Origin of the sequence: Micromonospora violae (assembly GCF_004217135.1) — a bacterium.
In the GTDB taxonomy this organism is placed as follows: Bacteria; Actinomycetota; Actinomycetes; order Mycobacteriales; family Micromonosporaceae; genus Micromonospora; species Micromonospora violae.
The window spans coordinates 3,263,002-3,320,672 of the sequence record NZ_SHKK01000001.1 but is presented as its reverse complement, the minus strand read 5'-3'; the positions used below and the strand labels follow the sequence as shown (position 1 = coordinate 3,320,672).

Here is a 57,671-nt window from a genome sequence, read left to right as displayed (position 1 = left end):
CCACCGCGACCCCGGTCGTGCCCATCAGAAGTAGCCTTCCCGCTTGCGGTCTTCCATCGCGGTCTCACTCACCCGGTCGTCACCCCGGGTCGCCCCCCGCTCGGTGATCCGGGTCGCCGCGACCTCCTCGATCACCAGGTCCACCGTGTCCGCCTCGGACAGCACCGCCGCCGTGCACGAGGCATCGCCGACGGTCCGGTACCGCACCCGCGCCTTGAACGGCTCCTCCGAGCCTCGGGGTGCGATGAACTCGTTCACCGCGTAGAGCATCCCGTCGCGTTCGATCACCGTACGTTCGTGGGCGTAGTAGATCGACGGCAACGACAGCCGTTCCTGGGCGATGTAGTGCCAGACGTCCAGCTCGGTCCAGTTCGACAACGGGAACACTCGGATCGACTCGCCCGGATGATGCCGACCGTTGTACAACGACCACAGCTCCGGCCGCTGGTTCTTCGGATCCCACTGACCGAAGTCGTCCCGGAAGCTGAACATGCGCTCCTTGGCGCGGGCCTTCTCCTCGTCCCGCCGCGCCCCGCCGAACAACGCGTCGAACCGGTACTTCTCCACCGCCGCCAACAACACCGGGGTCTGGATCCGGTTCCGCGTCCCGTCGGCGGATTCGCGGACCAGACCTGCCTCCAACGCCTCGGGTACGCTCGCCACCACCAACTGCAGGCCGAGTTCGGCGACCCGCTGATCCCGGTAGTCCAACACCTCGTCGAAGTTGTGCCCGGTGTCGACGTGCAGCACCGGGAACGGGATCCGGGCCGGCGCGAACGCCTTCTGGGCCAACCGGAGCATCACGATCGAATCCTTGCCGCCGGAGAAGAGCAGGACCGGGCGCTCCAGCTCGGCCACCACCTCGCGCATGACGAAGATGCTTTCTGCCTCGATCGCGTCCAGGTGCGACACCCGGTACGCCGCCGCGGGCGTCGTGTCGATTGTCGTCATCGCGGTATCAACCGGCTGCCGTGGCCGGTGCCGGCACGAGGGTCAGGTGTCGCCGCAGCGCGGCGAGGAGTGGGGCGGCCAGCTCCGGGCGGCAGACCACCAGGTCCGGCAGCCGGGGATCGGCCTCGTTGTAGCTCAACGCAGAACCATCGATGCGGGAAGCGTGCAGTCCGGTGGCCGTCGCCACCGCCACCGGCGCCGCCGAATCCCACTCGTACTGACCACCCGCGTGCACGTACGCGTCGACCTCACCGGTGATCACCGCGGCGATCTTCGCCCCGGCCGACCCCATCGGCACCAACTCGGCACCGACCTCGTCCGCCACCTCCGTCACGAACGCCGGCGGCCGACTCCGACTCGCCGCCAACCGGATCGTCCGACCGCTGACCGTCGGCGGCCGGGGTGGGGGCGTCTCGGTGCCGAGGGTACGGAGCTGGGCCGGCAGGGCGATGGCGCCCGCGACGAGGCGGTGCTCCGTCGGCGCGTTCCGTTGCCAGAGTGCGACATGCACCGCCCAGTCCGTCCGGTCCGGCTCGGAGAACTCGCGGGTCCCATCCAACGGGTCCACGATCCACACCCGGTCGGCGCCGAGCCGCTCCGGCGACGGGCCGGCCGTACCCGTCGTCCAGTCCTGCCGGGCGCCGTGGTCCTCCTCAGAGAGCACGGCGTCGGCGCTTCTGTGCCGTGCCAGTTCAGCGCGCAGTAGTTGGTGCGACGCCCGATCACCCGCGCGCTTCAGCGCGGCCGGGTCGTGGTGACCGAGCTCCGCGCGGACGCGCAGCAGCAGCCGGCCGGCCCGACCGGCCAACCAGGCGGCGAACGCGCCATCCGACGCGGGGGCTGCTGACCTGGGGGGTTCCAGCACGTTCATCGACGAGCACCTCCGATAGACTCGGTGACCGTGCCGTTCACTGGACGGCACGTCGACTGAAACTTCGGACGCTGGTGACCGTGACCAGTGCGGCAACCCCGCTCAGGACCAGCAGACAGACCCAGGCCGGCAGGTGCGCGACGCCGGGCAACATGGCCCCGCGCACGCCCTCGGAGACGTAGGTCATCGGGTTGAGGGCGGTGACCGTCTGGAACCACGGCATCGAGGAGAGTCGCGGCCACGGGTAGTGGATGCAACCGGTCCAGATGATCGGGGTCACGACCAGCGAGAACGTGATGTTGATCCGTTGGATGGGCAGGATCATCGCCAGCGTCATGCCGATGCCGCCGCCGATCCATCCGCCGAGCAGGATCGTCAGCAGGACCATCGGTAACCGTCCGGGCTCCCACGGGGCCGAGCCGACCATCAGTGCGCCCAGTGGGTAGATGAGGGCTGCGGCGACGAGCCCGCGCAGCATCGCGACCACGAGCTTGCCGACCGCTACCAGGTTCGTCGACAGCGGGGCGAGCAGCCGGTCTTCGATCTCCCGGGTGAAGCCGAACTCCTTGACCAGTGGCAGCGCGACGCTCTGTAGCGCGGTGGTGAGCGCGGCGAGCGCGACGATGCCGGGCAGGAACAGGTCAGCGAAGTTCCGGGCGACGACGCCCTGCCCGCCGAGCACCTTGACGAAGACGAAGAGCATGAACAGCGGGGTGAGGCCGACCTGGACCAGGATGACCCAGAGTTCGTTGGCGGTGACCAACAGGTCCCGGCGCAGAATGGCCAGGAACGCCTGGTGGGCGCTGGGTCGCGCAGGTGCCGCCGTGGGGCTCATTGCGGCAACCGGCGGGGCGTCGAGGTCGGTCACCGTGGGTCCCTTCCGGTCAGTCCGATGAAGACGTCTTCGAGGTTCGGCTCGGCGATGTGTACATCGGTGAGGGTCGCCGAGCGTGTGGTCAGGACGGTGAGTGCCGGCCCGAGCACGGTGGCCGGATCGGCGGCGAGATGCAGCCGGATCCGGACGCGCGTGCGCCCGCCCGGGTCGGGGGCGAGCGTGGCGACGCCCCGCTCCCGGGCCAGCGCGGCCAGTGCGGCGGGCGTGCCCGCGCCGAACCCCGAGCCGCCGCCGAGGTCGAGGCCGGAACGGAGCTTGGCGGCTGCGGCGCCGGGCGGCGGCGGGGCGGCGAGCCGTTCACCCTTGCGTACGCCGGAGACATCAGAGAGCGCACCCAGCAACTCGTCCGGTTCGTCGAGCGCGGCCGGGGTGACCGTCAGGTCGAGGATCGATCGTCCGGCGAGCCCTCTGACCAGGTTGCCCGGCGTGTCCGCGGTGAGCAGCCGACCGTGGTCGACGATGCCGACCCGGTCGACCAGAGCGGCGGCCGCGTTCATCTGGTGAGTGGTCAGGACGACCGTCACACCGCGCCCGCGCATCTCGCGGATCCGGCTCCAGATCAGCCGGCGGGACTGCGGGTCCAGAGCGTTGGTGGGCTCGTCGAGGAAGAGCACCGCTGGTTCGTGGATCAGCGCGCGGGCGATCATCAGCCGTTGCACCATGCCGCCCGAGTACGCCTCGATCCGCTTGTCCGCCCGGTCCTTCAGGCCGAAACGGTCCAGGAGCGCATCGGCCCGCGCGTTTCGTGCGGCGCGGCCGACGCCGTGGTACGCGGCGTGGTACAGCAGGTTCTGTCGTGGCGTCAGCGACCGGTCCAGATTGTTGTGCTGGGGTACGACGGCCAGCTGGGCACGGGCTGCGACCGGGTCGCCGACCACGTCGATCCCGCCGACGAACGCCCGGCCCCCGGACGCGCGCAGCCGGGTGGTGAGGACGCCGATGGTGGTCGACTTGCCGGCGCCGTTGGGTCCCAGCAGCCCGAAGATCTCGCCGGGGGCCACCGTGAAGGACAGCCCGTCCACGGCTGCGCTCGTGCTCCCGGGATAGCGTTTGACGAGGTCGGCGACCTCGACCGCAGCCGGGCTGCCACCACTGTTGGGCATCTGCTGCTCCCTCTCGTGAGCTGTCGGATGAATGGCCGCCGGTGCGGGTCAGCCGCCGGTTCGGGGGTGTGCGTCGAAGAAGCGCCAGATGGTCTCGGTCGCGTCCATCGCGGTCGCGGGTGGATCCAGGCCGAGCAGGCGTTGCGCCTGCGGTCCGGGGCCGGCGGCACCGGGCCACTGGTGGCCGGCGTCGTCGACGGTGACCAACTCGACCGCCCGTCCCCCGGGACAGGTGGCGACCGAGGTCCTGACCGGGCCCGAGGCGGTCGTCGCCGGCGCCCCGCATCCGTCGGTGGTACGCCATTGGCCGAGCAGGTCGGGGATGGGCGGGCCGTCGATCTTGACCGGATTGCGCCCGGTCCCGTCGTTGTCCCGCTTACCCGGGCCACCCTTCAACGGCACTGTCTGGTCCGCCATGCCGTGAATGTGGATCACGGAGATCGGTGCCGGGGACGAGCACGGGCCGAGTTGGGTCGCCGCCACCGGCCCGATCGCGGCGAACAGCGTCGTGTCGCACGCCAGGCGGTATGCGAGCATCCCGCCGTTGGAGATCCCGGTGGCGTAGATCCGGGTGCGGTCCACCGGAAGTTGGTCGGCCACGGTGGCCACCAGTTGCTGGATGAAGGCCACGTCGTGCACGCCGTCCCGCGCCGGTGGGCCGCAGCAGTCCGGGCTGACCGCCCAGGAGCGGCTCAACCCGTCCGGGTACGCGACGACAAAGCCCTCCCGGTCGGCCCGGGCGTTCCAGCCGTAGGAGGCCTCCGCCTGGCTGCCGGTGCCGAGCGCGCCGTGCAGCATGACCACGAGCGGCGCCGGGGTCGACCCGGCGAGGGTGGTCGGCCGGTAGAGGCGGAAGCGGCGCTCCTGCCCGTCGACCACGAGGGTGTGCGTCGAGGAGCCGGTGGGCACGGTGGACACCGGTTTGACCTCGTGCTGCTCCGGGTCGTCCCGGAACAGCCCACAGCCGGCCAGCAGGGTGAGCGCTCCGACGAGCGACAGGACCGTGAGCAGGTGTCGCCGCCGACGGTACGGTCCCACGCTTCGTGTCCAAGAAATACCAATTCCAACCATAATTATACCCTGGCATGCCAATGTTCAGGATTTGTAAGGATCTGCATCGATTCTTGTTTGGGTGTGCATGGCTCCGCTCGTTCCCGCGACGTGGCGCCCGAGCGGAGCCGACCGGCTAACAGCGCTGCACACTGAGCCGGATCAGTTCCCAGCCGCCCTCGGGAACGTCGTCGTCGGGGTCGGTACGCAGGTTCATCGGATTGGCCATGCCCAGGTAGAGGGTCGATCCGTCGGCGATCATGTTGCGGATCCCGTAGTTCAGGTAGTTGCCGAGCCCACTGTTGTCCACCACCGTGGCCGGCCTGCTGGTCGAGTCGAAGACGAACAGGTCCCCGCCGTAGACCGGTGCCGGCGGGGGGTCGTCGGCCAACACCGAGGCGTCGCCGAACTCGACCGCGGCCGCGCCGGTGACACCCAACAGCCGGGCGGTGTCCTGGCCCAGGTCCTTGGAGATGTAGCTCCAGTCCATGGTGCCCACGTAGAGCTTCCCGTCGGCCACCGCCATCTTCCAGGTGTAGTTGTTGTACGGGTTGCCCATGCCCGACGTGCCGTACAACGGGGTGTATCCGGTCGAGGCGGCGGCCCAGAGGCCCGTCCCGCCGTTGCCCTGCGGGTCGTAGGCGGGCAACTGGGCTGCGCCGTACAGCAGGTCCACCCGCTGGTGGCGGTCGCCGAAGCTCTTACCTCGGAAGATGCTGATCGCCCGCTGCGTGCCGCGTACCGAGGCCCGCAGCGCGGCCTCGTTCGCCGGTGGGTAGGTCGCGATGTGCACCGTGGTCGCCTTCATCGGCACGTGCATCGTGCCCCAGTAGAGGTAGCCGTTGTAGGAGGCGAGCCCACCCAGGGCGTAGGTGCGGGCGACGACCGGATCGGGCTCGTACCCGTCGACCGACCAGACCTGGGTCCAGTTGTCGGCGTCGGCCGGCGTGAGGCCGCGTTCCCCCTGCGACAGCTTCGGGCTCATCCAGACCCCGGCGACCCCGGACAGCGGCTCGTCGGTCGTGCCGGGCACGGCCGCTGCCAGGGCGTCGTCATCGGAACCCGTCCAGGTCGTCACGAAGATTCGCCCGTCGTGCACGGTGAGGTCCGCCGCCTGGGCCGGCAGGTTCGCGACCTCGACGAAACTGAACGGGTTGCTCCGGGAACCGGTCCAGCGCAGCACGTGCCCCCGGTTGCCGCCGTTCGCGCCCACCCCGACACCCGCGTAGAGCGCGCCGTCGGCCACCACGAAGTGGCGGATGTTGCCGTACGCCGGCAGGTTGACCGAGCCGAGGAAGGCGCCGGTGCCGGTGTCGAAGGCGAACAGGTTGATGCTCTCGCCCAGGGCGGGTCCGCCCAGGAACGCGACCCCCTGATGGGTGCCGGCGGCCCGGATTCCGGCGGTCGTACTCAGCCGGTTGGCGTCGGTGGTGGAGGCGCCCTTCACCGCTTCGGTCTTCTCCGTCAACCGCCCCGAACGTTTGTCGTACGTGTACAACCGGGGCGGGCGATGGTCGCCCAGGGTGGCGGGCAGAGTCGGGTTGCGTTTCGCGATCTGGCTCTCCCCGTACTCGCACACCCAGTCGTCGTTCACGTTCGGTGTCGTGTTGCGCAGGTTGCGCCCGCTGGTCAAGCAGTTGACGTTCGCTCCGGTGCCGAACCACAGGCTCTGCGCGGTCTGGGTCATGCCCCACAGGTAGGACTGGTTCACCTTCGACTGGCCGGTAGCGCACGGCGGGCCGGGTGGATAGGCCACACCGACACCGGCGAAGCACTCGTCCGGGGTGCCCTTCCCAATCAGCGTCCGCTCGTATCTCGGCTGATGTCCGGCCGTACCCGGCGCATCCGTCCCGATCGGGGTGGCGGCGGCTGACGCCGGCGCCGCGAGTACGGACAGCAGTCCCAGCGCGGCGGCCGCGGCGAGCGGTCGCCGGCCCGACATCCGGAGTGGTTTCACCAATGGTTCCTCTCGTTCGACGGAGTCCTGACGGTCGGTGGGGCACGATTGCGGGTCAGGCCGCGGCGACCTCGCGGGACCGAGCGGGACTGACCACCCGTCCGGCGACCCGCCGTGCCCAGTCCTCCCAGTCCTCGAACTCCAGGAACCGGGCCAGCAGACCGAGCTGCCCGACCGGGTCGGCGACCAGGTCCTCGTAGCTCATCCGGTGCAGGTGTCGCGGAGGCAGGTCGGTGAGCGCCTGCTCGGCCTGGCTGGTCAGGAACGCGCTCAGACCGAGATAGCGGCGCAGGTCCTGGCCCCGATCCCGGAGCAGGTCGGCGGTGAGCCGGTCCGGCAGGTACCGCTTGAGGTCCTCGGGCACCGACTGGCCGGGCTCGATCCGGAACGGATCCAGCCCGCACCGGCCGAGGAACTCCACCCGCAGCTGGATCAGCTGGAACGACGAGTGCTGGCTCATCGAGCGGGCGGTCGCCTCCCGGTCGCGGGTCAGATACACCACCTTCGCCTCGGGAAATGCCCGCAACAGGTACGGAGCGACGTGGCTGGACCCGCCGGAACGCTCGACCCAGCGCCGCTTGCCGGTCACCGAGGCCAGCAGGTCGAGGAACATCCGGTGGTGGTCGCAAACCGACTGCGTCGGGAAGTCCGGCACCCGCTCGGCGAGCTGGTCGAAGAGGCGGTCCGGGTCGGGGGTCAGCTTCGACAGGGTGATGGCGAGGATTCGCGGCAGCTCGGTCATCCGGTCGGCCCACCTGCCGGTCGTGGGATAGCGCACCTCCTTCGGCGGCAATGCGATCCGGAAGAGAGTGGTGAGTTCCGCCTTGGGGCTGCTCAGCACCGCCCAGTACGCGGCCCCGGTAAGTACCTCGGAACTGCGCGCCCAGGGTGCGACGCACATGAAGAACTCCTGCGCCGAGAGAGTCTCGGGCTGCTCCGCGATCAGGTCCGAGAGCAGCGTCGAGCCGCACCGGCCGTTGCTGATGATGATCGACCTGCCGGTGACCGGGGTGTCCATCCGAGGACCTCCTGCACGTGGGGTTGTCACGGGGCGGTGGCCACCTTGGCCACCTCGACGGAGCACTCCTCGCGGAGCCAGGCCAGGACGAGCCGGCGGACCGCCTCCGGCCGGTCGACCAGGACTGTGTGTTTCTCGCCGGGTAGGACCACGGTCCGCGTCTGCGGTAGCAGCCGGACCACGGCCGGTGCCAGCTCGACCACCGCGGAGTTCGCGCCGTAGACGCAGAGCACCGGTACGCCGATCGCGCTGATCTGCGCGAAACTGGGCAGGACGCTGGCCGGTAGGTCCCGGGCCAGCGTGGTCGTCACGAGCATCTCGCCGGTTGCTCTGGCCCGCCGGGCCACCCGTTCCCCCCGACCGGCGCTGATCTGCGCCAGCGCCTCCGGCCGGGGCAGGAGGTTCGCGGCCCGATCCAGCCGGCGCGCGACCCGGGCCATCCACGCCGGGGTCGGCGGCGAGGATTCGATCGCCGCGACGGAGGCGACCCGGTCGGGGTAGCGGGCCGCGTAGGCGAATGCGATCGTGCCACCGAACGAGTTGCCGAGCAGGTGCACCGGACCGGTGACGTCGAGTGTGGTCAGCATCGCCGACAGGTCGTCGACGAAGTCGTCGAGGGCGTAGCCGGTGGGTGGCCGCTCGCTGTGGCCGTGCCCCCGCAGGTCATACATCAGCACCCGCAGCCCGGCGTCGGCCAAGGGTTTGGCCAGCGTGAAATACCAGCTCGCGAGGCTGTCGGAGGCCATGCCGTGGATCATCACGAGGGTGGCCGGCGGCGCACTCCGGCCAGCGCCGACCTCGCCCGGCTCTGCGGCCGGTGGTTCAAGGTGTTCGACGTGCACGTCGATCCCGTTGGCCCGGATCGTCGTCACGAGTGGACCGCCTCGACGACCGTGGGGCTCGCGTCGAGGGAGCGTGCGATGTGCTCGACCAGTTGCCCGACCCGCAGCTCGCCCACGGTCTCCAGATCCAGTTTGGCGACGAAGTGCGCGAAGTTGACGGTGTTGCCGTACCGGGCCTGCAGCCGGCCGGCGAGGGAGACGACGTCGATGCTCTCCATGCCGAGGTCGTCGCGGAAGGTGGTGTCCATGGTGATGGGTTCATCGGCGGCGAAGTCACCGAGGACCGCGTGGATGATCTCGGTGAGCTCGGCGAGGATGTCGGCGTGCGAGGCGGCCATGGGAGGTACTCCTTCGACTGGTCGGGAGTGGATGCCGGTCACGGCTGATCGGTCCCGGTCCGCGGGCCCCAGGTCCAGGCCACCACGTACCGTCGGGGCGGTAGGTCTTCGGGGTTTCCGACCTCGCGGTGCTCGACCGGGTAGCTCCGGCCACCGACGTGGACGGTCAGCACCGTGTCCGTGGCGCTTGTCACGACGAACCGGCGCGGACGCCCGTCGAGTCCGGTCCCCTCCGCCTTGCCGACGGCCTCCTTGGCGGCCCAGAACCGGGTGAACCAGTGCCGCCGTTCCTCGGCGTCGCCACCGAGCGAGTCCAGCAGGGCGGTCTCCCCGTCGGTCAGGGCGAAGCGCAGGGTGCTCTCCGGATGGTCGGTGATCTCGGCGACGTCGATGCCGACGCCAGGCGCGTCGGGTGGCGACGCCGGCCCGCGGGGTTTCGCGATCGCGACGCCGATCTCCGCGCAGTGCGCCAGCGAGACATCGCACTCGCGCATGTCACGGCCCGGACGTCCGTGCACCCGGGGTCGCCCGTCCGGATCGTTGCCGACCGTCAGCTCGATGGGGTAGATGTCCCGGTGCCCGTCCTCCCACAACCGGAACCGGACGGCGTCCTTCACGGCGATCCGGCCCAACAGCCACTGCTTGCGGGACCGCGCGGGCTGCCGTTCATAGTCCGCGTACGCGGCCGAGCCCAGGATGCCGCGGGCGGCCATGCCCTGGGTGACCAGGTCGGTCCAGCAGTCGAAGGCCATCGTCCAGCCCTCGGGTTGGATCAGCGACATCGGATGCCGCTCGGGGAACCGTTCCGCCGGCCGGGCCTGCGGATGGCTGTCGAAGCGCCGGTCCACCGCGCCCTCGATCTGTGCCCACACCCGGCCGTCGACCACCAGTTGGGTGTCCGCGACGAGTTGTGCGTCGTCGATCGAGCGCACCCGGGCGACACACTCCAGGTCCGTACCGGGTGCCGGCGGGGGACCGAAGTAGCGGATGTGGCCCAGGCCCACGGGCAACGCGACGGTACGGAACGGCTGTGTGGTGATGAGCCAGTTGCCGATCAGCTGTAGCGCGTTGTCCAGCAGGGCGCCCGGCGGCACGGGTGCGGTGACCACCCCCCGTACGTGCATGTCACCGAGGGCGTGTACGGCGGTGATGCCCTGGAACTGAGGGCCGTGGAACATCAGCCGCTCGGCGTACATCTCCTCGGCGCTGATCCGTGGCGGCCGCTCGGTCGCGGGATCGTGCCGCCACACCTCGGGCGGGTCCGCCGGATAGTCCGCGGCGAGTTGCACGGTCGACCGGGCGTACGGGCCGAAGGTGACCGAGAACAGGCCGTCACCGCTCGGCTTCACCGCGATCTCGACGTCCTGACCGGGCTCGGCTATCAGCCAACGGTTGAACCGGGCGTCGCGTACGCCCACCGCCCGCATGCCCGGCATGGCCTGCTCCGCCGCGTCGACCATGTGCTGGACCAGGGTGGTGGCCGGCACCACCGGCCACCGGTCCTCCATCTTCGGCCAGTCCGGTGGCTGGACGAAGAAGCAGTGATCCCTCAGGTACGGCATGTTCTCGACGGAGACCCGCAACGTGATCCGCCGAACCGTACCCGGGTCGCCGTTGCTCGCGCTGCCGCTGACCGCCTTGCCGGTGGCGACCCCGTTGGCCGGAGGAACGCCGTTGCCGATGGTAGGGCCCGCGGGGGCGGCGGTTCGGGAGGATCCGGCAGGCTGGGCGACCGGGGGTTGTCCGACATCCGGGCGCGGCGCTACCGGCGGAGCCGGTCGGGCGGCCGCGTCCAGAACGTTCACCGCGTCCCGAGCCGTGTCCTGCAACAGCGCGGCGAGTTCCGCGGCCGCGCTGGACCGCCCGGTCAACCTGTGCAGGGCGGCAAGCGCCGCCGCCGGGTTGACGCCGGTACCCGCCGGCTCCGGCTGGCGACCCGCCCCAACCGTCGGCGAGGCGCCGATCGGAACGGCCGCACCGTGATTCGGCGGACCTGCGGATAGGTGGCTCGGCGGGGTGCCGCCCGCTGACACGCCGAGCAGACCGGCGGCGCCCGCCCCGAGCCGGACCAGTGGGCCACCGAGGTCCAGCGGAATCGACGGGCCACGGCGTACCGGCTTCGCGGGTGCCTTCGCCAACGGTGGATCGAGCGCGGTCAGGTTCGGGCTGCCGCCCTCCACCCAGATCGCGGTGGCGACCCGGCGGAGCTGGTCCAGCCCGCTGCGGTGCTTCACGTTGACCGGCATCGCGAGATGCTCGCGCCCGCGCAGGTTGTCGCTGATCAGCGAGGCGAGCTGTCCCGCACCGACCTGGAGGAAGACCCGTATCCCGGCGTCGTACATCGCCGCCACGGTCTGACGGAACCAGACCGGCTCCATCATGTGCCTGACGAACAGGGCATTGACCTGCGCCTCGTCGGCGGGGAACGGTGCCGCCAGGGTCGCCGACCAGACCGGTATCCGGGTCGGGTGTACCTCCCACCGGCGCAGCGCCGCGCCGATCGACTGCAGGCCGTCGACGAACACGGGAGTGTGGAAGGCCGACCGGAACGGCAGCTTCTGACACAGCACGTTCTCCGTACGCAGGGCCTCTACGAGCCGGTCCACCTGGGGTTCGGGGCCGTTCACCACCGACTGCGCCGGGGCGTTGTCGTGCGAGAGAAGAACACCCGGAAAGTCACCGAGCATCGGGGTGACCCGGTCCGCGCCAGCTCCCACGGCGGCGAAGACGTATCCGGACACCTCGACCGAGTCGGCGTGGAACAGTTCCAGGAATTCGTCCATCGCCGCCGTGCTGATCTGCCCACTGGTCGCCGCGGCGGTCCACTCGCCAATGCTGTGTCCGGCGACCGCGTCCGGTTGCACGCCGATGTGGTGCAGCGCCTTGTCGAGGAGTTTGCCGACCTCGATCAGCCCGGCGCCGTGCCGGCCCAGGTCCGAGGCGGACCACTGCCGATCCGGCAGTCCGAGGTGCGCGGCGATGTCTGCGGTACGGGGCGCGAACTCCGCCTCCAGGCCGGGGAAGACGAAGGCGAGGCGCCCGGTGCCGGAGGCCAACAGCGGCGACGGGCTGAACCAGATGTCCCGTCCGCCCCGCCATGCCTGACCGCGGGCCACCGTCTTGCGGGCGACGGCCAGCAGCTTGTCGGTCGGGTTGACGATGCCGAGTCGGCACGTTTCGGCCCCGTTGGCGGGCCGGTTGCTCCGGGCCCGTTCGACGCCGAGGGTCCGCACCTCGTGGTCGTCGCGGGACAGCAGGCTCGCCAAGCGGACGGGGTCCGGCGCGGCGAGCCAGAGCACCTGGTCCGGCTCGGCCACCGCAACCGTCGAGCTGGCCACGGTCGAGCCCGCGCCTCCTCCGACATCCGCTCCACCCGCCGCCATCGGCCCGCTGGTCGGCCGGTTCCGTACACCGGCGGGCTCGGGCGCCTGCTCGATGATGACGTGTGCGTTGATGCCGCCGAAGCCGAAGGCGTTCACCCCGGCGCGACGCGGCCCGTCGCTCTCCCACGGGCGGGCGGTGGCGATCGGGGCGAACCGGGTCGCGGCCATCTCCGAGCGTGGATCGTCGCAGTGCAGCGTGGGCGGCAAAACCCCCCGGTGCACCGCGAGCGTGGCCTTGATCAGACCGGCGATGCCGGCGGCCGGCATGGTGTGCCCGATCATCGACTTGACCGATCCGATCACCGGGCGTGGCCCGTCGCCCGATCGCGGTCCGAAGACCTCGGCCACCGAGACCAGTTCGGCTGCGTCGCCGGTGGGTGTGCCGGTGCCGTGCGCCTCCAGCAACCCCAGTGCGTCCGGCGCGGTCGGGTCCAGCCCTGCCGATTCCCACGCCCGCCGGATGGCCAGCACCTGTCCGGAGGAGGCCGGGTTGAACATGCTCGCCGAGCGGCCGTCGCTGGACATCCCGCTGCCCCGGATGACGGCGTACACCCGGTCGCCGTCCCGGACCGCGTCGGACCACCGCTTGAGGACGACCACACCGGTGCCCTCGCCGATCAGCAAGCCGTCGGACTCCCGGTGGAACGGCCGGCTCTCGCCGCGCCTGGACAGCGCCCGCAACTGGTTGAACACCGACCAGAAGCTGATGTCGTGAACGTGGTGCACACCACCGGCCAGGACGGCGTCCAACCGTCCGCTGGTCAGCTCGGTGATCGCCTGGTCGACCGCGATCAGCGACGAGGCGCAGGCCGCGTCCAGGGTGTACGCCGGACCGCGCAGGTTGAGCCGGTTGGCCACCCGGGACGCGGCCAGGTTCGGCACCAGACCGATCGTCCCCTCCGGCTGGTACGGGCCGAGCCGCTCGTCGAACTTCTCGCGTACCAGGTCGAGCCGGCTCTGGTCCAGCTCCGGAATCAGCTCCCGCAGCACCTGGATGACCTGGCTCGACATCCGCACCCGTTGGGCGTAGCGGGCCTGAGCCGGACTGAGGATGCCGCCCCGCCCGAGGATCACACCGACCCGGTCGCCGCCGGGCAGTCGGTCCGCGCCGCCGGCGTCGTCGATCGCGGCGGCGGCCACGTTCAGGGCGATGAGCTGGTCCGGTTCGATATCCGCCACCGAGGCGGGCATGATGCCGAACCGCAGCGGCTCGAAGGTCGCGAACTCGTCGACGAACCCGCCGCGCCGGCAGTACATCCGGTCCGGCCGGTGGGCCTGCTCCGGGTCGTAGAACTCCTCGTCCCACCGGTGCGCCGGCACGTCGGTGATCGCGTCCACCCCGTCGACCAGATTGCGCCAGTAGCTCTCCAGGTTGCCGGCGCCGGGCATCACCGCCGCCATCCCGACGATCGCGATCGGGTCGCTCCGATCGGTACTCGTGTTCATCTTCGACCTCTCGCTCCACCGTCGATGGGCGTACCGGGTGTACGGCGCGGGTGCCGCCGCATCCGCTGAACGATCACCAGCCGGAGGCGGTGTAGACCACGGAGTTGATCTTCGGGTCGCCCCAGGCCAACTCGCTCAGCAGGCTGAAGGCACCCGCTTCGGGGTCGATCAGCTCGATGCCGCGGCGCGCGTACTCCCGACTCAGCTCGTCGCTGACCATCCCGCCGTGCCCGGTGCCAGGTGCCCACGGGCCCCAGTGCACGGTCAGACAGCGGTTGCCGGTGCTGGCCGCCCAGCGGGCGCCGATCGCGTCGAGAGCGTCGTTCGCCGCGGCGTAGTCGCTCTGACCTCGATTGCCGTATGCCGCGGCGATGCTGCCGAACAGCACCACGAACCGAGGCGGCGAGTTCAGCTCGTCCAGGCTGGCCAGTACCGTACGGGCACCATCGACCTTGGTGCCGAACACCCGGGCGAACGATTGTGGGTCCTTCTGCGCGATCAGCTTGTCCTCGATCACGCCGGCCGCGTACACCACGCCGTCGACCCGACCGTGCGTATGCTCGGTGTCCAGCAGTAGGCGGCGGATCGCCGACGCGTCCCGCACGTCGAGGGCGTGGTAGCGCACCTCGCTGCCCAGTTCCCGCAGTTCGGCGAGGGTCGTCTCGACCTCGCGGGCAGCCAGGATCGCCTGCGCGGTGTGTTCGATCTGCGCCGGTGACCGCAGACCCCGGCCGGCGAGCGCGGCACGCAACGATGCCTTGTCCCGCGCCGACACCAGGTCCGGATCCTCCGGCTCGGTCGGCAGCGGTGTGCGGCCGACCAGCTCGATCCGGCAGCGGCTCGCCATGGCCACTGCGCGGGCGAACCATGGCGTGATCCCGCGAGCCCCGCCGACCAGCACCACCACCGAATCCCGGTCGAGGCCGATCGCGGCGGCCTCGGAGGCACCGTCACCGGCCGGCCCGGCACCGCTGGTCGCCACCGCACCCAGCGCCACCGGTGTGAGGGTGACGGTTGTCCGCTCGGTCTCGCGCCGCACGACGGCCGGGGTCTCCCCGGGGACCAGCAGCTCGTCGATCAGGTGTCGGGCGATCTGCTGCGGATCGGCAGCACCGTCGACCTGGACGCACCGGGCCGCGACCTGTGGGTACTCCCTGGAAATAGTACGGAACAGGCCGGCCAGGCCGTCGCTACGTTCCGTCCCGCCGACCGGTCCTGCCGCGAGCAGCCAGCGGGGACCGGCCGCGAGCGCCTGCTTGAGGAACGAGAAGATATCGGGCAGCAGGGGTGCTCCGGCGCCGTCCAGACCGTCCAGCAGGATCAGCCCGTCGAAGCCGGCCAGCTGGTCGGCCTGCCTCTCGTCCACCACACCCGTCTGCCCGGCCGCGCCCTGCTCCTGAAGCAGTTCGGCGAGGTACGCCAGTGTCGGGCTTGCGCCGGTGATGAGGAAACGTGTTCCGGCGAGCACGTCGGCCGGCTGCCCGGCCTGCGGGGCGTCGGCGTCCGCGCCGGGAGGTCCCGCGATCACCGTCGCCAGGGGCAGAAGTCGCTTCGGTGTGATCCCGGCCCTACCGGGGGCGGTGACCGACACGGTGGGGACTGGCGCGGGTGCGACGGCCGGGCTCCTGGTGGCCAGCGCCGAGGGCGCTCCTGCGGGTGGTGCCACCATCGGTGCGGTGAGGGCGCGTGGCGCGGGCGACGGGGCCAGTGTGCCGTTACGCGGCGACGGTGCCGCCGCGGTCACCCCCTGCGTCTTCTGGTTGAGCCAGTCGACCATGGTGCGTACGGTGCGGGCCTTGACGAGGTCTTCGAGTTCGGCTTCGTCGCCCTCGACGGCGAGGCCGAGCCGTGCGGCGACTTCGCCGGCGACTTCGGCGCGTTTGATGGAGTCGATGCTGAGGTCGGCTTCGAGGTCGAGGTCGAGTTCGATCAGGTCCACCGGGTAGCCGGTGCGTTCGCTGATCACGTCGAGGATCGCGGTCTGGAAGTCGGGACCGGACGCGGCGACCGCCACGGCGGCCACCTCGCCCCCGCCCGTCGGTGCGGCCGGGGGAGCGGCCACCACCGCCGTCGTCGTCGCGGCCGGGGCGACCTCGGTCCCATGACCCGGCAGCACCACCGGCGGGTACGCCTGCGAGGGCTGCCACACGAGTCGTCCACCCACGCCGTCGCCGAAGTAGGCGAGCATCACGTCCCGCTGCGAGGCGATCATGTCCCGGCTGGTGCGGAGGAACTCGCTCAGCAACTCGTCGCGGCTGTCCCGACCACTGAAGGCGGTCCCGTTCGAAGCGGTCATCGACAACTCCTTGATCCGTCGTGGGGGCGTCATTCCGCCGGGCAGGGTGTTCCCGGACTGATCCCGTACGAGCTGGCCGTCCACTGTCCAGAACGGACGCTGGCCCGGCTTGACCGCCGCGAGGTCCGCGGTGTCGCGGCCCTGGAACAACCAACCGGTCCGCACCGGGACGCCGGCACAGGCCAGTTGAGCGATAGTGACGAGGAAGCCGCGCAGCCCGTCGTCGGGGCGGGGCTCGGTGGCGACCGCCAGGTGCGGCCGGTCGCCGAGGATGGCCCGGACCAGTTTGGTGAGGACCTGACCGGGGCCGGCCTCCACGAAGGTCCGGGCGCCGCTGGCGTACATCGCCTCGATCTGTTCGACGAAGCGCACGGGCGCGCCGATCTGCGCGGCGAGCCGTTCACGTACCCGGTCGGCGTCGCCGTCGTACGGGGCGGCCGTGTGGTTCGACCAGACCTCGATGGCCGGCTCCCGTACCGTGCTGGACGCCAGCGCCTCGGCGAAACGGGTGGTGCCGCCGGCCACCACCGGGCTGTGGAACGCGCACGCGACGGAGAGTTGACGGGCCGACAGCCCGCCCTCGCGCAGCGCCGCCACCGCCGACCCGACCGCGGGAGTCGGCCCGGAGATCACGACCTGTGTCGGCGTGTTCCGGTTGGCCAGCACGACCTCGCCAGCCAGTCCCGATGCGGTGAGCACCTGGCTCACCTGCTCGGCGGTGCCGGTGACCGCCGCCATGGTGCCCGGATCGTCGCCGGTGGCGGCGAGGATCGCATCGGCCCGTTGCCGGCTCAGCGCGAGCAGGGTCTCGGGGTCGAACGCGTCGGCTACGCAGAGCGCGACGAGCTCCCCGTAGCTGTGTCCGCCGGTCAGGTCCGGCCGGACACCCAGCCGACGTAACAGGTGGTCGACCGCGAGGCCGCCGATGCCCAGGACGGGTTGGGCGACCCGGGTGTCGCGTACCCGGTCCTCCTGCTCGCGCGCCGTCTCCGGGTCGAACGCCGCGGGTGGGAAGAGGAGGTCCGCCCACTCGGCGCCGAGGCGCAGGTAGTGCCGCAGCTCGGGGAACGCCACGAACAGTTCGGCGAGCGCACCCGGCCGCTGGCTGCCCTGACCGGGGAAGAGGAAGGCCACCTTGCCCGGCTCCGGGTCGTCCGGCGGTTGGACCAGCCCGCGTGCCGGGTCGTGCTCGCCGGCGACGGCACGGCCCAACAGCTCGGTGAGTTCGTCCCGGTTACGAGCGACGACGGCAATCTGGACCGGGCCGGCCCGGTGGTCGGCCTCGTCGGCCAGCGACGCGGCCAGGTCACGCAACGACCACGGTCGACCCAGCTCGTCGCGGTTCGACAGCATCTCCAGCAGCCGCCGTACCCGAAGATGTGCCGCGGGCCGGTCGGCACCGCAGAAGCAGAACAGTTCCGCCGGCCAGGACTGCCGGGTGTGCCGTGGCTCCGGGCTGTTCGGATACGCGCTGAGCACGGTGTGGAAGTTCGTCCCGCCGAATCCGAACGCGCTCACCCCGGCCAGCCGCTCGGCCGCCGGCGCGACCCACGGGCGGACGTCGGTGTAGAACGCGAAGGGACTGCGTGCCGGATTCCAGGCCGGATTGGGGCGGGTCAGGTGGATCGTGGGTGGCTTGACTCCAGTGTAGAGCGCGAGGCTCGCCTTGATCACGCCGGCCAGGCCGGCGGCGCACTTGGTGTGCCCGATCTGCGACTTCACCGAGCCCAGCGTGCAACTACCGGGCTCCGCGCCGGCCTCGTCGAAGAACCGGGTCAGGGTCTCCAGTTCGGTACGGTCGCCCACCACCGTGCCGGTGCCGTGTGCCTCGACCAGACCGACCTGTCGGGGCGAGACCCCGGTGCGGTGGTAGGCCCGGTCGAGGGCGCGTCGCTGCCCGCTCGCCCTCGGGGCGGTGAGCCCTAGCGCACGTCCGTCGCTGGAGCTTCCGATGCCCTTGATCACGGCGTAGATCCGGTCGCCGTCGCGCTCGGCGTCGGCCAACCGCTTCAGTACGACGCACGCCACCCCCTCGCCGAGGGCGATACCGTCGCCGGTGCTGTCGAACGTGCGGCACCGTCCGGTGGGGGAGAGGGCGTGCGCGGAGGTGAACATCAGGTAGTCGTTGATGCCGTTGTGCAGGTCGGCGCCGCCGCAGATCATCAGGTCGCTGCTGCCGGCGCTGAGTTCCTTGCAGGCGGCGTCCATCGCGGCGAGCGACGAGGCGCAGGCGGCGTCGATGGTGTAGTTGGGACCGCCGAGGTCGAGACGGTTGGCGATCCGGCCGGCGATGACGTTGGCCAAGACGCCGGGAAAGCTGTCCTCCGTGACCGTGGGGAGTTGGTCCTCCAACTCCGCAGGCACCTCCCCGAGGTAGGCCGGGAGCATGGTCCGCAGCGTCTGGGCGTGACCCATGTCGCTGCCGGCCTCGGCCCCGAACACCACCCCGGTCTGACGGTGGTCCGCGCCGGCCGCGTCGTACGGGTATCCGGCGTCGACGAGCGCCCGGTGTGCCACCTCGAGCGCGAGCAACTGGGTCGGGTCGATGCTGCTCAGCGCCGCCGGGGGTATCCCGTACCGGATCGCGTCGAACGGGACCGGCTCGATGAACCCACCCCACCGGGAGACGCTGATCCGACCGGCCTGACCCGGGTCGACCTCGGGCGCGTAGTACGTGTCGACGTCCCATCGGTCGGAAGGCACCTCGGTGACCGCATCGGTGCCGCTGAGTACGGTCTGCCAGAAACTGTGCAGGTCGGGGGAGCCGGGCAGGACGCAGGACATGCCGACGATGGCGATGTCCAGCGGCGCGGCCGGCTCGTCCACCGGCACGGTCGGTGGGACGAGTTCGGCGCGCAGCGCGGCGGTCCGTACCGCGAGGAACTCCCGTGCCTCGGTGGTGACCTGTGCGTGCAGCTCCGCGACCGTGGTCGGTGTGTGACGCAGCACCGCGACCTGGCCGGCCATGAACATCCCCTCGACGGCCTGCACCGCCTCGTCGACCTCCACCAGGCCGTCGTCCTCCCGGCGTACGCCCTTGCTGGCGATCCGCAGCCGACCGACGTTCAACAGCTCGAGGTGCTCCCAGACCTGGCGGTTCTCCACCCCGGCCGATTCCAGCTCCTCCCGTACGCTGTGGAAGTCGTCCACGAACGGGCTGGGCAGGCAGCGGGTCGCGTGTCCGGGGGCGGTCTCCAGCAGCGATGTCCTGGTGGCGGCGATGGCCGTACGGTGGAACAGGGGCTGGATGGCGCCCTCGGAGACCGCTTCGCGGGTGAAGAGGTAGGCGGTCCCCATCAGCAGCCCGATCTGCGCTCCGCGGCCGGTCAGCGGGGCTGCCATCGCGGCGACCATCGCGGCCGATCGGGCGTCGTGGATGCCGCCCGCGAACAGCAGTTGCAGCCGCCCGGCGTCGTCCGGCGCCTCCGCCAGGAACTCTTCGAGTACCAGCAGCTGTGCCTCCCACAGGGGAAAGCTGGCCCGTGGCCCCACATGCCCGCCGCACTCCGCGCCCTCGAAGACGAACTTGCGCGCCCCCGCCCGCAGGAACTGCCGCAGCAACCCCGGTGACGGTACGTGCAGGAAGGTGGTGATCCCGTCCTGCTCCAAGGCCGTGGCCTGGGACGGGCGGCCGCCGGCGATGACCGCGCACGCGGGTCTGATCTCCCGGATCGCCTCGAGTTGTGCCGCGCGCAGTTCGTCGGGCGCGAAGCCGAGCACCCCGACGCCCCAGGGCCGCTCGCCCAGTCGATCGGCGGTCTCCCGGAGCACCCGGCGGGACTGTTCCGCGCCGGACAGCGCGAGCGCGACAAAGGGCAGCGCGCCGTCGGCGGCAACCGCGGCCGCGAACGGGGCCTCGTCGCTGACCCTGGTCATCGGGCCCTGTACCACCGGTATCCGCACGTTGAGGGCGTCGGCGAGAGCGGCACCCGGCGCCAGGGCGTCCCCGGCAGACGATTCGGCGAGCGCTTCCAGGAGGGTGGCACGGATTCCGCGTACGGCGGCGGCGGTGTCGGGCCAGCGCCGGGCGAAGACGGCGGCGAGCCAGCCGTCCTGGCCGATCGGCAGCAGTTGTGAGGCGCTGTCGTGCGGACCGCCCCGGCGGATCCCACGTACTCCGTCGACCAGGACCGTCTCGGACCCGTCCAGCCGACGGATCGCGCCCCGCACGTCCGCCGGGAGCTCCGACTCCGGCATGAGGGTGAGTTGGCTGTCCAGGACGACGCCGGCCGCGCCGCCGATGACACAGGCGACGGCGGTGCGGGGGCCGATGCCGCCGGCGACCCAGATCGGCAGGTCGAGGTCGTCGGCCGCGGCCAGTTGCTGGAGCAGGACGAACGAGCTGAGCTCGCTGACTGTGCCGCCACCCTCCATGCCCCGCGCGATGAGCCCGTGCGCCCCGGCGGCGGCGGCGTACCGGGCATCGTCGAGGCTGGTCACCTCGACGAGTACTCGGTACCTGTCGACCACCTCGGCCAGTGACCAGGGTGCATCCAGCGGTAGGACCAGGAGGTCGACCTGGCCGTGACCCGCCCGGTCCACGTCGGCCGGCGTGGCGGTGCAGCCGGCCGGCACACGTACGCCGATCGGCCCGCTCGAACCGGCGGCGGCCTGGGCCAGTGCGGTGAGTGTCCAGCTGTCGCCGGAGGCGAGGTCCAGGACGCCGTGACCTCCGCCGTGGTGGGCGGCGGTCACGATCCCGGGACTGGGTTCGAGGAGGCTACCGGCGCTGATCGCGATTACGAGATCGCGCGTGTTCGGTGCAGGGCTCATCGGACTCCCACTTCATTGGGCGCCGGGTCTCGGACGCGACCGAATGAATAAGATGATCAACCGGGGTTGCTGCCCGCAGCGAATTGTCGTCTATCGATCTCGGGCTCCGATTAAGTTAAGCCAGCTTAGTTACGGCTCAGTTAACTCTCTCTAACTAGACCCCTGGCCTGCGGTTTCTTTCGGTGCTTCCGCACCGGCGCGGGACATCTTCCGCCCACTGGCCAGGGGGCCTGGCCTCGGGTGGGCGGCCGACGGCCTCGTTCCAGCCGCAGGGCGTGTGTTAACTATCGACACACTTTGACTTCCGAAATGTTACTTACCTGGCAAAGAAAGTGATGCTAATCACTATGGACTTGCCGATCCGGTTTGTAAAAGCACTCTTATCTGGTCGGTTTGGTTGGGCCGGAACCATTCCTATCTGCTGAGTATGGAATTGGTCCGGACCGGCTCCCGTTGAATGGCCCGAATACCGACCGGAAGGGAGGGGAATCGATCGATAAAATGCCTTGTCATCGCGCCGGGCGCGGCGTGCTTCGCGAACCCTCGTGGCGGTAGCTCCCGCCATCCCCCCGTACGCCCGTTCCTCGACACCCTCGGGGTCGATGGGTCGCCACGCCCGCGTGCGCAGCGGCACCGCCAGGTGCCTGTCGGCCATCACCGGACCGGCAAGACCTCGCCGGCGGGCCGCCCACCGGCCTGTCCAACCTGAGCAACCTGCTTCCGCTTCCACCTGCCCCCGACGAACTGGTGGTCCCTCATGCGCAAAATTCTCCTGCTGACCCTGGTCGGTCTCGGCGCCCAACTGGTCGACGGCAGTCTCGGCATGGCCTACGGCGTGACCTCGACAACCCTGCTGCTCGCCGTCGGCGTGCATGCCGCCGCCGCCTCCGCCACCGTGCACCTTGCCGAGATCGGCACGACCCTCGCCTCGGGTGCCGCCCACTGGCGATTCGGCAACGTCGACGCGAAGGTCGTCGCGCGGATCGGCATACCGGGTGCGATCGGCGCCTTCGCCGGCGCGACCTTCCTGTCCAGCCTCTCCACCGACGCGGCGGCACCGATCATGTCGCTGATCCTGCTCACCCTCGGTAGCTACCTCCTCGTCCGCTTCACCACCTTCGGCTTGGCGAAGGGCAACGTGGGCAAGCCGCTGCGCAAGCGATTCCTCGGTCCACTGGGCCTGCTCGCCGGCTTCGTCGACGCCACCGGTGGGGGCGGCTGGGGACCCATCGGCACCCCGGCGATCCTGGCCAGCGGCAGACTCGAACCACGCAAGGTCATCGGATCGATCGACACCAGCGAGTTCCTGGTCGCTGTCGCGGCGAGCCTCGGCTTCCTCGTCGGTATCGGTGCGGAGAACGTCAACGTCGGCTGGGTTACCGCGCTGCTCATCGGCGGGATGGTCGCCGCGCCGGTGGCGGCCTGGCTCGTACGCATGGTTCCGCCCCGGGTGCTCGGCTCCGCGGTCGGCGGCGTGATCGTGCTGACCAACAGCCGAACCCTGCTCCGCAGTGACTGGTTCAATGCCCCGGCCGCCGTCCGTTATGGCTGTTACGCGGTCATCTGCGCGATCTGGGCGGCCGCCGTGACGTACTCGATCCGTCAACACCAGAGGGAGCAGCAACTGGTCGTCACGATCAGTAACGGCTGACCGGCCTCGATCCACGCGACCAGGAATGCCGGCACCTCCCGGCCCGTCGTCCGAGAGGTGCCGGCAGGCGACAGCGCTGCGGCGGGCGTGCCGACGGCGCCTGGAAGCCCGCGCGAATTCCGGATGCCGCGACGACGGCCGTCGGCGTAAGGTGCAGCCGATGCGTCGGTGACGCCTTCGCCTCCGCCGACGGCTCGGGCCGCTTCCTACGTCCGGTCGCATCGTTCAATGTCGCAGTCATCACGGCACCCTCACCAGGCACAACGCCCGATGGGTCAGGCCGGAAACACCGTTAGATATCCACACTCCCAGGCGCGGCGCAGAACCAGCGAACCCGCCCACGGAGTCCATGTCGATCCACTCGTGCAGCAACTCCGGCGGCGCCGGCTCCGTCGGTGGCCGAGACGGACGCAGCCGCATGATCACATCATCGGCAGGGCTAGCCATCCACTGAACGCCCCGCGGTAGGGCATCGAGCCAGATGACGGGATCAGGCGCGTCCGGGTCTTCCAGAATGTCGCACACTGGGTCCCGCTCGACTGCGGCCGTCACCTCAGCGAGAAACTCGACCAACTTCGTCGTCTGCTCGATCGCGTCCTGACTGAGAGTCACGCTCGCATGCACCCCCTGTTAGTTGACAGGCAACGTCACAGGCTGCGCTGCCTACAACCAAGATCACAAGGGTGATGCCGTGCGTGCAGTATGAGTGAACGCTCCGAGCAGGGTCGCGGCCCAAAATCGGGCACCCGTCGCCATCTCACCTCTGCGGTGTTCGCGGGCGGCATCGCGATAGTCTGCAACGGATGAAGCCGTCGGCTCGAAGGTGAGGCTTGCCCGATGGGTACCAGCTACGAACCGATGAGTCTGGCCAGGTTGGCCACCCATCTGGCATCCGCGGACACCGACCAGACTCGCTGGAAACTCGTATGGGAGTTTCTGGAGGAGTACCGCTGGGAACCCGCCGAAACCAGGGTCGACCTGTTACGAGATGAGCCCGGGCTAACCGGAGACCCACGGTGGGACGCGCTGCTTGCCGCGCTCGCGGAGCACCTGCTGGCTCAGGCAGATCTTGCCCCGCCCACATGGGTCGACGCACGTGTTCTGCGCCGGGCATGGTTCCCGGCCGAACTGGCCATCCACCGGGCCGACGCCCTGGCATGGGCCCCGGCTGCATTCCGGAAGCACGGTGTGTACCTCTCCGTTCACGACCTGGCCGCGGCGTGAGCGGATCAGACGGCGTCCTCATGGGGCGCGCGGAACTCGAACACGCTTTCGCTCACCTGGGCGACCGGCTTGTCCGCCGCGGAGTCGTCGCTGACATCTTCATCGTGGGTGGTGCGGCGATGGCGCTCGCCTACGACGCGAAACGGGTTACCAGGGACGTCGACGCGATGTTCGTTCCGCACGGAGTCGTCCTCGATGAGGCGCGTGCAGTGGCCGACGAACTGGGCCTACCGCCGTGGTGGCTCAACGAGCAGGCCAGCGTGTATGTCTCCGGCAAGGACGACCCGGGCAAGCGGCGAGTCTTCGACCATCCTGGCCTGCGCGTGATGGCCGCCTCGCCGGAGCACATCTTCGCGATGAAAGCGCTCGCGGCGCGAACCCGCGACGTGGACGACCTTCGCGCCCTGGCGGCGCTGGCCAAGGTAACGACGGTGGACGACGCTATACGTCTGTGCAGCGACTTTTTCCCCGACGAAGCGATCTCGCCACGAGCAATGGGAGTTATCCGCGAACTTTTCGGATGATGCGGCACGGTGGTCAACCTGATCACTTCCGATGGCCCAGGCCTCTGGGCAGGATTCTCACCTGTCCGCCGGTAGCGCGTGAAACGTGACCGTCATGCGCGGCGCTTGCTCAGAATCCTATCTGCGGTTGTTCGCCTCGGACATGGAACAGTTGGTGCCGTCGGGGGAGAGGTGCTTCGGGAATCTGCCGTTCCTGTTCAGCGTCAGGGACGTGCGACGGCAGGATGGACAGATCTGACGGCTGCGTGGACGCCTGCACTGTCTTGGGATATCACGATCCGCAGTGTGACGAGTCGTTCCCGAGCCATTGCATTCCTTCTGGGCGCCGTGGCTGAGCCAGCCGTACGTCTCTTCACCGTAATGCTTCGGCAAAGTCTTGATCTTCGTGAGCTTCAGACGCAGACAACAGGCGTCACAGTGGGCCAAGGGTAGCGACCTCCCGTGGCGGACGCTCCTGGCACCGATCGGCGTCCAGAGGGGATTTGCCACTGCATTCGCTGTAACGCTTCAGGGCTGATGCGCGGGGGAGCCATGAGCGGATGCTGCCCGAGGCCCGATCGAGGTCCCCTCTACTCAGGGGCAACGCGTGTTGAGTCATGCACGGAAAGTATCGATCAGAGTGCGCAGGGTCAAGTGGAGTGATGCTCTGCGCGAAGCAGGTGCGGGTGGCCTCGAGGCCCGCCCTGGCCTGGTATGCCAGCCTGCTCGTCGGGGCTTATGACGTCGCCATGACTGTCTACCCCAGCTCCGACACCGCGGCGGTCGGGCAACTCATCCGGATCCAGACCCTCGCCGTGGCGGTGCGAGCGCAGATCCGCGCGTTGCAGGAACACCTCGTTACATCGCGCTGATCGGCGCTGGGTCTCTGGCGCTGCGCGCGGTTGTGGTGGATTTCAGAGTTCGGCGAAGGTGGTGAACCTGGTGCGCTCGCTACCGAAGAATGCGAGCGGCACGGGTTGCCGTCAACGCCGGTCGACCGAAACTCACCAGGACCCCTGCGGTGGGGCTCAAGCTTGGTGCCTGCACGTTCATTTCGGTCTGTCGATAACCGAGCCCGCTGGCTGGCAAGATTGGACCATACGCGGCCCAACTTCGATTAATGCTCACGCCCGGTAATGAGCGCGCGAGGTTGAGCCAACCCTGAACGTGCCGTAATCTATGAGCATGTGCACCCGAAATGGAGCACCGATGATACGTACAAGAGTTCGAATCCCTCGGACACGTTATTTCCCCACGAAGCGTGATTTCTCTTCGCGTTTCGAGCGATCCCCGTCCCGTTGGGCGGGGATTTTTGCTGTGCGGGTCAGGACGCTCGTCGGGGCGGTGAGCGGGAAGACCGCCGTGTCAGTTTCGATGGTCCAGGCGTCGTGGTCACACACGATGATCATGTTGTTGAGCCGCAGGTAGCCCGCGACGCTGTCTGGATCCTGGTCGCGCATCGCCGGGTGATGCCGACGCAGGCAGCTGTCGTGTTGAATCCTGTCCAGGAGATGGTCCTCTCGGACGTAGAGGGTCTTCTGTCGTCTCGATGAGGTGGGTCGGGTGCTGGTGTTGCCGTGTCGGCATCGGTAGCTGGCACGGTCGTGGACCCAGTGGGAGTCCATGATTCGGCCGCACACGCCGCAGCAGATGACTCCGGCCAACACATAGCGGCGGGGGATGCCGTCGGCTGGGGTCGGTGCGGTATGGATTGCCTGGACGGCGACGAAGTGTTCTTCGCTGACCAGCGGAGTATGCGCGATCTCGCGGGAGATGACCCAGTCGGTGGAGGCGCTCCACCGTTGGATCTCGTGGTGTCTGGTGATGGTGCCGTCCGGTTCGATGTCGTCGTGGTCGGTGCGTTGACGGTTCCAGACCTGCCGCCCGGTGTAACGGGGGTTGGCCAGGATCGCCGCGACAGTGGTCAGCATCCACTGGCGGCCGCTGCGGTGGGGGTTACGCGCTGGGTCGGCGCCGGACGGGCACGGGACGCCGTTGTCGTTGAGGGCGCGGGCGATGCTGGCCACGCTCCGGCCGGCGAGCCGCTGCTCGAAGATCCACCGGACGTGGGGTGCGGTGGCAGGGTCGGGGTCCAAGCGGTGTAGGCGCCGTCCCCAGGCGGCGTGGGCGCGGTTCGGATGGGGGCCGGCGTCGGCGAGCCGGTAGCCGTAGGGTGGCCGGCCGCCGAGGTGTCGGCCCTGCAACTCTGCCTGAGCGCGCATGGCCGCGGTCGTGCGATGCCGGGCTCGGGACACCTCCCGCTGGGAGTGCACACCGAGCAGGTCCAGCAACGCCAGCTGCCGCGGGTTGTCGAAGTCCACCGGCCCATAGGTTTCCGGCAGCCACAACTGCACGCCGTGCCGAACGAGGGTAGGGGTCAACTGTTCAAGCTGCTGGCCGTGGAAGGCACGCTCGTATTCACCGACGACGACCGCGTCGAACCCGCGTGCCGCGTCCGCCACCGCGGCGAGCAGCCGTGCCGCCCGCGGCCGGTCCGGCCAGGGCACCCGGCGGGAGACGCCCTCGTCGAAGAACTCCACCACGATCCGGCCATGACCGGCGACCAAGTCGCCGGCGTAGCCACGCTGCCACCGGCACGACGACGCCCGATCCTGAAAGTCGAGTGGACATCCGTCCATAGAACGCGAAGCGCAGTCCGCCCGCAGGCGGGGTGAACCGTTGTGGCCGTAGCTTCCGCTGCCCGGCAGCCCACGACGAAAGAATGCTCGGTCCCGGTTCAGCCGTCGTCCTCGTCGCCATAAGGACCTCCACGATCGGCACACCTACCCCGTCTTGGTTCCCACGTCCAGAGTAGGAGGAACGCTCGTTTCGCGCATCGATGTCACCCTTTCGGGTGGTATCGGGTACATTGGATCGCGTACCCCGTGCCGGCTGTTCATGGCACGACCGGCACGGTCAGCCTCGGCTACGTCCGGTGGCCCACTGTTCCTACTCATGCCAGACTGCGTAGCTCCGCCTTGCCGCCTATCCGTACCAGAGGACGGTCCAGTCAACGATGGGTGACCTGACCGCCTACCCTCGATATGCCCCTTGGTGTGTATGCGCCTGCAGCGGCACGGCGCGCGGTGACCGCCGTGCTGCATGGCTAGGGTTTCCGGGACGCGGCGTGGCTTGACGCGGCGGCGGTTGTCGCCAGCGAGCTTGTCACCAACGCGGTGCGCTGTGGCGGCGGTTGCGTCGAGTTCGGCATTGAGGCCCGCGATGGCCGGGTGGTGCTATCCGGGGCCGATGCCTCGCCGGTGGTGCCACGCCGTCGCGAACCCCGACGTCGATGGAGGACGGGGCATCACCCTTCTCGAAGCGGCCTCTCAGCGCTGCTTCTTCTCCTGAAAGTCGACGATCGCCTCTCCATTGTCGCGGGCCCAGTCGGTGAGTACCTTGATCGGCTCGACCAGGGTGCCTCCGAGTTTGGTCAGGCTGTACTCGACGCGCGGGGGCGCTTCGGCGTAGGCGTGCCGTTCGACCAAGCCGTATGCCTGAAGACGGCGCAGCGTCTGGGTGAGGACCTTCCGCGAGATGCCGCCGATGAGCTCGGCCAGGTCGCTGGGCCGCTGCGGCTCGAGGCTGAGCGCGAACAGCACGATCACCGCCCATTTCTCGGCGATGATCTCGACCGCCAGGCGGGTGGGGCAGTCGGCGAGGAAGACCTGTCCGGGGGCGTTGTGCACGAGGTCAAAAGTTACCAGTGGGTTCCTATCGGCTCCGTAGCGTTCTTGGGCGTACCCCCCACTGAGAGTTGAAGGAGCCATCCATGCCACGAGTAGTTGTGTTCGACGAGACCGGCGGTCCCGACGTTCTGCGCATCGTCGATGAGTCGGTTGTCGAACCTGCAGCGGGCGAGGTGCGCGTCCGGATCGAGGCCTTCGCGGTCAACCCGCTCGACCGGATGGTCCGCGCCGGCCAGTCCCCGCGGCCCGTGCAGTTGCCGCACGCCCGGCTGGGCATCGAGGGGACCGGCGTCGTCGACGCGCTGGGCTCCGGTGTCACCGGGCTGGCGGTCGGCGATCCGGTCATCCTCAGCGCCGTCCCCGATTTCGAAACCAAGGGTGCCTACGCCGAATACACCACGGTAGTGGCGAGCCGGGTGGTACCCCGGCCCACCGGTCTGGACGTCCTCGGTGCGGCGGCGCTTTGGGTGGCGTACTTCACCGCGTACGGCGCGCTCGTTGAGAAGGCCGGAATGCGACCCGGCGACCACGTCCTGATCACCGCGGCGTCGGGCGGTGTCGGCCGCGCCGCGATCCAGATCGCCAACCAGATCGGTGCTATTCCCATCGCGGTCACCCGGCATACCGCGAAGCAAGAGAGTCTGCTGGCCGCCGGTGCCGCTGCGGTCATCGCCACTGACCGCGAGGAAGTGGTCGAATCCACTCGGCTGCACACCGGGGGGAAGGGCGTCGACATCGTCCTGGACGCCGTCATGGGCCTGGGCCTGGCCGATCTGTCCCTGGCCGCCAAGCTCGGCGGCACCATGGCTACCGTGGGCTGGCTGGACCCGAGGCCCGCGTCGTTCCCGGCGAACCCGTCGCTGACCGTTTACCGCTACATGGCTTTCGCTGACATGACCGACCCGGAGATCGTCAGACGTGTCGCGGCTTTCCTGGCTGCCGGCGTCCGTACCGGCGTGCTGCGGCCCGCGGTTGACCGAGTGTTCGGCTTGGACGAGATCATCGAGGCGCACCGCTACCTGGAGGCGGGAACGTCAGAGGGCAAGATCGTCGTGACGGTCCATTAGCTTCCCGGCCGGTCCATCGTCCACTGGTGTCGCCCGTGATCAGCGATAGCTGCTGATCGCAGGCCGCGGCGGATGGCGGCGAGGAGGCCGGGATTGGTCCTTGGTGTGGGTGGCCACCGCCCTGCGCGGGCTAATGCGGAGCAGGCGTCGAGAGGCCCGTGCATCTGCGGCTGCGGGGTCAACATCGCGTACTTGGAACGCGCTGTAGGTCGACAGCGGGTAGCGCGACCCGCTGAGCGGCGGTCCCGTTGCCGAGCCAGCGACCATGGTAGGGATCGCGAGCACCGGCCAGGTGAGCGAGTGCGCCATCGTGCCTCGAACCTGATGGAGTAGCCGTCCTGGCTCGCGTCGTAATGTCCTAGGAAGCTCTACAGAGATTAAGGCCTCTCACTCCAGCAAGCGTCAACCCACCCGCGATGCCCGTTCCCGACAGCCGGCAAAGACTGTGCCCGACGTCCCTCGGGCCACAGCGCGTCAGCGGCGGTGCGTTGTGGGGCTCACCAGCGGCGTGGCGCATCCGCTTCTGGCCGATGAGTGGATGTCATGGCTCAAGATTGGGGAGTTTGGTGTGCTGTGTGCTGCGGAACCGCAGGGATTGCCGACTGCGGTTCGACGGCGAGCGCGACGACAATCCGGCGACTTCCTCCAGTTGGCGTGCCCGGTCCAGTCCGCCGAGTACGGCAGGGATGCCTCCGATGTCGCCTACGAGTGAGCCGACGATCTCCAGCGCTCGCGGGTCGTCCCCGCGCATCGCGACCGTTACCGGTGACGGCGCGGGTGTCATCCACTGCGTCGATGGGAACAGGTGGAGCGCCTTGGGGAGGTGGACGCCGGGGGCGAGGTCAGCGACGTGATGCGCGATCGCGCGTCCGGGTTCGGTGCGCAGCGCGCCAATGCCATGATCGACCGGGTTCGTCGGGTCGATCAGCGATATAGGCTACTCAATCTATCGGAATAGTCGGTAACATTCCGCCATGGCCAGCGCGCTGTTCAGTTTCCCCAACCCCGTGAACGAGGTATCCGCCCGACTCGTCGCCGGTGGGGTGGTCATCCTGTCCACGGTGACGATCGTGCTGGATCAGCCCTGGATCAGCGCGCTGATCGCGTACGGGTTCGTCGCGCGGGCGCTCACCGGCCCCAAACTCAGCCCGCTCGGCCTGATCGTCACGCGGGTGATCACGCCGCGGCTACCGGTGCGGGCCAAGCTCGTCGCCGGGCCGCCCAAGCGGTTCGCCCAGGGGATCGGCGCTGTGCTGGCCCTGACCGCCGCTGTGCTGGCGCTCGGGTTCGGGCAGCACCTCGCGGCATACATCGTCCTCGGCGCAGTGATCGTGGCGGCGACACTCGAATCCGTTTTCGCGTTCTGCGTGGGCTGCGCGATCTTCGCGGGGCTCATGCGGATCGGATGGATCCCCGAGGCCGTGTGCGCCGAATGCGACGACATCTGGAGCCGCGTGCCGGCGGGCGGATAAGAGACCGTCGGATCGGGCCTCCGCCCGACCGTGTGCGTCGCCCGGGCCGATGGCCCGGGCGACGTGGTGCGCCTGCTGGCGACGCGGTGGTCGGTGTGCTCATCAGCGCGAGCGCGGCCAGCTTCCCCGCCCTCGCCGACGACCACGATGGCGGGTTTGCGGGACATGGCGTGGTCGCCTGCCCGGTCGGGGCGGGCCCGGGATCCGTACCGCCCGGAAGTTCGTCGTGCGGCGGAGCGGGAAGCCGCCGGCGGCCTTGTTCTGCACGTGCCAGCTCAGCATCTTCTCCGGGCCGTGGTGGTCCCCTCAGCTCGACGCGCTGGTGAGCTGGCGCCACGCCGCCCGCCGCAGGGCCTGCTGGGCCGGGTCGGCAACCGGCGCAGCCGCCAACAACCGCGAGGTGTACGGGTGCCGGGGCGCGCGCAGCACATCATTCGCCGGACCCTCCTCCACGACCCGGCCGCGATGAAGCACCGCCACCCGGTCGGCGAGTTGCTCGACCACCGCCAGGTCATGGCTGATGAACAGGCAGGAGAAACCAAACTGGCTCTGCAGCGACCGGAGCAGTTCCAAGATCCGTGCCTGCACCGACACGTCCAGGGCACTGGTGGGCTCGTCCGCGATCAGCAGGGCCGGGTTCAACGCGATGGCGCGGGCGATGGCCACCCGCTGCCGCTGCCCGCCCGACATCTCGTACGGGTGGCGGTCGCGCAGGCGTGACGGCAGTTCGACTGCGTCCAACAACTCGTCGACGCGTCGGCGCTGCGCGTCGCCGCGCAGATCGGTGTGCAGCGACAACGGCTCGGCGATGCTCGCGCCGACGGTCCGGCGGGGGTTCAGGGACGACGCCGGATCCTGGAAGACGATGCCGAGCTGAGAGCGGAACGCGCGCAGTTCACGACGGGACGCGTTCCCCACCTCGATGCCGGCGACGGTCACCGTGCCGGCGGTCACCGGTACGAGGCCGGCAAGCGCCCGGCCGAGGGTCGACTTCCCGGAGCCTGATTCGCCGACCAACGCCACCAGTTCACCCTGGTCGATGTGCAGCGAGACGTCGTCCACCGCCCGGACCGGCCGGCCGCGCCGCCTCCCCGGATAGTCGACCACGACGTTGCGGAGGAGCACGACGGGTGTCGTGGCTGCGGCGTTGTCGAGCGGTCGCGGCTCGTGCGCCGGCGGCGTCGCCGGTTCCGGCTCGTCGAGCCGTAGCTCCGGCAACGTGGGTACGGCGTGCAGCAACGCCCTGGTGTACTCGTGCCGGGGCGCGGCGAAGAGTTGGGCGGCGAGCGCCTGCTCGACGATCTGACCGTCGCGCAGCACGACCACGTCGTCGGCGACGTCGGCCACCACGCCCATGTCGTGCGTGATGAGGAGGACGGCCATGTCGAGTCGGGTGCGCAGGTCGCGGAGCAGGTCGAGGATGCCGGCCTGGACTGTCACGTCCAGTGCGGTGGTCGGCTCGTCCGCGATCAGCAGGAGCGGGTCGCAGCTGATGGCCATCGCGATCATCGCCCGCTGGAGTTGGCCGCCGGACAGTTCGTGCGGGTACGACCGCGCCACTCGCGCGGGGTCGTCCAGGCCGACGGTGGCGAGCAACTCCAGAACCCGGGCGTTGGCGGCAGAGTGTGTCACCGGGCGGTGCGCCCGGATCGCCTCGGCGACCTGGTCACCGATGGTGAAGACCGGGTTGAGCGCGGTCATCGGCTCCTGGAAGATCGTGCCGATTTGGCCGCCGCGGACGTCTCGCAGCAGGCTCGGTTCCGCGCCGATCAGTTCGGTGCCCGCGAGGGTGATGCTGCCGCTGACCCGGGCGGTGGCGGGGAGCAGGCCCAGGGCGGCCATCGCGGTGACGCTCTTGCCCGAGCCTGATTCGCCGACCAGGGCGAGGACCTGGCCGCGGTGCAGCGCGAAGGAAGCGTCGCGGACCGCGGTGTGCGTGTCGCCATCCACCTCGAACTTCACGGCCAGCCCGGCCACCGCGAGCAGCGGTGACCGGGTGGCCTTCGTGAGGCGTGGCTCCGTAGGGGAGACCGTCATCCCTGCTTCAGCGATACCTTCAGATAGTTCGGGTACGCCGGGAAGGCGGGCACGAAGAAGTTCTGCACCTTCGACCCGTGCAGGAACGAGTTCTTCGTGTAGGTCAGCGGCACCACGGGGGCGTCCTGCAGGATGCGCTTGTCGGCCTGCGCCCACAGTGCCTGCGCCTTTGCCGGGTCGGTCTCCGCCGTGGCCTGCTCGATGAGCGCGTCGACCTCGGGCTGCGAGTAGCGGGCGCTGTTGTAGCCACCGCCGCCGATCTCGCTGGATGCGAACAGCGGCTGGATGTTGCCGTTGGCGCTGGGGAAGTCCGGCTGCCAGCTGGCGACGGTCAGGTCGTAGTCACCCTTGTCGCCACTCACCTCGGCGGTCCAGGCCTCCTCGTCCACCGGCTTGATGGTCACCGTGATGCCCGCCCGCTGCAGCCCCTGCTGGATGGCCTGGGATTTGGCGAGGCTCGGCTGGTCGTTCTCCGACAGCAGCGTGAGCTTCAGGCTGCTCTGCCCCGCCTCGGTGAGCAATTGCTTGGCCTTGGCGACATCGCCGGACGGGTCGGCGGGGTAGAGGTTGTAGTCGACCCGCCCGGCGATGCCCGGGGTGATCAGCGTGCTGGCCAGGTCACCGCCGATGGCACCTCCGGAGGCGACCTGGTAGGCGCGCTTGTCCACGGCGTACTCGATGGCCTGGCGGACCTTGACGTCCTTCAGCGGCCCCCGCTGGGTGTTGATCGCCAGGTACGACAGCGCGCCGGCGTCGGAGGTGACCAGCCGCTGCTTCGCGCTGGCGTTCTGCTCGATCTGAGCGAGCTGGGCGGGCGCTACGAAGCCGGCGCCGAAGGCCGAGCGGTCGTCACCGGAGTCGGCGATCAGGCGCTGCGACTGGACAGTGGTGTCCTGGCCGAGCTGGAAGACGATGTTGTCGGGTCCGGCCGTGCGGACCTGGTCGGTGGTGGTGTCCCAGTTCGGGTTGCGGGAAAGTTTCACCGAGACACCCTGCTGGTACGACTCCACCTGGTAGGGGCCGGACGCGACAGGATTCTGGCTGTACTTCTTCGGGTCGTCCTTCGCCTTCGGGACGGGGGTGAAGGCCGGCATGGAGGCGATCCACGGCCAGTCGCCGTACGCCGTCTTGAGGTGGAAGACGATGGTCTTCGCGTCCGGGGTCTCGACCGAGGCCAGGTCCGCTCCCGAGTACGGCCCCTTGTACTCGGCGCCGCCCACGAGCAGGCTCTTGTGGTAGCCGAGGCCGCCGGAGAGTTCGGGCGCGAAGGAGCGCTCGATGCCGTACTTGACGTCGGCGGCGGTGATCGCAGCGCCGTCGGCGTACTTGAGACCGTCCTTCAGGGTGAAGGTCCAGGTCTTGCCGCCGTCGGTGGTCTTACCGGTGTCCGTCGCCAGATCGGGGACCACCTGCGCCGCCTTGCCTGGCTGGACCTCCCAGGTAGTGAGTCGGCGTAGGACCAGGCCCAGGGTGGTGATTGCCAGGTTCTGGCTCTTGGCGGGGTCGAAGTTGATGTCGCTGGCGGCGTTGAGGATGGTCAGCGTCCCGCCCTTCTCGGTGCCCCCGGTCGATCCGCCGGCGTCCGGTGTGACGTCCGGGTTCGCGTTGCATCCGGCCAGGGCGAGTACGACTGCGAGCGCGAGCGCGCTGCGTCTTTTCATCAGTGCCTTACCTTTCGTTGATCGGCGCATCAGCGCGCCACCCTCGGATCCAGGACGCTGTAGACCAGGTCCACGAGGAAGTTCGCGAGAATGATGAGAAACGCGGAGAAGAGAGTGACCCCGATGATCAGCGGCAGGTCGACGTTGCCGACCGCGTCCAGCAGCAGGGCGCCCAGCCCCGGCATGCTGAAGACCCGCTCGGTGATGACCGCGCCGCCGAGCAGCGACCCGAGGTCGATGCCGAAGACGGTGACCACCGGGATGAGCACGTTGCGCAGGGCGTGCCGGCCGACGACCCGCCGTTCCCGCAGCCCCTTGGCGCGGGCCGTGCGGATGTAGTCCTCACCCAGCACGTCGAGCATCTGGCCTCGGGTCAGTCGGGCGTAGACCGCCGCGGAGATCAGGGCGAGCACACACCAGGGCAACACCAGGTGCCACAACCAACCCACCGGATCCTCGGTCAGTGGCACGTACCCGTTGACCGGCACCATGTCGAGGGTGAAGCCGAACAGCAGGATGCCGAGCAGGCCGACCAGGTAGCTGGGCGCGGAGACACCGATCGTGGAGAACGTCATCGCTGCCCGGTCGATAGCGGTGCCCCTGCGGACGGCCGAGATGACTCCGGTGCCGACGCCGATGATCAGCCAGAGCATGGCGGCGCCGATGGCGATGGAGAAGGTGACCGGGATGCGTTCCAGGATGAGGTGGGTGACCGATTCGTTGAGCTGGAAGGAGTAGCCGAAGCAGGGCGCCGCGCAGTGCACGGCGGCAGCCCCGGAGCCGAAGGTGCGGCCGGTGAAGATCCCGCCGAGGAAGGCCAGATACTGCTGCACCCAGGGTTGGTCGTAGCCCATGAAGGCGCGGGCGTCGGCGAGCCGTTCGGGTGTGCAGGGTCGTCCGCAGGAGAGCTGCGCCGGGTCACTGGGCAACAGGACGAACACCACGTACGTGATCAGGCTGATCACGAGCAGCGTGACGATCATGCTGAGGAGGCGTCCGGAAACCAGACGGAGAAGTTTCATCGCCGCAGCCCTCGCGTCTTCGGGTCGAATGCGTCGCGCAGGCCGTCGCCGAGCAGGTTGAAGGCGAGCGTCGCGAGGAAGAGCGCCCCGCCGGGAAAGACGAGGAACATTGGGTCGGTCTGGACCCAGCCGATCGCGTCGCCGATCGAGCGGCCCCACGCGGGGGTCGGCGGCGGCACCCCGACACCGAGGAAGGAGAGCGCGGCCTCAGCCCCGATCATCGAAGGGATCATGATCGTGGAGTAGACGATGATCGTGGCGGTGAGGTTGGGGAGCAGTTGCCGCACGAGCACGTGCCATCCACCCGCACCCAGCGCGGTCGAGGCGAGCACGAAGGTGCGCCGCTTCAGCTCCAGCGTCTGACCCCGGATCACCCGCGCGATCGAGGGCCAGCCGAAGACCGCGAGGACGCCGACGAGGAGCAGCGACTTCGGGAGGCTGGTCGGGACGATCGCGCCGAGCGCGATCACGAAGATCAGGTACGGGAAGCCGAGCAGGACGTCGATGATCCGCGTGACGACGCGGTCGTACCAGCCGCCGTAGAAGCCGGCAGTGAGGCCGACGACGACTCCGAGCAGCACCGAGACGGCGGTCGCCCCGGCGCCGACGAGGATGGAGGTGCGAGCGCCGTGGACCACGATCGCGAACAGGTCTCGTCCGGTCATCGGCTCCACTCCGAACCAGTGCTCGGCACTGATACCGCCGCCGAAGCCCTTCGGGGTGCCGGAGTCGGAGAGGGCGTCCAGGTCGTACGTGTAGGGGTCCTGACCGGCGATCGCGCTGAGCAGTGGGGCGGCGACCGCGACGACGAGGAAGAAGGCCACGCCCCCTGCTCCGGCCAGCGCCCAGCGATCGGCGGCCAGACGGCGCCAGAGGTGGCGGGCACCTGTGCTGCGGGCCTGGCTCGGTGGTCGGCTCGGAGCCGGCGGCGCGAGATGAGTGTCGGCGGACACGTTGGTTCCTTACGGGGCGCAGGGGGTGGGTGGACCGGGGAGCTCAGCGCTCCCGGCAACACTTCCCGCCCACGCTGACCCCTCTCGGCGCTCGTTCCGGTGGCTGGAGACCGTTCGCCGGTCGATGCCACACCGCGCGGCCTGGCAGCCGCAGGGACCATGTTCGGTGAGCCGCGCCGAGAAAATCCAGCACTAGAGACCTACAACACAGACCGGAATAGTAGGGAATTATTGCCGACCCCGCTCACCGGGACGGCACAGGTCAATGGCTGGGGTGCCACCCGAGCGCAGGGCCGAGCCGGGTCGCCATGTCGGTGAGGATCTGGGCGTAGTCAGCCGGCGCGAAGGTGAAGGGCAGGGCGAACGCGACCTCGTCGACCTCGCGGAACGCGGCATGTTCGTGCAGGCGTTCGGCGAGCAGCTCCGACGGGCCGACGAGGTCGGGAGCGAACATCATCCGAGCCGGTCCCTGGGGTGAGGCCGTCCGAGGCGTTCGTTGTTCGGCGTACTCCTCGTAGCGGGCACGCTGGGTCGGGCTGGCCGTGTCGGTGGGGATGACGACGAGGCCCTGCGAGACGCGAGCTCGTGCGCCGTCCGGGTGGTGGGCGCGGAACGCACGGATGTGCGAGAGCTGGATCTCGGCGAAGTCGGTGGACTCCTCGGCCTTCACCACGCTGCTGGTGAGCAGGTTCATGCCCTGCTCGCCGGCCCACCGAGCGGAGCTGAGGCTGCCGGCGCCGTACCACATCCGGGCCGCCAGGCCGGGAGAGTGTGGCTGTACCCGACCGGAGAACTGCTCGAAGCCCTCGAAGCCCTCGACCTCGCCGGCCGGCTCGCCACGAACGAGGTCAAGTAGTCGTCGTACCCGCGTGTAGCTGAAGTCCTCCGCGTCTGCGGTGTCCGGGTAGAGCGAGCGCCGCACCCGGTCGTAGTGCATCGGCGGGCCGACGCTCACCCCGGGGTTGAGTCGCACGCCGGAGAGGATGTCGACCGTGGCCAGGTCCTCGGCCAGCCGCAGCGGGTTCTCCCAGCCGAGCGGAATGACCGCCGTGCCGAGCTCGATGTGTCGCGTCCGCTGTGAGGCCGCCGCCAGGACGGCGACCGGCGAGGAGATGCCGTACTGGAGGTGGCGGTGACGTACCCAGGTGCTGTCGAAGCCGAGTTGCTCGCCCAGCTCGATGAGCTGGAGTGTCGCCTCGTGGCCGGTGCGAGGGTCGGCCTCGTCGAACAGGCCGATGGTCAGGAAGCCGAGCTTCCGCAGAGGCGCCGGTTGTCGTGGTGTGGGTGTTTCGGTCACCGTCCGCCTCCGAGGATGCTCGACTCAAGGGCTTGAAATCCTACCTTGTTGGTAGGAAAATCGATCCCATGCTGCCCGTTCGGCTGTTCACCTCCCGTCGGGTCGTCGACCTGATGCGGGTCGCCGCGCAGCTCTGTCCCGGCGGGCCCACCCAGGCCTGAATGGGCCGCCGTCGTCCTCGCCCGCCCAGTGCCCCCGTCACCAGCCTCGCGGCTGGCACTCGGTCACGCCCGGTTTTCCCTGCATCCCGCCCGTGCGGATGTGCCCCTTCATCGAGAGGGCCCGTCATGAGCAACGTCGCCGTATCGTCCACCGCCACGGATTCCCCTGTCGCGTTCACCGAGGAGTGGCAGGAGTGGCACCGACTCCACGAGGAGGCTCGGGCCGACCGGCACGGCTTCCTCGCCGTCAGTGGTCTGCACTGGCTCACCCCGAGGCCCCAGCGGTTCCCCGACGTGCCGGGGGAGTGGCACACCGGCGAGGACGGGCCGGTGGTGGCGCTCGGCGATGGCGAGGAGCTCATCATCGACGGCCAGCAGGTTCGGGGCCGGCACGAGTTCGGGTCGATCGCCGAGCGTGCCGGCGTCACCGTGGGCATCGAGGGTGCCGTGCTGGAGGTGGCTCGCCGGGGTGGCCACGACATCCTTCGCCCCCGGCGCCCGGAACACCCGCTGCGCGTCCACTACCGGGGCACGCCCACGTACCCACCCCAGCCGCGGTGGGTCCTGAGCGGACGATTCGTGCGGTTCGACAGCCCTAGGCCGACCACCGTCGGCGCGGCCGTGGAAGGGCTCACGCACGTCTACGACGCGCCCGGCCGGATCGAGTTCGCCGTCGACGGGGTGCCGCTGAGTCTGACCGCGTTCAACGGTGCGACGCCCGGGAGCCTGTCGGTGTTGTTCACCGACAGCACGTCCGGGGTCACTACCTATCCGGCCAACCGGTCCCTGACGGTCGGCGCGCCGGACGAGCAGGGCCGGGTAACGCTGGACTTCAACCGAGCCACCAACCTGCCCTGCGCGTACACCGACTTCGCGACGTGCCCGTTGCCCCCGGCGGAGAACCGTCTGCCGGTCGCGGTCGAGGCCGGTGAGAAGACCCCGTACGAGCGGCTCGCGGACCACCCCGTCGACCGTTCGTAACCCTCCGGACCAACCCCTCGGGAGGATCGCCATGACCCAGTCCACGGACGCGCCGATCGACGCCGACATGAACGCGCTGCGGACGTTGCTGCGCCACCAGGCCAGCACCGTCACGGTTGTTACCGCTCCCGGTTCGCCGGCGGTCGGTTTCACCGCCACGTCGTTCACCTCGGTGTCGTTGGCGCCACCGATCGTCTCGTTCTGCCTGAACCTCGGCTCGTCCAGTTGGCCTGCGGTGTCCCGTGCCCGGCATGTGGCGGTGCATCTGCTCGCCCACCACCAGCAGGAGCTGGCCCGGACCTTCGCGACCAGTGGCATCGACCGGTTCGCTGGCCCCACCCGGTGGCGGACCGGCCCCGAAGGCGTGCCGATCCTCGACGACACGCTTGCTTGGCTGCTCTGTCGAGTCGTCGACCGGGTGACTGTCGGCGACCACGCCGTGGTGCTGGCCGAGCCGGAGGTGCTCCGGCACACCGACGTCGGCTCGCCGCTGCTCTACCACCGGGGGCGCTACACCGGGCTGGCCAGCGACCAGGAAGCCTCAGCCCGTCGCCCCGCCGCCTGACCGGCGGTTGCACGCCCAATCCGCGATGAGGAGGTTGTCATGCGTGCGATCGTCGCCGCTCCGGACAGCGGCGAGGGGTTCCGGCTGACGGAACTGCCGGACCCCGTTCCAGGCCCCCGGCAGGTGCTCGTCGAGGTGCGGCATGCCGCCGTCAATGCCGGCGAGATCCGTCACCTCGACGTCTGGCCGGCCGGGCGGGTGCTCGGATTTGACGCTGCGGGTCACGTGGTGCGCGGTGCCGCCGACGGTTCCGGCCCCCGTGAGGGTGACCGGGTGGTCGCCTTCGGGGCGGGTGCCTGGGCTCGCCTGGCGGCGTTCGACGTGGACAGTGTGGCCGTGGTGCCCGCCGCCGTCGACCTGGCCGAGATGGCCGCGCTGCCGATGGTTGGCCTCACGGCCCTGCGCACCTTGCGGACGTCGGGGCCGCTTCTCGGCCGCCGAGTGCTGATCACGGGGGCGTCCGGGGGAGTGGGCCGGGTCGCCGTTCAGCTCGCCCGCCACGGTGGCGCGTACGTGGTCGCGGTGGTCGGCTCCGTGACTCGTGGTGCGGGATTGACGGACCTCGGTGCCGATGAGGTGGCGGTTGGTCTGGACGCGATCGTCGAACCGGTCGACGTGGTGCTGGAGACAGTTGGTGGCGCTCATCTCGTGGCCGCCTGGGGCTTACTGGCCCCGGGCGGGGTGCTGCACAGCATCGGCTGGGCGTCCGGTGAGCCGGCCGTCTTTCCGGTGAACTCCACCTTCGCTCCGGGTGCGGCAAGGGCGCTGCGGTCCTTCGGCGACGCCACCGCCGCGGGTCCGGATCTCGCGATCCTGGCGGATCTCGTGGCGCGTGGAGCGCTGCGGGCACCGATCGGTTGGCGCGGCTCGTGGCAGCGTCTGGGGGCGGCGGCTGACGCGCTGCGGGAGCGTCGGGTGGCAGGAAAGGTCCTGCTCGATCTCGATTGAGCCGGACGGGCGTTGACTGGTGCACCGGCCAGGGGGCGGAATCCCGGTAAATCCTATCGGCCAAGTAGGGTATGCGTCAACGAATCGACGTCCCCACGTGCGATAGCTGACATCCGCCGAAGGATTCGTTGACACCATCACCGCCGTGGAGGTGGACTCGTCTCATGTCCAGCGAGCTGCGGTTGACGATCCGCGGCCACATCGACTTCGGTCGAGTGTGGTCGAGTTCCTGTCTGGCCTGACCCGGCACCCTCGCCCGTAACCCGGCCCGCCGCAATGGCCCGCCGAGGTGAGGCGCATCGCCGCGCCACCACAGCACCGTCACCGTCACCGGCCCACGCCCAGCCGCGGGGCCGGGTGTCGGCATACCCGCTTCCGCCTGCCTGGACAGGAGATTTCACCATGCCCTCGAACCGATCGCGAACTCTGGCTGCCGCCGCACTAGCCCCACTGCTCGCCGTCATTGCCGGCTGCTCCACCGGCACCACCCCTGCCGTCGAGGCGGCCGGCCAGCCCCGCTCGGGCGGCACCCTCACCTGGGCGGTGGAGACCGAGCCGATCACGCTCAACCCGCACCAGTACGCCCAGGCCAAGGCGCGCCTGCTGGTCTGGAACACCTTCGAGTCCCTGCTCACGTACGACAAGCAGGGCAAGCTGGTGCCCTGGTTGGCCACCGGCTGGCAAGCCGCCCCGGACGGGCTGTCCTACACCCTGACGTTGCGCGACGGGGTCACCTTCACCGACGGCACGCCCTTCGACTCGGCGGCCGTCAAGGCCAACATCGACAAGCTCCGGGAGCCGGGGTACGCGCCGGGCGTCGCCGCCGTGCAGTTGCGTAACCTCAAGGCCGTCGAGGCGGTCGACCCGCGCACCGTACGGCTCACCCTCACCGCGCCGGACGTGCTGATCCTCGACTTCCTCGCCTCCCCGCAGGGTGCCCAGGTCTCACCGAAGTCGCTGCGCGAGGCGAAGAACCTCAAGGCCGGCGGTGTCGACGTGGTCGGCACTGGACCGTTCGTGCTGGACCGCTACGTCCCCGGGCAGGAACTGCACTATCGGCGCAACGCCGGCTACGACTGGGCCCCGCCCACCGCGACCCACACCGGGCTGGCCTACCTCGACGGGATCACCTACCGGTTCCTCAAGGAGTCGGCGGTACGCGTCGGCGCCCTCACGTCGGGCCAGGTGCAGCTCGTCGAGGGGGTGCCCGCCACCGATCAGCCGCTGGTCACCGGCAATCGGGCGCTGCGACTGACCCGTGAGCTCAACTCCGGCTCGGCCTACTCCTACTACTTCAACACCTCCCACGCTCCCTTCGACGACCTGCGGGTCCGGCAGGCGTTCCGGGAGGCCGTCGACGTCGACACCGTGCTGAAGTCGGTCTACCGGGACACCGCCACCCGCGCCTGGAGCGTGATCAGCCCGTCCAGCCCGCTCTACGACAAGAGCGTCGAAGGCGGATACAGCGGCGATGCCGCCAAGGCCAACACCCTGCTCGACCAGGCCGGCTGGGCCACGCGCGATGCCGACGGCTTCCGGGTCAAGGACGGCAAGCGGCTCACCGTACGGCTCGTGCAGTCCGCTCCCTTCGTCCGCGACCGTCGCGACGTCCTCGCCCAGGCCGTACAAGCCGCGGTGAAGCAGAGCGCCGGCATCGACCTGAAGGTCTCCCTGGTCGACCAGGGCACCGCCCTGGAGGCCTTCGAGCGCAACGAATACGAGGTCTTCGACAACTCCCGCGCCGACACGGACGCTGGTGCCGCCCTGAACCTGCTGCTGCACTCGAAGGGCGGCATCAACCGAACCCGGGTCAACGACCCGCGCATCGACCAGCTCCTGGAATCCGGTCAGGCCACCGCCGACCCGACGAAGCGCGCCGGCGTCTATGCCGACCTGCAGCAGCAGGTCATCGCCGAGCAGGCCCTGGTCCTGCCGCTCTACGCGCCGGCCGACCAGATCGCGGCCAGCACCAGCGTCGGCGGGGTTCGCTTCGAGCCCACCGCCGGCGTCCCCGCCAGCGCGTACGACCTCTGGATCAGCAAGTGACAGCCACGCGGGCGGCGGCTCGCCGGCTCGGTGCCGGCCTGGTCGTCCTCTGGGTCGCGGCCACCGCCGCCTACCTGGCGCTGCTCGCCGCCCCCGGTGACACCGTGGACACCATCGTCGGCGACGGTGCGGACACCCCGCAGATCCGTGCCCAGATCATCACCGAGTGGGGCCTGGACCGGCCCGCCATCGTTCAGTACCTCGACTACCTACTGCGGCTCGTCAACGGCGACCTGGGCCGCTCCTACCTGCTACAACGACCCGTCGCCGAGGTGATCGGCGAACAAATCGCACCTACGCTCACCCTCGCGGTCGCCGCCGCCGGCCTAGGTGTGCTGCTCGCACTGCTCATCGCGGTCGCCACGGCCGGGGACCGCCGGCCGTGGCTGCGGCGGGCCAGCTCCGGCGTCGAACTGCTGCTGGTATCCACCCCGCCGTTCCTGATCGGGATCGTGCTGCTCAGCGTGCTGTCGTTCCGGTACGGCCTGTTTCCGGTCTCCGGCGACCAGGGCATCGGCGCGCTGGTGCTGCCCGCCGTCACCCTCGCGCTGCCCATCGCCGGGCTGCTCGCCCAGGTGCTCCGCGACGGGATCGACCGGGCGCTCGACGAGCCGTTCGTGCTCACCGCCCGATCCCGAGGGGTACGGGAACGTACGGTCCTGCTGCGGCACGCCCTGCGACACGCGCTGCTGCCCGCCGTCACGCTCGCCGGCTGGCTCTTCGGCATCCTGCTCGGCGGCGCGGTCATCGTCGAGCAGGTCTTCGGCCGACCCGGTCTCGGTCAGGTCACCCTGACCGCGGTGACCAGCAAGGACATGCCGGTGGTGCTGGCGGTCGTCACCCTCTCCGCAGCCGTCTACGTCGTGGTCAACACCGCAGCCGATCTGACGTACCTGCTGGTCGACCCACGCCTGAGGAGGAGCTGATCCGATGACTGTCACAGTGAGCCCGCTCTCCGCCGACGCCCCCACGCTCACCCCCGCCAACCCGGCCCTCCGGTCCGCACGTCGACGGTCCCTGCCGCGGCCCGGTGTGCTCACCGCCGGGGCGTACCTGATCCTGCTGGTGGTGGCGGCGGCCTGGCCCGCCGCACTGGCCCCCGGTGACCCGCTCGCCGCCGACCCGCTCGGCGTGCTCTCGCCGCCGAGCGCGGCGCACTGGTTCGGCACCGACCATCTAGGCCGCGACGTCTGGACGCGGGTGGTGCACGGCGCCGGACACTCGCTCACCATCGGCGTGGCCGCCACCGCGATCGCGGTGACCGGTGGCGTGCTGCTCGGCCTGCTCGCCGGCCTCGCGCACCGGGTCGCCGACGAGGCGCTCAGCCGCACCTTCGACGCGGTATCGGCGTTTCCCCTTCTGCTGTTGGCACTGCTGTTCATCGCCGTCGCCGGGCCCGGCACCGTCAGCCTGATCGTCGCCATCGGCATCGCCACCCTGCCGCACCACGCCCGGGTGGTCCGCGGTCAGACGATGCTCGTCCGCCGCGCCACCTACGTCGAACAGGCCGTCACCTTCGGCCTGTCGCGGCCTCGGCTGGTTCGGCGGCACGTGCTGCCCAACGTGGTCGGCCCGGTGCCGGTGCTCGCCGTGATCGGGCTCGGTGAGGCGATCCTGGTCGCCGCCGGGCTCAGCTTCCTCGGCATGGGTCCACAGCCACCGTCGCCGGAGTGGGGCGCGATGCTCTCCGAGGGGCGCAACTACCTCCAGGTGGGCTGGTGGATCAGCATCCTGCCCGGCCTGGCGGTCACCGCCACGGTGGTGTCGCTGACCGTCGTCGGCCGGCACTGGCAGGCACGTTTCGACGGGCGGCGGCGCTGATGGCCACCCTGGTAGCGGTCGAGGACCTGCACGTCGACTTCGACACCCCGACCGGTCGGGTGGAGGCGGTGCGCGGGATCAGCTTCGCGGTCGAGCGCGGCGAGTGCGTGGCCATCGTCGGGGAGTCCGGCTCCGGCAAGAGCGTCACCGCACGTACCCTGGTCGGTCTCGCCGGCCCGGCTGCGCAGGTCCGCGCCACTCGTCTCGAACTGGCAGACCAGGACGTGCGGAGCTACCAGCCACGGGACTGGCGGCGGGTCCGTGGCCGGCTCGCCGGGCTGGTCCTGCAGGACGCGCTGGTCTCTCTCGACCCGCTACGGACGGTGGGCGCCGAGATCGGTGAGGTGCTCACCGCCCACGGCATCGTCAGCCGCCGCGAACGGGCCGGTCGGGTCGCCCACCTGCTCGACCAGGTTCACCTACCGGAGCCCGAGCGCCGGGCCCGGCAGTATCCGCATCAGCTCTCCGGCGGGCTGCGGCAACGGGCACTGATCGCCTCCGCGATCGCCGGTGAGCCGGCGCTGCTCATCGCCGACGAGCCGACCACCGCGCTCGACGTCACCGTGCAGGCGCAGATCCTGCGGCTGCTCGCCGAGCGACGCGCCGCCGGGGTGAGTCTGCTACTGATCAGCCACGACCTGGCCGTCGTCTCCCAGGTCGCCGACCGGGTCCTGGTCATGCGCGACGGCCGGATCGTCGAACACGGCCCCACCGACCGGCTGCTGCGGGCACCGACGCATCCGTACACCCGGCAGTTGCTGGCAGCGGTGCCATCGGCGACGTCGCGGGGCCGCCGGCTCAGCGCCGTGACCGAGGTGTCGCCGGGCGCGGCCCCGCCGGTGCGGCCCGCACTGCCCACCCGGCCCGAGATCCGCCCCGACGACACGGTGCTCGACGCTGGCGGGCTGACCAAGAGGTACGGCGACCAGACCGTTGTCCGGAACGTGTCGTTCTCCATCGCCCGGGGTGAGACGCTCGGCCTGGTGGGAGAGTCCGGCTCCGGCAAGAGCACCGTGGCCCGGATCGTCGCCGGTCTGCTCGACGCCGATGCGGGCATCGTCACCTTCGAGGGGACGCTCTGGGCCGGGGTGCCGGAGCGGGCCCGCCGCCCGTTGCGGCGCAAGTTGCAGCTGATCTCACAGGACCCGCTGAGCTCCTTCGACCCCCGCTACACGGTCGGTCGGGTCGTCGCGGAGAACCTCGACCTCGACGTCGGGCGATCGGACCGCCGCGATCACGTCGTCGACCTGCTGCGCCGCGTCGGCCTCGGTGCCGACCTGTGTGACCGGCATCCTCGTGAGCTCTCTGGCGGGCAGCGGCAGCGAGTGGCGATCGCCCGCGCGATCGCTCCCCGACCGGCTTTGATCATTTGCGACGAGCCGGTGTCCGCCCTCGATGTCTCCGTGCAGGCCCAGGTCCTCGACCTGCTGGCCGAGCTGCGTGCCGCCGACGGCACCGCCCTGCTCTTCATCTCCCATGACCTGGGTGTGGTGCACCACCTCAGCGACCGGGTGCTGGTCATGCACGACGGGGAGGTGGTGGAGCAGGGCCCGGTCGGCGACGTCTTCACCTACCCCCGCCACGACTACACACGGTCCCTGCTCGACGCGTTGCCAACGCTCGTCACCGCCGGCCGACCGTAGGAGGAACAACCATGACTGAGAAGACCCTGCACCTGGCCGTCGCTCTCGACGGTCTGGGCTGGCATCCCGCCGCCTGGCGGCTGTCGCGCGCCGACGCAACCGCGCTCCTGACCGCCCGCTACTGGAACACCCTCGCCGGTGAGGCGGAACGTGGCGCACTGGACCTGCTCACCATCGAGGACAGCCTCGGCCTCCAGACGTCGGGTCCCGACGGCCCCGACGGCCGCCTCGACCAGGTCCGGGGACGCCTCGACGCCGTGCAGATCGCGGCCCGGCTCGCCCCGCTGACCCGGCACATCGGGCTGATCCCGACCACCAGCACCACCCACACCGAGCCGTTCCACGTCTCCAGTGCGGTGGCCACGCTCGACCACGTCAGCGGCGGGCGGGCCGGTTGGCGGCCTCGGGTCTCGGCTACACACGCCGAGGCCGGGCACTTCGGTCGCCGCGACATCCCGCCGCTGGACCTTTCCCGGCTCGACGAGCCGGAAACCGTTCAGCTCGTCGGCGACCTGTTCGCCGAGGCCGGTGACGCCGTGGAGGTGGTGCGCCGGCTCTGGGACAGCTGGCAGGACGACGCCGTCATCCGGGACGTGCCGACCGGCCGGTTCGTCGACCGGGAGCGGCTGCACTACATCGACTTCACCGGACAGTGGTTCTCCGTCAAGGGCCCGACAATCGTGCCCCGGTCTCCGCAGGGGCAGCCGGTCGTCGCCGCGCTGGCCCACTCGTCGGTGCCGTACGCGTTCGCCGCCCGGCACGCCGATATCGTCTTCGTCACGCCGGTCGACACTGAACACGTTGCCGCGATCGTGGCCGAGGTGCGGGCGGCCGAAGAGACGGTCGGCCGGACCGACGCCCCGCTGCGCGTCCTCGCCGACCTGGTCGTGCTGCTCGACGAAACACCGACGCTGGCCCGGCGCCGCAGAACCCGCCTCGACGAGCTGCACGGCGAGGAATTCACGTCGGATGCGGCCACCTTCGCCGGCACTCCGGGACAGCTGGCCGACCTGCTCGCCGACTGGCACCGGGCCGGCGTGGACGGTTTCCGGCTGCGACCCGCCGTGCTCCCCAACGACCTGACCGCGATCACCCGAGTTGTGGTGCCCGCGCTGCGCGACAGGGGTCTGTTCCGTGCCGGCTATCCCGGCGGGACGCTGCGTGACCTGCTCGGCCTGCCCCGACCGGCCAGCCGCTACGCCGTCGCGGCGACCGCCTGAGCTGAGGAGATCATCATGCCCAAGCAGGTCATCCTGGCCGCGCACTTCCCCGGCGTGAACAACACCACCGTGTGGAGTGACCCGGCGTCCGGCAGCCAGATCGACTTCTCGTCCTTCGTCCACCTGGCCCGCACCGCCGAGCGCGGCAAGTTCGACTTCCTCTTCCTCGCCGAAGGGCTGCGTCTGCGCGAGCAGCGGGGCCGCATCCACGACCTGGACGTGGTCGGCCGCCCGGACACGTTGACAGTGCTCGCCGCCCTCGCGGCGGTCACCACTCACCTGGGTCTGGCCGGCACACTCAACACGACCTTTCGGGAGCCGTACGAGTTGGCCCGGCAGTTGGCCAGCCTCGACCACCTCTCCGGCGGGCGGGCCGCCTGGAACGTCGTCACCACCTCGGACGCGTTCACCGGCGAGAACTTCCGCCGGGGTGGCTACCTCGACCGCGCGCTGCGCTACGAGCGGGCCGCCGAGTTCGTGCGTACTGCCCGGGAGTTGTGGGAGTCATGGCCGGCGGAGGCGATCGTGGGCGACCGGGACGGCGGCCGGTACATCGCGGAGGCCAGCCCCGGCGCCTTCGCCCATCGGGGCGACCAGTTCGACATCGCCGGGCACTTCACGGTGCCGCGCAGCCCTCAGGTGCACCCGGTGATCCTTCAGGCCGGAGATTCTCCGGACGGGCGTGAGTTCGCCGTGTCCAGCGCCGACGCCATCTTCTCCCGGCACGGCACTCTGGAAGCCGGTCAGGAGTTCTACCGGGACGTGAAGGCCCGGCTGGCCCGGTACGGCCGTCAACCCGACGACTTGAAGATCATTCCCGGGGTCACCTTCGTGCTCGGGGAGACCGACGCCGAGGCGCAGGAACGCGCCCACCACATCCGTCGCCAGCAGGTCAGCCCGCAGACCGCGATCCTGCTGCTCGAACAGCTCTGGAACCGGGACCTGTCCGGGTACGACCCGGAGGGCCCACTGCCCGCCGAGGACCCGGACGTCTCCGGCGACGCCATCAGCCGAGGCCGGGCCGGCATGCACCCCGACCCGGTCGACACCGCTCGGCAGTGGCGGGCCCTGGCCGAGGAGAAGGGCCTCGGCATCCGCGACCTGATCATCGAGGTCACCGGCCGACAATCCTTCGTGGGCACTGCGCAGCAGGTCGCCGAACGGATGAACCACTTCGTGCAGTCGGACGCCGCCGACGGGTTCATCCTGGTGCCGCACCTGACCCCAGGCGGCCTGGACGAATTCGTCGACCAGGTCGTTCCGCTGCTGCAGGAACGCGGTGTCTTCCGCGCCGACTACACCGGCACCACCCTGCGCGACCACCTCGGCCTCGGCCCCGCCCGCCCGGTCACCGAGGCCGGTGCGATGTGAGCACGCCGGTCACCGTCTGCCGCCGCCGCTGGGACGACCCGGACGCCATCGCCCTGCGCGCGGCCATGACCGGGGAGATGCGCCAGCGGTACGCGGACCGCCTTGCCGACCCGATCCACCTGCCGGACGCGCAGGCCGTCGCCCCGACCTCGGTGGCCTGGACCGGTGTGGCGTACACCGCCGACGCCACGCCGGTCGGGCACGCCGCGCTGCGCTGGCACGGCCCCGACCTGGAGCTCAAGCGGATGTACGTGCTGCCCGCGCACCGGGGGCGCGGTGTCGCTCAGGCCCTCCTCGACGCGATCCGGGAGACCGCCGGTCAGCTCGGCGCGGCGCGGATCGTCCTGCAGACCGGTGACCGCCAACCCGACGCGGTCCGCCGGTACGAGCGGGCCGGCTACCGGCCGATCCCGGTGTTCGCCCCGTACCACGTGTTGCCGTACTCCCGCTGCTTCGCCCTGGTGGTGCGGCCGACCCTGACCCTGCCCGCGAAAGTGACGGCCCTCGCGTGAAGTTCCTGCTGATAACGCTCATCACCCACCTGCCCGATCCGGTCACCGGCCAGCGCAGGAGCACCACCGAGCGGTTCCGGGAAGTGGTCGACACGGCCGTGCTGGCCGAAGAGCTCGGGTTCGACGGGTACGGCGTCGGTGAACGGCACGAGCGCCCGTTCATCTCGTCGTCGCCGCCGGTGGTGCTGAGCCACATCGCGGCCCGTACCTCCACCATCCGGCTGTTCACCGCGGTCACCACGCTCAGCCTGCTCGATCCCGTCCGCGCCTATGAGGACTACGCCACCCTCGACCACCTCTCCGGCGGCCGACTCGAACTGATCATCGGCAAGGGCAACGGCGCCGCGCAGGCGCAACTGTTCCATGTGACCGCCGAGGACCAGTGGGACCGCAACCGGGAGGGCTACGAGCTGTTCCGCCGGCTCTGGCGGGAGGAGAAGGTCACCTGGTCCGGGGCGTACCGGCCGTCGTTGACCGACGCCGAGACCTGGCCCCGGCCGCTGCAGAAGCCCATCCGGGTCTGGCACGGCAGCGCCACCAGCCGAGACTCCGTCGACCTCGCCGCCCGCTACGGCGACCCGATCTTCTCCGCCAACGTCACCAACCCCATCGAGCCGTACGCCGAACTCATCCGCCACTACCGGGAACGGTGGGTCCACTACGGGCACGACCCGGCCCACGCCCTCGTCGGTGCCGGCACCGCGGGCTTCTACGTGGCCCGCACCTCCCAGGAGGCGATCGAACGGTATCGGCCGATCTTCGATGCCCGGGTTGCCGCGTTCCGGCGGCTCGGCGTACAGCCGGTCTTCGGCACCCTGGAGGACGCCATCGACCGCAGCTCGATCCTGGTCGGCAGCCCGCAGCAGCTCATCGACAAGGTGCTGCGCTATCACGAGCAGTTCGGCCACGAAGTCATCCATCTTCAGGCCGACCACGACGGGCTGACCGACAAACAGCACCGGGAGAGCCTGGAGCTGTTCCAGGCCGAGGTGGCGCCGGTGCTGCGCCGGGAGATCCCCAGCCGCCCCTTCCTTGCGCCGGTGACCGCCTCCGCGGCGGTCTGACCAGAAACGGGACACCATGCCGTCAACTCCACTGTCCATTCTCGATCTGTCTCCGGTGCCCGCCGGCGGCACCGTCACTGATGCCCTCCGGAACACGGTCGACCTGGCCCGTCGGGCCGAGCAGTCCGGCTACCACCGTTACTGGCTGGCCGAGCATCACCTCGCCGCCGGGGTGGCCAGCTCCGCGCCGGCCGTGCTCATCGGGCAGGTCGCCGCGGCCACCAGCGCCATCCGCGTCGGCTCCGGGGCCGTCCAGGTCGGTCACCGCACCGCCCTGTCGGTCGTCGAGGAGTTCGGCACCCTCGCCGCGCTGCACCCCGGCCGCATCGACCTCGGGCTCGGTCGCTCCGGGCAGCGGCGGGTCGAAGCCGCCCGGGAGATCGCCGCGCCCACCCCGCCACCGGTCCAGGCCCGGGTGGTCGACGGGCTGCTCATTCCGCCGCCGTTCTCCTACGCCCAGGTGCTCGCCTCACCGCGTTTCGCCCTGAGCAGCGCCCTGCTGCACCAACCGGGCGCCCAGCCACCGCCGTTCGCCGAACAGGTGGCCGACGTGCTGGCCCTGCTGCGCGGTGACTACACCGACGCCGACGGCCTGGACGCGCACGCCGTTCCGGGGGAGGCCACCGATCTGCAGCTGTGGCTGTTGGGCAGCAGCGGCGGGGAGAGCGCCCACCTCGCCGGGGCGTTGGGCCTGCCCTTCGCTGCCAACTACCACGTCAGCCCCTGGTCTGTCCTCGACGCGGTGGCCGCCTACCGGGCGGCGTTCCGACCGTCCGCGGCGCTCGCCAAGCCGTACGTGGTGGTCTCCGCCGACGTGGTCGTCGCCGACACCGACGACGAGGCACGCCGGCTCGCCACACCGTACGGACCGTGGGTGCGTAGCATCCGCAGTGGCGAGGGTGCGATCCCCTTCCCAACCCCGGAACAGGCCGCACAGCTGCCCTGGACCGAAGATGATCGTGAGTTCGTCGCCGACCGGGTGGACACCCAGTTCGTCGGATCACCCGGAACGGTCGCTGAGCGGCTGCACACGCTCCGCACCGTCACCGCCGCCGACGAACTGCTCGTCACCACGATCACTCACCGACACGCCGACCGGGTCAGCTCCTATGAACTGATCGCCAAGGAGTGGAACGACTGACCCGGCGAGTGGAACTCGACGTCGGTCGGGAGGCCTAGAGCTGACCGTGGTTAGGGGGAAGGACGTCACCGATCTCGTATGCGCCGAGGTGGTGGTATTTCCAGTCGACCGGGTCGTGGACGCTGTGGGTGCGGGCGTTGCGCCAGTGCCGGTGCAGGTTCCAGCGCTCGTCGGTGGCGCTGGTGCCGCAGAGAGCGAACAACTCACTGCCTGCCTCTACGGCGACCTCACTGGCGAAGGCCTTCGCCGCGGCGACAGCCAACGACCCGGTCGCTGCGGCTGTCGCGTCAGGCGGAACGAGCCCGACCTGTTCCAGGAGCTGGGCCGCATCGGCGAGCAACGTTTCCGCGGCCCGTACCCTGACCGAGAGTCGGCCGTACCGGTGCAGGACGTGCGGGTCACCGGCCACCGACTCCACGCCCGCCCGGATCGCCTCGCTGCTCGGACGAGCCCGCTCGCGCAGGTAGGCGCGAGTGTCGTCCACCGTGCCGCGAGCGATGCCCGTCTCGATCGCGGTGTGTACCAGTTGAGCTCGCGCGCCGAGTTGCTGCGGCACCGAATATGCCGTCGCGTAATCCAGGACCAGCTCGGGGTCCACCACGACAGCCTCCAGAGTGGTGGTGCCGCTGATCGTGGCGCGCTGCCCCATCGCGCTCCAGTCCGTGTCGACGGCGGAGCCAGCCGCGTCTCGGGGCACGAGTGCCAGCCGCAGGCGGTCCTCGTCGTCGAGTGCACTGACCGCGACCCAGGCGGCCGTCAGCGCACCTGTGCAGTAGTACTTGCGACCGTTGAGTCGCAGCTCGCCGTTGCCGCCCATGCGCAACCGGGTGGTGAGGTCCTGGGCGTGCCGTCCGCCGCGTTCGGCCAAGGCGCTACCGATGCGCCGTCCGGCGAGCGCGTCGGCGAACACACGCGTGCGGATCGCGGGGCCGCCCCACACCGCGAGGATGTCGACGACCAGGAAGTGGCCCTGCGGAATCTGTGCGATTGCCGGATCGACGCTCGCCAGGACCCGGATCACTTCGGCCAGGGTGCGGGGGCCGAACCCCGACCCTCAGGCTGGTGCCGGTGCTCGTCGTTGCCGGTGGCAGCATCGCCGCCGGGATCACCGCAGGCGCGGTCAGGAGCTGAGCGATCTTGGTGACCTGGCAAATTGGGGCTCTCGGATTCGCCGCAGGCCTGCTCATTTCTCTGATTACCTCCCCGGTCGGAGTGTCCGGCGCTGTGTTTCTGCTTCCGGTGCAGCTCAGCCTCCTGCATGTCCCGAGCCCGGCTGTGACCCCCACCAACCTGCTGTTCAACATCGTCGCCGGGCCCGGAGCGCTCCTGCGCTACCGCCGAGCTGGCGGGCTGGCCGGCCCACTGACCCGGCTCTTACTCGCCGGCACCCTGCCCGGCGTCGTCATCGGCGCCTGCGTCCGCGTCTTCGCCATTCCCGGCCCACGCGCCTTTCGACTCGTCGTCGCCGCGGTTCTGTTACCCCTCGGCATCTGGCTGATTGCCCGCGCCGCACGCCCAGGGATTCCAGATCGGCAACCGCTCACCCGCCGCACCACCCTCGGCCTTGGCGCAGTGGTCGGCACCATCGGCGGCATCTACGGCATCGGCGGCGGCTCCCTGCTCGGCCCCATCCTCGCCGGTCGAGGCACCCCGATGACAACCATTGCCCCTGCCGCGTTGGCCTGCACGTTCCTCACCTCGATCGTCGGTGCCGCCACCTACGGCCTGCTCGCGCTCGGAACCGACGGCGACATCGCACCGCATTGGGCCCTCGGCCTGCTCTGCGGTGCCGGCGGCCTCGTCGGCGGCTATCTCGGTGCCCGCCTGCAACCACGGCTGCCCGAACGCGCGCTTCGGCTGCTGCTCGGCAGCCTCGCCGCAGCCCTCGCGGTTCTCTACCTCAGCCAGGGCATCCGCTGACAGGCCCTCCGACTAGTTGAGCCGGTGGCTGATCCTTGACCAAGCCTGGCCGGGCTACGCCGGACACACCGACAGTAACGGTGCCGCCACCACCAACATCAAAGCCGAGGCGGTTGTCGCGGCTGCCGGGCCTGCGCTGCCAGACGAAACCTCCCACCGCCTCAGGTGCGCAGCAGTGGCAGCAGTTGGTCGCCCTGACGCCTGATTTCGGGAAGGTAGGGCGTGTCGGAGAGCACGAAGTGGGTGACGCCCAGCCGCTGGTATTTGCGTAGCGAGTTCGCCACGTCCTCAGCGGAGCCGACCAGCCAGGTGGTGCCCGCTCCGCCGCCACCGAATGTGCCGGGGGTGGTGTAGAGGTTGTCGTCGAGGACCTCTCCGCGTGCGGCGAGGTCGAGCAGCCGGCGCTGACCGACGGCGGTCTGCCAGTTCCGGTCGCGTGCGACACCTTTGCCCTTGGCCATGTCGGCGACTTTGGCTTCGGCATCGACCCAGGCCTGTTCGGTGGTTTCTCGCACCAGGGTGGTGACTCGTAGCCCGAACTCCAGCGGGGCGTGCTCGCGTCCCAGTTTCTCGCTGAGCTGCTTGAGTCGTTCGATCCGATCGGCCACGCCGTCGAGTGGCTCGCCCCAGAACAGCTGGACGTCGGCCTCGGTGGCGGCCACCTCTTCGGCGGCGGGGGAGGCGCCGCCGAAGTAGAGCCGGGGGTGTCTGCGTTCGCCGCGGACGACCGGTCGGAGCGCCAGGGTGGAGCCGGTAACAGCGAAGTGCTCGCCCTGGTAGGTGACGTTCTCCTCGGTCCACAGCTTACGGACGATCTGGAGGAACTCTCTGGTGCGGGCGTAGCGGTGGGCCGGGTTGGCCTCGCCGTCGCCGTAGGCCGCCAGGTCGTCCTTGCCCGAGACGATGTTGATCAGCGTTCGACCCTCGCTGAGGTGGTCGAGCGTCGCGGCGGCGGAGGCGAAGTTGGCGGGCCGCCAGTAGCCGGGCCGGATTGCTATCAGCGGCTGGAACGTGGTCGTCCGGGCGGCGAGCGCGGTGGCGACCGTGAAGGTGTCGGGCCGTCCCCAGCCGGTCCCGAGGAGCGCGCCGCCCCACCCGTGCTCCTCGAGAGCCCGGGCGTGGTTGGTGAGGGTGTCCAGGCTGTTGTGGTTATCGATCACATCGTCGCCGCGGTGGCCGGGCTGGACCTGGTTCGGGATGTACCAGAGGAACTCGGGACTCATCGGTGGCGGCCTTCCAGGTAGTCCATGCCGGCCCGGGGTGCGTCGATCGCGGCGCTGTGCTGGTCGGCCCACTGCGCCGCGATTTTGTGCGCGTCCGCCAGCTGCGACTCGACCACGGCCAACGGTGGTGCCGGGACACGTGTGCCCAGTTCGACGAGCACGTCGCGCAGGGCCGACGCGGCTGCGTCGGCGTGCGCCGGCGAGGCGGCCACGGCTATTGGCACCGCTACCACCTCGGCCAGCTCCCGGTGCCCGAACTGGTCCAGGAACACCTTCAACAGCCCGGTGTAGCTGCCCTTGTACGCAGGCGTCGCGACGATCAGCAGCCGCGCCGACCGCACCGCCGCGAACGGATCAGGGTCGGCCCTCGCCCCGTACGCCGGCTCCGGGCCGAACGACACTCCGACGATCTCGGCCAGTTCCAGCACCTGGATGGCGCTCGGCGGTCTGCCCAACCGATCCAGTAGTGCCTCGGCGACCGCCTCGGCGACGCCCCGGGTACGCGACCCGGCGCGAGGGTTGCCGACCAGCACCACGACGTCCGGGGTCGGCGAGGGCCCACCGCTCACGAGGCCACCCCGATCCGCCGCGCCGATGACCCGCCGCCACGGCGGTACGCCGGATCGGCCAGCCACGGCGGCTGGTAGCCGGCGTCGGCGGGGTTCAGCGTGGTGCCGGGCGGGACGATGGCGTCGATGCGGGCGAGCACGTCCTCTGACAGCGTCACCTTGGCGGCGCCGAGCTGCGACTCCAGGTGCGCCAGAGTGCGCGGCCCGATGATCGCCGACGTGACGGCCGGGTGCTCCAGGACGAAAGCGATCGCCAGGTGGATGAGCGACAGCCCGGCCTCGTCGGCGAGCGCGGCCAGTTCGTCGACGGCGGTCAGCTTGGCCGCGTTGGCTGGCAGGGTCGGATCGAACCGGGCCGGGAGCCGGTCGGCGCGCCCGGAGATCGGCGCCGTGAGCCCGCCGTGGTAGCGACCGGACAGCCACCCGCCGGCCAGTGGGCTCCACGGGATCACCGCCAGCCCGTACCGCTGGGCCACCGGTAGCACCTCGCGCTCGATCCCGCGGGCCAGGATCGAGTACGGCGGCTGCTCGCTGACCACCCGCTCCCTGCCGCGCCGCTGCGCGATCCACTGCCCCTCCACGATCGCCGACGGGTCGAACGTGGACGTGCCGATATAGCGGATCGTGCCCTGCCGCACCAGGTCGGAGAGCGCGCCCAAGGTCTCGTCGAAGTCGGTGTCCGGCTCCGGCCGGTGGGCCTGGTACAGGTCGATCCAGTCGGTGCCCAGCCGGCGCAGGCTGTCCTCCACCGCCCGGACGATCCAACGACGCGAATTGCCGCGGTGCTGCGGGTTGTCGCCGACCTGGCCGTGGAACTTGGTGGCCAGGAAGACGTCGTCGCGCCGCCCACCCGCGAGGGCCTTCCCGACGATCTCCTCCGACTCGCCGCCGGAGTAGACGTCCGCGGTGTCGATGGCGTTGATGCCCTCGTCGAGGGCCCGGTGGATGATCCGGATGCCGTCCTCGTGGTCCGGGTTGCCCCGTTGCCCGAAGTTCATGGCGCCCAGGGTCAGGGAGCTGATGCGTACGCCGGTGTGCCCGAAGGGCCGGTAGTTGACCACTGTTGTCCTTCCCTACGGATTAGCGGTTCGCGGCGGCGAGCTGCCGGGTGAACTGGTTGGCCGGGCGGGGGAGCCCGTAGTGCTCGCGCAGGGTGGTCCCGGTGTACTCGGTGCGGAACAGCCCGCGGCGTTGCAGGATCGGTACGACGTGGTCGACGAACGTCTCCAGCCCGGACGGCAGCACCGGGGGCATGATGTTGAAACCGTCCGCGGCGCCGCCGCGGTACCACTCCTCGATGGCGTCGGCGACCTGCTCCGGCGTACCGGCGAAGGTGCGGTGCCCGCGCCCGCCGCCGAGTCGGCCGATCAGTTGGCGGACGGTCAGCCGTTCCCGCCGGGCCAGGGTGACGATCAGCGTGTACCGGCTCTTCGCACCCTCGATCTCGTCCTCGCTCGGCAGGTCCGCGGGCAGTTCCTTGTCCAGGTCGAGGTCTTCCGGGGCGACCCGCAGCGTCGTGGCGAGCTGCTGCCGGGCGTACTCGGGTTTGATCAACCGGTCCAGCTCCTCCTCTAGCGCGCGGGCCTCGGCCTCGGTGGCGCCAATCGCCGGCACGATGCCGGGCAGGATCTTGATGATGGCGGGGTCGCGGCCGACCTGCGTGGCACGCCGCTTGAGGTCGCGGTAGAACGCCTGCGCCTCGGCGAGGGTCTGCTGGGCGGTGAAGACGGCCTCCGCGTACCGGGCGGCGAGGTCCTTGCCGTCTTCGGATGACCCGGCCTGCACCAGCAGCGGGTAGCCCTGCGGGGAGCGGGGGACGTTGAGCGGGCCGGCCACCCGGAAGTGCCGTCCGGAGTGCTCCGGCGGGTAGAGCAGGTCGTCGTCGCCCCACCGCCCGCCGTCCTTGTCTCCGAGCGGTGCCGCGTCGTCCCAACTGTCCCAGAGCTTCAGGGACACCTCGATGAACTCGGCCGCCCGCTCGTACCGGTCCCGGTGGGCTGGCAGGTCGTCCAGGTTGAAGTTCCGGGCCGCCTTCTCACCGGCCGTGGTGACGATGTTCCAGCCCGCCCGACCGCCGCTGACGTGGTCCAACGACGCGAACCGGCGGGCCAGGTTGAACGGCTCGTTGTACGTCGTCGACGCCGTCGCGATCAGCCCGATGTGGTTCGTCGCGCCAGCCAGGGCGGCGAGCAGCACGGTCGGCTCCAGGGTGCCCCCCGGCCGCCGGCCGATGCTGTTCCACAGCACCGGGCTGTCGGCGAGGAACAGCGAGTCGAGCTTGCCGCGTTCGGCGATGCGGGCAAGACGCTTGAAGTGTTCGACGTCGGTCTGCGCGAACGGGTCGCTGTCGGGCAGGCGCCAGGCGGCCTCGTGGTGGCCGACGCCCATGAGAAACGCGTTGAGGTGCAGCATGGTCATCCTTCCGTCTCGTCGACGCCGAGCGCCCGCAGCAGGGTTTCGCGGTACGCGAGGAACTGCGGCTGCCGGTACGACCGCGGCGCTGGTAGGTCGATTGCGAGGTCGACGGCGATCCGGCCGCTGTCCAGCAGCAGCACGCGGTCGGCCAGCGTGATGGCCTCGTCGACGTCGTGCGTGACGAGCAGCACCGTGGGCCGGTGCCGGGCATGCAGCACGCGCAGCAGGGCGTGCATGCGCAGCCGGGTCAGCGCGTCCAGCGCGCCGAACGGCTCGTCGGCGAGCAGCAGTTCCGGCTCGGACACCAGCGCCCGGGCCAGCGCGACCCGCTGCTGTTCACCACCGGACAACTCATTGGGCCAGGCCCGCTCGCGTCCGGCCAAACCGACCTCGGCGAGGGCGGCGCGGCCGCGCTCGATGGCGTCCGGTCCGCGCAGGCCGAGAACGACGTTGTCCAGGACGCGCTGCCACGGCAGGAGCCGGGCATCCTGAAAGACGACCGAGGAGTTCTCCGGTACGTCAACCAGGCCCGAGCCCGTGACGTCGCCGTCGAGGCCGGCGAGAGCACGCAG

At 70.2% G+C, this 57,671-nt stretch carries 45 protein-coding genes (2 of these 45 only partly in view); 19 read left to right on the top strand and 26 right to left on the bottom strand.

Annotated elements, in window-relative coordinates; translation table 11 throughout:
- From EV382_RS14720 to EV382_RS14665, 12 genes are all read right to left on the bottom strand, one after another.
- On the bottom strand, nt 1-25 hold the beginning of the coding sequence (locus EV382_RS14720) for a sulfate adenylyltransferase subunit 1 (RefSeq protein WP_130402377.1). The gene continues 1,283 nt to the left of window position 1, outside the view; the window shows 25 of its 1,308 coding nt (coding positions 1-25); the start codon lies at nt 23-25; the stop codon falls past the left edge of the window.
- On the bottom strand, nt 25-951 hold the full coding sequence (gene cysD / locus EV382_RS14715) for a sulfate adenylyltransferase subunit CysD (RefSeq protein WP_130402375.1): 927 nt from the start codon (nt 949-951) through the stop codon (nt 25-27). Before cysD ends, EV382_RS14720 begins: the two co-directional genes overlap by 1 nt.
- 7 nt (nt 952-958) lie before the next feature.
- Complete coding sequence (locus EV382_RS14710) at nt 959-1,822, bottom strand: 3'(2'),5'-bisphosphate nucleotidase CysQ (RefSeq protein WP_130402373.1); 864 nt, start codon at nt 1,820-1,822, stop codon at nt 959-961.
- 37 nt (nt 1,823-1,859) lie between these two features.
- Nucleotides 1,860-2,690, bottom strand: coding sequence for an ABC transporter permease (locus EV382_RS14705; RefSeq protein ID WP_244236694.1), 831 nt, complete (start codon nt 2,688-2,690; stop codon nt 1,860-1,862).
- On the bottom strand, nt 2,687-3,820 hold the full coding sequence (locus EV382_RS14700) for an ABC transporter ATP-binding protein (RefSeq protein WP_130402371.1): 1,134 nt from the start codon (nt 3,818-3,820) through the stop codon (nt 2,687-2,689). The genes EV382_RS14705 and EV382_RS14700 overlap by 4 nt, the downstream gene beginning before the upstream one ends.
- 48 nt (nt 3,821-3,868) lie before the next feature.
- Entirely contained in the window at nt 3,869-4,858 is a 990-nt protein-coding gene (locus EV382_RS14695; RefSeq protein ID WP_244236693.1) for an extracellular catalytic domain type 1 short-chain-length polyhydroxyalkanoate depolymerase, read from the bottom strand.
- A gap of 148 nt (nt 4,859-5,006) precedes the next feature.
- On the bottom strand, nt 5,007-6,827 hold the full coding sequence (locus EV382_RS14690) for a hypothetical protein (RefSeq protein ID WP_244236692.1): 1,821 nt from the start codon (nt 6,825-6,827) through the stop codon (nt 5,007-5,009).
- A 55-nt stretch (nt 6,828-6,882) separates the two neighbouring features.
- Nucleotides 6,883-7,845 (bottom strand): sulfotransferase, encoded by a 963-nt coding sequence (locus tag EV382_RS14685; protein WP_130402365.1) that lies wholly within the window; start codon nt 7,843-7,845, stop codon nt 6,883-6,885.
- Between the two features lie 26 nt (nt 7,846-7,871).
- Nucleotides 7,872-8,717: an alpha/beta fold hydrolase gene (locus EV382_RS14680; protein WP_130402363.1), complete on the bottom strand. Its 846-nt coding sequence runs from the start codon at nt 8,715-8,717 to the stop codon at nt 7,872-7,874.
- Complete coding sequence (locus EV382_RS14675) at nt 8,714-9,025, bottom strand: acyl carrier protein (RefSeq protein ID WP_130402361.1); 312 nt, start codon at nt 9,023-9,025, stop codon at nt 8,714-8,716. The genes EV382_RS14680 and EV382_RS14675 overlap by 4 nt, the downstream gene beginning before the upstream one ends.
- A 38-nt stretch (nt 9,026-9,063) precedes the next feature.
- Nucleotides 9,064-13,854 (bottom strand): type I polyketide synthase, encoded by a 4,791-nt coding sequence (locus EV382_RS14670; protein WP_130402359.1) that lies wholly within the window; start codon nt 13,852-13,854, stop codon nt 9,064-9,066.
- A 73-nt stretch (nt 13,855-13,927) separates the two neighbouring features.
- Entirely contained in the window at nt 13,928-20,923 is a 6,996-nt protein-coding gene (locus EV382_RS14665; RefSeq protein ID WP_130402357.1) for a type I polyketide synthase, read from the bottom strand.
- 757 nt (nt 20,924-21,680) lie between these two features.
- Here EV382_RS14665 and EV382_RS14660 point away from each other — a divergent pair.
- Entirely contained in the window at nt 21,681-22,574 is an 894-nt protein-coding gene (locus EV382_RS14660; RefSeq protein WP_130402355.1) for a sulfite exporter TauE/SafE family protein, read from the top strand.
- 240 nt (nt 22,575-22,814) lie between these two features.
- Here EV382_RS14660 and EV382_RS32730 read toward each other — a convergent pair whose 3' ends face one another.
- On the bottom strand, nt 22,815-23,186 hold the full coding sequence (locus EV382_RS32730) for a hypothetical protein (protein ID WP_165435795.1): 372 nt from the start codon (nt 23,184-23,186) through the stop codon (nt 22,815-22,817).
- Between the two features lie 225 nt (nt 23,187-23,411).
- Here EV382_RS32730 and EV382_RS14650 point away from each other — a divergent pair, with 225 nt between their 5' ends.
- The 3 genes from EV382_RS14650 to EV382_RS14640 all read left to right on the top strand — a co-directional run bounded on the left by EV382_RS14650 (nt 23,412) and on the right by EV382_RS14640 (nt 25,173).
- Nucleotides 23,412-23,798: a hypothetical protein gene (locus EV382_RS14650; protein ID WP_130402353.1), complete on the top strand. Its 387-nt coding sequence runs from the start codon at nt 23,412-23,414 to the stop codon at nt 23,796-23,798.
- Nucleotides 23,795-24,322 carry a DUF6036 family nucleotidyltransferase gene (locus EV382_RS14645; RefSeq protein ID WP_130402351.1) on the top strand — a complete coding sequence of 176 codons (528 nt, stop codon included), beginning with the start codon at nt 23,795-23,797 and terminating at the stop codon, nt 24,320-24,322. Before EV382_RS14650 ends, EV382_RS14645 begins: the two co-directional genes overlap by 4 nt.
- 665 nt (nt 24,323-24,987) lie before the next feature.
- Nucleotides 24,988-25,173 (top strand): hypothetical protein, encoded by a 186-nt coding sequence (locus EV382_RS14640; protein WP_130402349.1) that lies wholly within the window; start codon nt 24,988-24,990, stop codon nt 25,171-25,173.
- 372 nt (nt 25,174-25,545) lie between these two features.
- On the opposite strand, the gene EV382_RS14635 is transcribed toward EV382_RS14640, so the two are convergent.
- Together EV382_RS14635 and EV382_RS14630 are read right to left on the bottom strand one after the other, a co-directional pair.
- Nucleotides 25,546-26,868 carry a recombinase family protein gene (locus EV382_RS14635; RefSeq protein WP_244236691.1) on the bottom strand — a complete coding sequence of 441 codons (1,323 nt, stop codon included), beginning with the start codon at nt 26,866-26,868 and terminating at the stop codon, nt 25,546-25,548.
- 762 nt (nt 26,869-27,630) lie between these two features.
- Nucleotides 27,631-27,990 carry a winged helix-turn-helix transcriptional regulator gene (locus EV382_RS14630; RefSeq protein WP_130402345.1) on the bottom strand — a complete coding sequence of 120 codons (360 nt, stop codon included), beginning with the start codon at nt 27,988-27,990 and terminating at the stop codon, nt 27,631-27,633.
- Between the two features lie 98 nt (nt 27,991-28,088).
- On the opposite strand from EV382_RS14630, the gene EV382_RS14625 reads away from it, so the two are divergent.
- Together EV382_RS14625 and EV382_RS14620 are read left to right on the top strand one after the other, a co-directional pair.
- On the top strand, nt 28,089-29,057 hold the full coding sequence (locus EV382_RS14625; RefSeq protein ID WP_208758418.1) for a zinc-dependent alcohol dehydrogenase family protein: 969 nt from the start codon (nt 28,089-28,091) through the stop codon (nt 29,055-29,057).
- A gap of 974 nt (nt 29,058-30,031) precedes the next feature.
- Nucleotides 30,032-30,529: a DUF4395 domain-containing protein gene (locus tag EV382_RS14620; RefSeq protein ID WP_130402343.1), complete on the top strand. Its 498-nt coding sequence runs from the start codon at nt 30,032-30,034 to the stop codon at nt 30,527-30,529.
- Between the two features lie 306 nt (nt 30,530-30,835).
- Here EV382_RS14620 and EV382_RS14615 read toward each other — a convergent pair whose 3' ends face one another.
- From EV382_RS14615 to EV382_RS14595, 5 genes are all read right to left on the bottom strand, one after another.
- Nucleotides 30,836-32,566, bottom strand: a complete 1,731-nt coding sequence (locus EV382_RS14615; RefSeq protein ID WP_130402341.1) for a dipeptide ABC transporter ATP-binding protein — start codon at nt 32,564-32,566, stop codon at nt 30,836-30,838.
- Nucleotides 32,563-34,227: an ABC transporter substrate-binding protein gene (locus EV382_RS14610; protein WP_130402339.1), complete on the bottom strand. Its 1,665-nt coding sequence runs from the start codon at nt 34,225-34,227 to the stop codon at nt 32,563-32,565. The genes EV382_RS14615 and EV382_RS14610 overlap by 4 nt, the downstream gene beginning before the upstream one ends.
- Before the next feature lie 29 nt (nt 34,228-34,256).
- The gene (locus EV382_RS14605) at nt 34,257-35,249 is read right to left on the bottom strand and encodes an ABC transporter permease (RefSeq protein WP_130402337.1); all 993 of its coding nucleotides are present in this window, start codon (nt 35,247-35,249) and stop codon (nt 34,257-34,259) included.
- Nucleotides 35,246-36,202 carry an ABC transporter permease gene (locus tag EV382_RS14600; protein WP_130402335.1) on the bottom strand — a complete coding sequence of 319 codons (957 nt, stop codon included), beginning with the start codon at nt 36,200-36,202 and terminating at the stop codon, nt 35,246-35,248. The genes EV382_RS14605 and EV382_RS14600 overlap by 4 nt, the downstream gene beginning before the upstream one ends.
- Nucleotides 36,203-36,464: 262 nt before the next feature.
- Complete coding sequence (locus tag EV382_RS14595) at nt 36,465-37,499, bottom strand: LLM class flavin-dependent oxidoreductase (RefSeq protein WP_130402333.1); 1,035 nt, start codon at nt 37,497-37,499, stop codon at nt 36,465-36,467.
- A 287-nt stretch (nt 37,500-37,786) separates the two neighbouring features.
- Here EV382_RS14595 and EV382_RS14590 point away from each other — a divergent pair, with 287 nt between their 5' ends.
- The 12 genes from EV382_RS14590 (at nt 37,787) to EV382_RS14535 (ending at nt 50,972) form a co-directional block, all read left to right on the top strand.
- Nucleotides 37,787-38,641, top strand: a complete 855-nt coding sequence (locus EV382_RS14590; protein WP_130402331.1) for a DUF1684 domain-containing protein — start codon at nt 37,787-37,789, stop codon at nt 38,639-38,641.
- A gap of 31 nt (nt 38,642-38,672) precedes the next feature.
- The gene (locus EV382_RS14585) at nt 38,673-39,206 is read left to right on the top strand and encodes a flavin reductase family protein (protein WP_130402329.1); all 534 of its coding nucleotides are present in this window, start codon (nt 38,673-38,675) and stop codon (nt 39,204-39,206) included.
- Between the two features lie 39 nt (nt 39,207-39,245).
- Complete coding sequence (locus EV382_RS14580; protein WP_130402327.1) at nt 39,246-40,154, top strand: zinc-binding dehydrogenase; 909 nt, start codon at nt 39,246-39,248, stop codon at nt 40,152-40,154.
- 402 nt (nt 40,155-40,556) lie between these two features.
- Nucleotides 40,557-42,200 (top strand): ABC transporter substrate-binding protein, encoded by a 1,644-nt coding sequence (locus EV382_RS14575; RefSeq protein ID WP_130402325.1) that lies wholly within the window; start codon nt 40,557-40,559, stop codon nt 42,198-42,200.
- A complete protein-coding gene (locus tag EV382_RS14570; RefSeq protein ID WP_130402323.1) occupies nt 42,197-43,126 on the top strand; it encodes an ABC transporter permease in 930 nt (309 codons plus the stop codon). Before EV382_RS14575 ends, EV382_RS14570 begins: the two co-directional genes overlap by 4 nt.
- Nucleotides 43,127-43,130: 4 nt before the next feature.
- A complete protein-coding gene (locus EV382_RS14565; protein ID WP_130402321.1) occupies nt 43,131-44,021 on the top strand; it encodes an ABC transporter permease in 891 nt (296 codons plus the stop codon).
- A complete protein-coding gene (locus EV382_RS14560) occupies nt 44,021-45,664 on the top strand; it encodes a dipeptide ABC transporter ATP-binding protein (protein WP_130402319.1) in 1,644 nt (547 codons plus the stop codon). The genes EV382_RS14565 and EV382_RS14560 overlap by 1 nt, the downstream gene beginning before the upstream one ends.
- An 11-nt stretch (nt 45,665-45,675) precedes the next feature.
- A complete protein-coding gene (locus EV382_RS14555; protein WP_130402317.1) occupies nt 45,676-46,884 on the top strand; it encodes an LLM class flavin-dependent oxidoreductase in 1,209 nt (402 codons plus the stop codon).
- Nucleotides 46,885-46,899: 15 nt separating this feature from the next.
- Nucleotides 46,900-48,255, top strand: a complete 1,356-nt coding sequence (locus EV382_RS14550; RefSeq protein ID WP_130402315.1) for an NtaA/DmoA family FMN-dependent monooxygenase — start codon at nt 46,900-46,902, stop codon at nt 48,253-48,255.
- Nucleotides 48,252-48,767 (top strand): GNAT family N-acetyltransferase, encoded by a 516-nt coding sequence (locus tag EV382_RS14545; protein WP_244236690.1) that lies wholly within the window; start codon nt 48,252-48,254, stop codon nt 48,765-48,767. Before EV382_RS14550 ends, EV382_RS14545 begins: the two co-directional genes overlap by 4 nt.
- Nucleotides 48,764-49,831 (top strand): LLM class flavin-dependent oxidoreductase, encoded by a 1,068-nt coding sequence (locus tag EV382_RS14540; RefSeq protein WP_130402313.1) that lies wholly within the window; start codon nt 48,764-48,766, stop codon nt 49,829-49,831. The genes EV382_RS14545 and EV382_RS14540 overlap by 4 nt, the downstream gene beginning before the upstream one ends.
- Before the next feature lie 16 nt (nt 49,832-49,847).
- Complete coding sequence (locus tag EV382_RS14535; RefSeq protein WP_130402311.1) at nt 49,848-50,972, top strand: LLM class flavin-dependent oxidoreductase; 1,125 nt, start codon at nt 49,848-49,850, stop codon at nt 50,970-50,972.
- A gap of 34 nt (nt 50,973-51,006) precedes the next feature.
- On the opposite strand, the gene EV382_RS14530 is transcribed toward EV382_RS14535, so the two are convergent.
- Nucleotides 51,007-51,993, bottom strand: a complete 987-nt coding sequence (locus EV382_RS14530) for an acyl-CoA dehydrogenase family protein (RefSeq protein WP_244236689.1) — start codon at nt 51,991-51,993, stop codon at nt 51,007-51,009.
- 119 nt (nt 51,994-52,112) lie between these two features.
- On the opposite strand from EV382_RS14530, the gene EV382_RS14525 reads away from it, so the two are divergent.
- Nucleotides 52,113-52,892: a sulfite exporter TauE/SafE family protein gene (locus EV382_RS14525; protein ID WP_130402306.1), complete on the top strand. Its 780-nt coding sequence runs from the start codon at nt 52,113-52,115 to the stop codon at nt 52,890-52,892.
- Between the two features lie 161 nt (nt 52,893-53,053).
- On the opposite strand, the gene EV382_RS14520 is transcribed toward EV382_RS14525, so the two are convergent.
- The 5 genes in view from EV382_RS14520 to EV382_RS14500 are tightly spaced (at most 19 nt apart) and all read right to left on the bottom strand, a layout consistent with a single transcriptional unit that may run on beyond the window.
- The gene (locus EV382_RS14520) at nt 53,054-54,115 is read right to left on the bottom strand and encodes an LLM class flavin-dependent oxidoreductase (RefSeq protein WP_130402304.1); all 1,062 of its coding nucleotides are present in this window, start codon (nt 54,113-54,115) and stop codon (nt 53,054-53,056) included.
- Nucleotides 54,112-54,684: an NAD(P)H-dependent oxidoreductase gene (locus EV382_RS14515; protein WP_165435794.1), complete on the bottom strand. Its 573-nt coding sequence runs from the start codon at nt 54,682-54,684 to the stop codon at nt 54,112-54,114. Before EV382_RS14515 ends, EV382_RS14520 begins: the two co-directional genes overlap by 4 nt.
- Complete coding sequence (locus tag EV382_RS14510) at nt 54,681-55,745, bottom strand: aldo/keto reductase (protein ID WP_130402300.1); 1,065 nt, start codon at nt 55,743-55,745, stop codon at nt 54,681-54,683. Before EV382_RS14510 ends, EV382_RS14515 begins: the two co-directional genes overlap by 4 nt.
- A 19-nt stretch (nt 55,746-55,764) precedes the next feature.
- Entirely contained in the window at nt 55,765-57,102 is a 1,338-nt protein-coding gene (locus EV382_RS14505; RefSeq protein ID WP_130402298.1) for an LLM class flavin-dependent oxidoreductase, read from the bottom strand.
- A protein-coding gene (locus EV382_RS14500) for an ABC transporter ATP-binding protein (RefSeq protein WP_130402296.1) crosses the window boundary here: on the bottom strand, nt 57,099-57,671 show its 3' portion. The gene runs 165 nt beyond the window's last position; the window shows 573 of its 738 coding nt (coding positions 166-738); its start codon lies off the right edge, out of view; it ends in the stop codon at nt 57,099-57,101. The genes EV382_RS14505 and EV382_RS14500 overlap by 4 nt, the downstream gene beginning before the upstream one ends.

Excerpts from the sequence above, each read along its gene's own strand:
- cysD (WP_130402375.1), bottom strand. The coding sequence starts at position 951 with ATGACGACAATCGACACGACGCCCGCGGCGGCGTACCGGGTGTCGCAC.
- EV382_RS14710 (WP_130402373.1), bottom strand. The coding sequence starts at position 1,822 with ATGAACGTGCTGGAACCCCCCAGGTCAGCAGCCCCCGCGTCGGATGGC.
- EV382_RS14700 (WP_130402371.1), bottom strand. The coding sequence starts at position 3,820 with ATGCCCAACAGTGGTGGCAGCCCGGCTGCGGTCGAGGTCGCCGACCTC.
- EV382_RS14685 (WP_130402365.1), bottom strand. The coding sequence starts at position 7,845 with ATGGACACCCCGGTCACCGGCAGGTCGATCATCATCAGCAACGGCCGG.
- EV382_RS14675 (WP_130402361.1), bottom strand. The coding sequence starts at position 9,025 with ATGGCCGCCTCGCACGCCGACATCCTCGCCGAGCTCACCGAGATCATC.
- EV382_RS14670 (WP_130402359.1), bottom strand. The coding sequence starts at position 13,854 with ATGAACACGAGTACCGATCGGAGCGACCCGATCGCGATCGTCGGGATG.
- EV382_RS14665 (WP_130402357.1), bottom strand. The coding sequence starts at position 20,923 with ATGAGCCCTGCACCGAACACGCGCGATCTCGTAATCGCGATCAGCGCC.
- EV382_RS14660 (WP_130402355.1), top strand. The coding sequence starts at position 21,681 with ATGCGCAAAATTCTCCTGCTGACCCTGGTCGGTCTCGGCGCCCAACTG.
- EV382_RS14650 (WP_130402353.1), top strand. The coding sequence starts at position 23,412 with ATGGGTACCAGCTACGAACCGATGAGTCTGGCCAGGTTGGCCACCCAT.
- EV382_RS14620 (WP_130402343.1), top strand. The coding sequence starts at position 30,032 with ATGGCCAGCGCGCTGTTCAGTTTCCCCAACCCCGTGAACGAGGTATCC.
- EV382_RS14615 (WP_130402341.1), bottom strand. The coding sequence starts at position 32,566 with ATGACGGTCTCCCCTACGGAGCCACGCCTCACGAAGGCCACCCGGTCA.
- EV382_RS14610 (WP_130402339.1), bottom strand. The coding sequence starts at position 34,227 with ATGAAAAGACGCAGCGCGCTCGCGCTCGCAGTCGTACTCGCCCTGGCC.
- EV382_RS14605 (WP_130402337.1), bottom strand. The coding sequence starts at position 35,249 with ATGAAACTTCTCCGTCTGGTTTCCGGACGCCTCCTCAGCATGATCGTC.
- EV382_RS14590 (WP_130402331.1), top strand. The coding sequence starts at position 37,787 with ATGAGCAACGTCGCCGTATCGTCCACCGCCACGGATTCCCCTGTCGCG.
- EV382_RS14585 (WP_130402329.1), top strand. The coding sequence starts at position 38,673 with ATGACCCAGTCCACGGACGCGCCGATCGACGCCGACATGAACGCGCTG.
- EV382_RS14580 (WP_130402327.1), top strand. The coding sequence starts at position 39,246 with ATGCGTGCGATCGTCGCCGCTCCGGACAGCGGCGAGGGGTTCCGGCTG.
- EV382_RS14575 (WP_130402325.1), top strand. The coding sequence starts at position 40,557 with ATGCCCTCGAACCGATCGCGAACTCTGGCTGCCGCCGCACTAGCCCCA.
- EV382_RS14565 (WP_130402321.1), top strand. The coding sequence starts at position 43,131 with ATGACTGTCACAGTGAGCCCGCTCTCCGCCGACGCCCCCACGCTCACC.
- EV382_RS14560 (WP_130402319.1), top strand. The coding sequence starts at position 44,021 with ATGGCCACCCTGGTAGCGGTCGAGGACCTGCACGTCGACTTCGACACC.
- EV382_RS14555 (WP_130402317.1), top strand. The coding sequence starts at position 45,676 with ATGACTGAGAAGACCCTGCACCTGGCCGTCGCTCTCGACGGTCTGGGC.
- EV382_RS14550 (WP_130402315.1), top strand. The coding sequence starts at position 46,900 with ATGCCCAAGCAGGTCATCCTGGCCGCGCACTTCCCCGGCGTGAACAAC.
- EV382_RS14535 (WP_130402311.1), top strand. The coding sequence starts at position 49,848 with ATGCCGTCAACTCCACTGTCCATTCTCGATCTGTCTCCGGTGCCCGCC.
- EV382_RS14520 (WP_130402304.1), bottom strand. The coding sequence starts at position 54,115 with ATGAGTCCCGAGTTCCTCTGGTACATCCCGAACCAGGTCCAGCCCGGC.
- EV382_RS14505 (WP_130402298.1), bottom strand. The coding sequence starts at position 57,102 with ATGACCATGCTGCACCTCAACGCGTTTCTCATGGGCGTCGGCCACCAC.